The sequence below is a fragment of the Trinickia sp. genome, from assembly GCF_051954495.1.
In the GTDB taxonomy this organism is placed as follows: domain Bacteria; phylum Pseudomonadota; class Gammaproteobacteria; order Burkholderiales; family Burkholderiaceae; genus Trinickia.
The window spans coordinates 1-57304 of the sequence record NZ_JBQCHR010000090.1 but is presented as its reverse complement, the minus strand read 5'-3'; the positions used below and the strand labels follow the sequence as shown (position 1 = coordinate 57304).

49 protein-coding genes and 1 pseudogene (1 of these 50 cut by a window edge) are annotated in these 57304 nt (G+C 64.1%); 30 read left to right on the top strand and 20 right to left on the bottom strand.

The genetic code is table 11. The features are described from left to right. The 3 genes in view from ACTHNR_RS13075 to ACTHNR_RS13065 are tightly spaced (at most 28 nt apart) and all read left to right on the top strand, a layout consistent with a single transcriptional unit that may run on beyond the window. Positions 1-983, top strand: partial view of an alpha/beta hydrolase gene (locus ACTHNR_RS13075; RefSeq protein ID WP_440548072.1) — the 3' portion only. 31 nt of this gene lie to the left of the window's left edge; only the last 983 of its 1014 coding nucleotides appear in the window; the start codon falls outside the window, past its left edge; the stop codon is at positions 981-983. Further along, positions 980-2335 carry an MFS transporter gene (locus ACTHNR_RS13070; protein ID WP_440548070.1) on the top strand — a complete coding sequence of 452 codons (1356 nt, stop codon included), beginning with the start codon at positions 980-982 and terminating at the stop codon, positions 2333-2335. The genes ACTHNR_RS13075 and ACTHNR_RS13070 overlap by 4 nt, the downstream gene beginning before the upstream one ends. Positions 2336-2363: 28 nt before the next feature. Further along, positions 2364-3365, top strand: coding sequence for an alpha/beta hydrolase (locus tag ACTHNR_RS13065; RefSeq protein WP_440548069.1), 1002 nt, complete (start codon positions 2364-2366; stop codon positions 3363-3365). 104 nt (positions 3366-3469) lie between these two features. Here the strand turns inward: ACTHNR_RS13065 and ACTHNR_RS13060 are convergent, their stop codons facing one another. From ACTHNR_RS13060 to aroQ, 3 genes are read right to left on the bottom strand one after another with little or no spacing between them, the layout of a single operon-like run. After that, positions 3470-4819, bottom strand: a complete 1350-nt coding sequence (locus tag ACTHNR_RS13060) for an MFS transporter (protein ID WP_440548068.1) — start codon at positions 4817-4819, stop codon at positions 3470-3472. Between the two features lie 49 nt (positions 4820-4868). Then, complete coding sequence (locus ACTHNR_RS13055) at positions 4869-5729, bottom strand: shikimate dehydrogenase (RefSeq protein WP_440548067.1); 861 nt, start codon at positions 5727-5729, stop codon at positions 4869-4871. Positions 5730-5737: 8 nt separating this feature from the next. Next, positions 5738-6193, bottom strand: a complete 456-nt coding sequence (aroQ, locus tag ACTHNR_RS13050) for a type II 3-dehydroquinate dehydratase (RefSeq protein ID WP_440548066.1) — start codon at positions 6191-6193, stop codon at positions 5738-5740. Positions 6194-6521: 328 nt separating this feature from the next. On the opposite strand from aroQ, the gene ACTHNR_RS13045 reads away from it, so the two are divergent. Beyond that, positions 6522-8423 carry a bifunctional sugar phosphate isomerase/epimerase/4-hydroxyphenylpyruvate dioxygenase family protein gene (locus ACTHNR_RS13045; protein ID WP_440548095.1) on the top strand — a complete coding sequence of 634 codons (1902 nt, stop codon included), beginning with the start codon at positions 6522-6524 and terminating at the stop codon, positions 8421-8423. Positions 8424-8503: 80 nt separating this feature from the next. Then, positions 8504-9691 (top strand): porin, encoded by a 1188-nt coding sequence (locus ACTHNR_RS13040; protein ID WP_440548065.1) that lies wholly within the window; start codon positions 8504-8506, stop codon positions 9689-9691. A gap of 76 nt (positions 9692-9767) precedes the next feature. On the opposite strand, the gene pcaC is transcribed toward ACTHNR_RS13040, so the two are convergent. The 3 genes from pcaC to ACTHNR_RS13025 all read right to left on the bottom strand — a co-directional run bounded on the left by pcaC (position 9768) and on the right by ACTHNR_RS13025 (position 12722). Beyond that, positions 9768-10154, bottom strand: a complete 387-nt coding sequence (pcaC, locus tag ACTHNR_RS13035) for a 4-carboxymuconolactone decarboxylase (protein ID WP_440548063.1) — start codon at positions 10152-10154, stop codon at positions 9768-9770. A gap of 1 nt (position 10155) precedes the next feature. Next, entirely contained in the window at positions 10156-11547 is a 1392-nt protein-coding gene (locus ACTHNR_RS13030) for a 3-carboxy-cis,cis-muconate cycloisomerase (RefSeq protein ID WP_440548062.1), read from the bottom strand. A gap of 194 nt (positions 11548-11741) precedes the next feature. Continuing rightward, positions 11742-12722, bottom strand: a complete 981-nt coding sequence (locus ACTHNR_RS13025; RefSeq protein WP_440548060.1) for a LysR substrate-binding domain-containing protein — start codon at positions 12720-12722, stop codon at positions 11742-11744. A 134-nt stretch (positions 12723-12856) separates the two neighbouring features. On the opposite strand from ACTHNR_RS13025, the gene pcaH reads away from it, so the two are divergent. The 5 genes from pcaH to pcaD all read left to right on the top strand — a co-directional run bounded on the left by pcaH (position 12857) and on the right by pcaD (position 16596). Next, positions 12857-13615 (top strand): protocatechuate 3,4-dioxygenase subunit beta, encoded by a 759-nt coding sequence (pcaH, locus tag ACTHNR_RS13020; protein ID WP_440548059.1) that lies wholly within the window; start codon positions 12857-12859, stop codon positions 13613-13615. Then, positions 13612-14277 carry a protocatechuate 3,4-dioxygenase subunit alpha gene (pcaG, locus tag ACTHNR_RS13015; RefSeq protein ID WP_440548058.1) on the top strand — a complete coding sequence of 222 codons (666 nt, stop codon included), beginning with the start codon at positions 13612-13614 and terminating at the stop codon, positions 14275-14277. The genes pcaH and pcaG overlap by 4 nt, the downstream gene beginning before the upstream one ends. Before the next feature lie 160 nt (positions 14278-14437). Beyond that, positions 14438-15121, top strand: coding sequence for a 3-oxoacid CoA-transferase subunit A (locus tag ACTHNR_RS13010; protein WP_440548056.1), 684 nt, complete (start codon positions 14438-14440; stop codon positions 15119-15121). A gap of 10 nt (positions 15122-15131) precedes the next feature. Continuing rightward, a complete protein-coding gene (locus ACTHNR_RS13005) occupies positions 15132-15770 on the top strand; it encodes a 3-oxoacid CoA-transferase subunit B (RefSeq protein WP_440548055.1) in 639 nt (212 codons plus the stop codon). Positions 15771-15810: 40 nt separating this feature from the next. Further along, on the top strand, positions 15811-16596 hold the full coding sequence (gene pcaD / locus ACTHNR_RS13000; protein ID WP_440548094.1) for a 3-oxoadipate enol-lactonase: 786 nt from the start codon (positions 15811-15813) through the stop codon (positions 16594-16596). Here the strand turns inward: pcaD and ACTHNR_RS12995 are convergent. Further along, positions 16576-17472 (bottom strand): IclR family transcriptional regulator domain-containing protein, encoded by an 897-nt coding sequence (locus tag ACTHNR_RS12995; RefSeq protein ID WP_440548054.1) that lies wholly within the window; start codon positions 17470-17472, stop codon positions 16576-16578. The genes pcaD and ACTHNR_RS12995 overlap by 21 nt on opposite strands. A gap of 125 nt (positions 17473-17597) precedes the next feature. On the opposite strand from ACTHNR_RS12995, the gene pcaF reads away from it, so the two are divergent. Then, a complete protein-coding gene (gene pcaF, locus ACTHNR_RS12990) occupies positions 17598-18800 on the top strand; it encodes a 3-oxoadipyl-CoA thiolase (RefSeq protein WP_440548053.1) in 1203 nt (400 codons plus the stop codon). A gap of 75 nt (positions 18801-18875) precedes the next feature. On the opposite strand, the gene ACTHNR_RS12985 is transcribed toward pcaF, so the two are convergent. Continuing rightward, positions 18876-19490, bottom strand: coding sequence for a LysE family translocator (locus tag ACTHNR_RS12985; protein ID WP_440548093.1), 615 nt, complete (start codon positions 19488-19490; stop codon positions 18876-18878). Positions 19491-19675: 185 nt separating this feature from the next. On the opposite strand from ACTHNR_RS12985, the gene ACTHNR_RS12980 reads away from it, so the two are divergent. Both ACTHNR_RS12980 and ACTHNR_RS12975 read left to right on the top strand, forming a co-directional pair. After that, entirely contained in the window at positions 19676-19990 is a 315-nt protein-coding gene (locus ACTHNR_RS12980; RefSeq protein WP_440548052.1) for a DUF4258 domain-containing protein, read from the top strand. 10 nt (positions 19991-20000) lie between these two features. Next, positions 20001-20435 (top strand): helix-turn-helix domain-containing protein, encoded by a 435-nt coding sequence (locus ACTHNR_RS12975; RefSeq protein WP_440548051.1) that lies wholly within the window; start codon positions 20001-20003, stop codon positions 20433-20435. A 19-nt stretch (positions 20436-20454) separates the two neighbouring features. Here the strand turns inward: ACTHNR_RS12975 and ACTHNR_RS12970 are convergent, their stop codons facing one another. Both ACTHNR_RS12970 and ACTHNR_RS12965 read right to left on the bottom strand, forming a co-directional pair. Then, complete coding sequence (locus tag ACTHNR_RS12970; RefSeq protein WP_440548050.1) at positions 20455-22407, bottom strand: putative bifunctional diguanylate cyclase/phosphodiesterase; 1953 nt, start codon at positions 22405-22407, stop codon at positions 20455-20457. 181 nt (positions 22408-22588) lie between these two features. Next, positions 22589-23488, bottom strand: a complete 900-nt coding sequence (locus ACTHNR_RS12965; RefSeq protein ID WP_440548049.1) for a LysR substrate-binding domain-containing protein — start codon at positions 23486-23488, stop codon at positions 22589-22591. 210 nt (positions 23489-23698) lie between these two features. On the opposite strand from ACTHNR_RS12965, the gene ACTHNR_RS12960 reads away from it, so the two are divergent. The 6 genes from ACTHNR_RS12960 to pdeR all read left to right on the top strand — a co-directional run bounded on the left by ACTHNR_RS12960 (position 23699) and on the right by pdeR (position 32868). Next, on the top strand, positions 23699-24919 hold the full coding sequence (locus ACTHNR_RS12960; protein WP_440548048.1) for a CaiB/BaiF CoA transferase family protein: 1221 nt from the start codon (positions 23699-23701) through the stop codon (positions 24917-24919). Continuing rightward, on the top strand, positions 24916-25902 hold the full coding sequence (locus ACTHNR_RS12955; protein ID WP_440548047.1) for a hydroxymethylglutaryl-CoA lyase: 987 nt from the start codon (positions 24916-24918) through the stop codon (positions 25900-25902). The genes ACTHNR_RS12960 and ACTHNR_RS12955 overlap by 4 nt, the downstream gene beginning before the upstream one ends. Positions 25903-26208: 306 nt before the next feature. Then, on the top strand, positions 26209-27534 hold the full coding sequence (locus ACTHNR_RS12950; protein ID WP_440548092.1) for an MFS transporter: 1326 nt from the start codon (positions 26209-26211) through the stop codon (positions 27532-27534). Positions 27535-27741: 207 nt separating this feature from the next. Then, positions 27742-28860 carry an extracellular solute-binding protein gene (locus ACTHNR_RS12945; protein ID WP_440548046.1) on the top strand — a complete coding sequence of 373 codons (1119 nt, stop codon included), beginning with the start codon at positions 27742-27744 and terminating at the stop codon, positions 28858-28860. Further along, on the top strand, positions 28857-30623 hold the full coding sequence (locus ACTHNR_RS12940; protein WP_440548045.1) for a diguanylate cyclase domain-containing protein: 1767 nt from the start codon (positions 28857-28859) through the stop codon (positions 30621-30623). Before ACTHNR_RS12945 ends, ACTHNR_RS12940 begins: the two co-directional genes overlap by 4 nt. Before the next feature lie 238 nt (positions 30624-30861). Continuing rightward, on the top strand, positions 30862-32868 hold the full coding sequence (pdeR, locus tag ACTHNR_RS12935; protein ID WP_440548044.1) for a cyclic di-GMP phosphodiesterase: 2007 nt from the start codon (positions 30862-30864) through the stop codon (positions 32866-32868). 44 nt (positions 32869-32912) lie between these two features. Here the strand turns inward: pdeR and ACTHNR_RS12930 are convergent, their stop codons facing one another. Beyond that, the gene (locus tag ACTHNR_RS12930) at positions 32913-33779 is read right to left on the bottom strand and encodes a crotonase/enoyl-CoA hydratase family protein (RefSeq protein ID WP_440548043.1); all 867 of its coding nucleotides are present in this window, start codon (positions 33777-33779) and stop codon (positions 32913-32915) included. A gap of 283 nt (positions 33780-34062) precedes the next feature. Between ACTHNR_RS12930 and ACTHNR_RS12925 the strand changes: the two genes are divergently transcribed. The 9 genes from ACTHNR_RS12925 (at position 34063) to ACTHNR_RS12885 (ending at position 43302) form a co-directional block, all read left to right on the top strand. Beyond that, the gene (locus tag ACTHNR_RS12925; RefSeq protein ID WP_440548042.1) at positions 34063-35190 is read left to right on the top strand and encodes an AI-2E family transporter; all 1128 of its coding nucleotides are present in this window, start codon (positions 34063-34065) and stop codon (positions 35188-35190) included. 130 nt (positions 35191-35320) lie between these two features. Further along, on the top strand, positions 35321-35743 hold the full coding sequence (locus ACTHNR_RS12920; protein ID WP_440548041.1) for a DUF1924 domain-containing protein: 423 nt from the start codon (positions 35321-35323) through the stop codon (positions 35741-35743). Between the two features lie 114 nt (positions 35744-35857). Then, a complete protein-coding gene (locus tag ACTHNR_RS12915) occupies positions 35858-36247 on the top strand; it encodes a diheme cytochrome c (RefSeq protein ID WP_440548091.1) in 390 nt (129 codons plus the stop codon). Then, positions 36219-36947 (top strand): cytochrome b/b6 domain-containing protein, encoded by a 729-nt coding sequence (locus ACTHNR_RS12910; protein WP_440548040.1) that lies wholly within the window; start codon positions 36219-36221, stop codon positions 36945-36947. The genes ACTHNR_RS12915 and ACTHNR_RS12910 overlap by 29 nt, the downstream gene beginning before the upstream one ends. Before the next feature lie 23 nt (positions 36948-36970). Next, positions 36971-37645, top strand: coding sequence for a response regulator (locus ACTHNR_RS12905; RefSeq protein ID WP_440548039.1), 675 nt, complete (start codon positions 36971-36973; stop codon positions 37643-37645). Continuing rightward, positions 37642-39024 (top strand): ATP-binding protein, encoded by a 1383-nt coding sequence (locus ACTHNR_RS12900; RefSeq protein WP_440548038.1) that lies wholly within the window; start codon positions 37642-37644, stop codon positions 39022-39024. The genes ACTHNR_RS12905 and ACTHNR_RS12900 overlap by 4 nt, the downstream gene beginning before the upstream one ends. Before the next feature lie 38 nt (positions 39025-39062). Beyond that, positions 39063-39767 carry an ABC transporter ATP-binding protein gene (locus tag ACTHNR_RS12895; RefSeq protein WP_440548037.1) on the top strand — a complete coding sequence of 235 codons (705 nt, stop codon included), beginning with the start codon at positions 39063-39065 and terminating at the stop codon, positions 39765-39767. Beyond that, positions 39761-42139: an ABC transporter permease gene (locus ACTHNR_RS12890; protein WP_440548036.1), complete on the top strand. Its 2379-nt coding sequence runs from the start codon at positions 39761-39763 to the stop codon at positions 42137-42139. Before ACTHNR_RS12895 ends, ACTHNR_RS12890 begins: the two co-directional genes overlap by 7 nt. Further along, complete coding sequence (locus tag ACTHNR_RS12885) at positions 42136-43302, top strand: efflux RND transporter periplasmic adaptor subunit (RefSeq protein WP_440548034.1); 1167 nt, start codon at positions 42136-42138, stop codon at positions 43300-43302. Before ACTHNR_RS12890 ends, ACTHNR_RS12885 begins: the two co-directional genes overlap by 4 nt. 89 nt (positions 43303-43391) lie before the next feature. Here ACTHNR_RS12885 and ACTHNR_RS12880 read toward each other — a convergent pair whose 3' ends face one another. The 9 genes from ACTHNR_RS12880 to ACTHNR_RS12840 all read right to left on the bottom strand — a co-directional run bounded on the left by ACTHNR_RS12880 (position 43392) and on the right by ACTHNR_RS12840 (position 55278). Next, the gene (locus tag ACTHNR_RS12880; RefSeq protein ID WP_440548033.1) at positions 43392-44204 is read right to left on the bottom strand and encodes a transporter substrate-binding domain-containing protein; all 813 of its coding nucleotides are present in this window, start codon (positions 44202-44204) and stop codon (positions 43392-43394) included. Positions 44205-44459: 255 nt separating this feature from the next. Next, positions 44460-45392, bottom strand: a complete 933-nt coding sequence (locus ACTHNR_RS12875) for a LysR family transcriptional regulator (RefSeq protein ID WP_440548031.1) — start codon at positions 45390-45392, stop codon at positions 44460-44462. A 97-nt stretch (positions 45393-45489) separates the two neighbouring features. Further along, positions 45490-46440 (bottom strand): DUF979 domain-containing protein, encoded by a 951-nt coding sequence (locus tag ACTHNR_RS12870; RefSeq protein ID WP_440548030.1) that lies wholly within the window; start codon positions 46438-46440, stop codon positions 45490-45492. Then, a complete protein-coding gene (locus ACTHNR_RS12865; RefSeq protein ID WP_440548029.1) occupies positions 46437-47207 on the bottom strand; it encodes a DUF969 domain-containing protein in 771 nt (256 codons plus the stop codon). Before ACTHNR_RS12865 ends, ACTHNR_RS12870 begins: the two co-directional genes overlap by 4 nt. 97 nt (positions 47208-47304) lie before the next feature. Then, positions 47305-51027 carry a hydantoinase B/oxoprolinase family protein gene (locus ACTHNR_RS12860; protein ID WP_440548028.1) on the bottom strand — a complete coding sequence of 1241 codons (3723 nt, stop codon included), beginning with the start codon at positions 51025-51027 and terminating at the stop codon, positions 47305-47307. A gap of 172 nt (positions 51028-51199) precedes the next feature. After that, the gene (fabG, locus tag ACTHNR_RS12855; RefSeq protein ID WP_440548027.1) at positions 51200-51940 is read right to left on the bottom strand and encodes a 3-oxoacyl-ACP reductase FabG; all 741 of its coding nucleotides are present in this window, start codon (positions 51938-51940) and stop codon (positions 51200-51202) included. Positions 51941-52033: 93 nt separating this feature from the next. Beyond that, on the bottom strand, positions 52034-52825 hold the full coding sequence (locus ACTHNR_RS12850; protein WP_440548026.1) for an SDR family oxidoreductase: 792 nt from the start codon (positions 52823-52825) through the stop codon (positions 52034-52036). Positions 52826-52882: 57 nt separating this feature from the next. Then, on the bottom strand, positions 52883-54223 hold the full coding sequence (locus ACTHNR_RS12845) for an MFS transporter (protein WP_440548025.1): 1341 nt from the start codon (positions 54221-54223) through the stop codon (positions 52883-52885). A 116-nt stretch (positions 54224-54339) separates the two neighbouring features. Continuing rightward, a complete protein-coding gene (locus ACTHNR_RS12840; protein ID WP_440548024.1) occupies positions 54340-55278 on the bottom strand; it encodes a 3-keto-5-aminohexanoate cleavage protein in 939 nt (312 codons plus the stop codon). A gap of 157 nt (positions 55279-55435) precedes the next feature. Between ACTHNR_RS12840 and ACTHNR_RS12835 the strand changes: the two genes are divergently transcribed. Together ACTHNR_RS12835 and ACTHNR_RS12830 are read left to right on the top strand one after the other, a co-directional pair. Beyond that, positions 55436-56467 (top strand): AraC family transcriptional regulator, encoded by a 1032-nt coding sequence (locus ACTHNR_RS12835; protein WP_440548023.1) that lies wholly within the window; start codon positions 55436-55438, stop codon positions 56465-56467. Between the two features lie 130 nt (positions 56468-56597). Further along, positions 56598-57304 (top strand): annotated as a pseudogene (locus ACTHNR_RS12830) (hypothetical protein); the annotation flags it as partial.

The window sequence follows — 57304 nt, the reverse complement described above, 5'->3', positions numbered from 1 at the left end:
ATGTCTACGCGCCGCATCTGCATCCGGTGGCTGTCATTGCGCCCGCGCGTCTGCGGATCGATACGCCGCAAGGGCCCGCGCAATTTCCGCTTTATCTGTCGGCGGATTGGGATGTCGCTCAACCACAAGTCGAGCGCGCCGTCATCGTGATCCACGGCAAGCTGCGCAACGCCGATGTCTACTATCGAACGGCCGAGCGCGCCCGCAATGCCGCCGGCCTCGATCCCACCACGACGCTGTTGATCGCGCCGCAGTTTCTAGCAACGCTTGATCTGCCCGTGCACGATCTTCCGGCCGATATGCTCCATTGGAAGGACAACGCCTGGATGGGCGGCGAGCCGGCCGACGGCAACGTGTCGATCAGTTCCTATGCGGTGCTTGATGCCATCGTCCAGCGGCTGGCGGACCGGCAGCGTTTCCCCAATCTAAAACGGATCACGTTCGCGGGGCATTCCGGCGGCGCGCAGGTCGTGCAGCGCTACGCCGTCGCTGCGCATGAAGTGCAGGCGCTCATGCGGGAAGGCATCCGCGTCGATTACCTCGTGTCGAGCCCCTCTTCGTATGTCTATTTCGATGCGTCGCGGCCCACCGAGCGCGGCGGTTTTGCGCCGTTCGACCCTGCGAGATGCGCGAACTTCGATGACTGGAAGTACGGCATGCAATCGCGTCCGCCCTACGTGAACGACCGCAGCGTCGCGCAATTGGAAGCGGCTTACGTGCACCGCAATGTGACTTATCTCGTGGGCGGCAACGACGACGATCCCCGGCAAGCCGCGCTCGATCGTAGTTGTCCCGCAGAGGCGCAAGGGCCGCAGCGCCTCGCGCGGGGCGAAAGCTATTTTCAGTATCTACAGACGCGTCATCCCGAAGGACTCGATCAACGTTTTTACGTCGTGCCCGGCGTCGGCCACAATGGCGCACGAATGCTGACTTCTTCGTGTGCGCTCGCAACGATGTTCGGAACAGGAACGTGTGCTCAATGAATACGCCCAATACATTTCATAACACGCCGGTGCATGATGGCGTGCCTGCGCTGAGCCCCCGTCTGGTGCGCCGCGCGATCGTCTCGTCGGTGCTCGGCAGCGGCCTCGAGTGGTTCGACTTTCTCGTCTACGGTTACTTCGCCAAGATCATCGCGCAGGTGTTTTTCCCCGCCGACCGGCCTTTCATCTCCCTGGCCCTGACGCTCGCGACCTTCGCCATCGGCTTCGTCGTGCGCCCGATCGGCGGCATCTTGCTCGGCATGTATTCCGACCGCGCAGGAAGACGGCGCGCGCTCGGCATGCTGATCGTCACGATGGCGGCTAGTACGCTGCTGATGGGATTGACGCCGTCATACGCCACGATCGGCATTGCCGCGCCGCTCCTGATCGTCCTCGCGCGCGTGCTGCAGGGCATGTCGGTCGGCGGCCAGTTCGCGACGGCTTCGGCGATGCTCGTCGAGTACGCGCCGCCGGGCAAGAAGATGTTCTACGGCAGCTTCAACATGTCGGCGCAGGCGTTCGCGCTGCTGCTCTCGTCGGGCACCGGCTGGCTGCTGACCACGCATTTGACTCATGCTCAACTCGTTGAATGGGGCTGGCGCGTGCCGTTTCTGTTGGGCTCGCTCGCGGGGCCGATCGGATTCTATATTCGCCACCGCGTGGCCGAATCGCCCGAATTCATCCAATTGCGCGAGCACGGCGGCACGCGGCAACGGCAAACGGTGCGCGAGTTCTTCCGCGAGAATACCGACGCCGTGATTTGCGCAATGGGCATCATCATCGTCGGCGCGGCAACGAACTATGTGTGGCACTCGTACTTGCCGCTCTACGTGGAACGGCAACTGCACCTGCCGCTTTCGACGGCTCTCGTGGGTGCGTTCGTCTCCGGCGTGCTGAACCTTGCGTTGTTCCCGCTCGCGGGCAAGCTGTGCGATCGATATGGCGCTTACCGGCTGTTCTATCCGGTCGTGATCGCATGGATCTTCACCGCGTATCCGTTGTTCGCGTTCGTCATTTCGGCGCCTTCGCCGGTGCATCTGTTCATCGCGCAGATGGTGTCGACCCTGTTTCTGGCGGCGATGTCGGGCTCTCACCCGGGCATGCTGGCGACACTCTTTCCCGTGCGCAATCGCTCCACAGGGGTGGCGCTTTCGTACAACGTGGCCGTGACGCTGTTCGGCGGCCTCGCGCCGCTCACGATCACTTCGCTCACGCATTGGACCGGCAGCAGCTATACGCCCGCGTTTTATCTGATCGTGGCTGGTTGCGTCTCGCTGGTCATGGTCCTTTTTACGAAGTCCGGGCGGGATCCGGCAGCGGCGGCGCAAGAGCGGCCCGTCGCAACGCAGTGACGATTCGTCCAAGTTCTATAGGCATTGAATGACCCTCCACCTACAACAGGACGACGAACGCGCGCCGAACGAGCGCCCTGTCTCGGTCGTCGCGCCACATCGTCTCACCGTCACGACGCCGGCCGGCAGCGGCGTCGTTCCGCTTTATCTCGGTTGCGATTGGAACCAGCCTCAGCCGCGTGTTCGGCACGCCGTGGTGTTGATGCACGGCCGGCTGCGCAATGCCGACGCCTACTTCGAGCTCGCGCAGCAAGCGCGGGCTGCGGCCGGCGGCGATGGCGAGAAGACGCTGCTGATCGTGCCGCAGTTCCTTGCCGCGGCCGATGTCGATGCGCATCGGCTCACGCCCGACACGTTGCATTGGGAATGGACAGGCTGGATGGGAGGCGACGCGGCGCTTGGCCCCGCGCCGATCAGTTCGTTCGCCGCGCTCGATGCGATCGTGGAGCGGCTTGCGCGGCGTGACTCGTTTCCTTCTTTGGAGACGGTCGTCATCGCGGGCCATTCCGGCGGTGGCCAGGTTGCACAGCGTTATGCGGTGCTCACGCGTGCGGAGGGGCGGTTGACCTCGCAAGGTGTGGCGCTGCGCTACGTGATCGCGAATCCGTCCTCGTACGTGTATTTCGATGCGCTGCGTCCGGCGGCGGAAGGGGGCTTTGCGCCGTTCGACGGTGCGCATTGTCCCGGATTCAACGACTGGAAATATGGGTTGAATCGATTGCCGGCATATGCGCGGGCGGGGGATGGTGTACTTGCGCTCGAGGATGCGTACGCGCGGCGCGACGTGACGGTGCTGCTGGGGAGCCTTGATTGCGATCCGGAACATCCGGCGCTGGACAGATCGTGTGCCGCGCAGACGCAAGGCCCGCATCGTCTCGGACGTGGGCTCGCGTACGCCCGATATATGAAGATGCGGCATCCGTCGCTAGGTCATCGCACCGTGGTCGTCGATGGCTTCGGTCATGACGGGAAGGGCATCTTCTGCTCGCCGCAGGGGGTGGCGGCGCTGTTCGATAGGACGGGCAAGTAGTCCCACGGTCGCAAAACCGACGCCGCGGGTGGGCATCTGTGCGCCAAAAGATGTCCATTGGGCAAGCCAGCGCTCCGGCTGGCTTGCTTGCCGGCCGCTGTTTGCTACAACGCGATCCGCTTGATATCCCCTACGACGAAAATATACGAGGCGGCCCCGATCAGCGCGATCACGCCGATGAACGCGAGCGCCCAGACGAACGACCCCGTCGCGCTCACGATCACCCCGATCACGAGCGGCGTGATGATCCCCGCCAGATTGGCCGCGACGTTGAAGATCCCGCCCGTCAGCCCGAGCATCCCTTCGGGCGCGATATCCGACACCAGCGTCCATCCGAGCGCGGCCATGCCTTGCGCGAAGAACGCCAACGAAAGAATCGCGATGACCGCCGTATTGCTCTGCACGAAGTTCGCGAGCACGATCGTCGAAGCGAGCAGCAGGCCGGCGATGATGGGCAGCTTTCGCGCCACGTTCGGCGAATGCCCTCGGCGCAGCAGCCAATCGGAAAACGTCCCGCCGAACATCACGCCGATCGACGCGGCAATGAACGGCATGATCGCGAAGAAGCCGATCTTGAGCCAGCCCATATGGCGCTCGGTCGCCAGGTAGGTCGGGAACCACGTCAAGAAGAACACGAGCGTCGAGTTCCCCGCGAACTGCCCCAGGCAAATGCCCGTCAGCTGCCGATGCTTGAGCAGCCGGCCGATGTTGCGCCAGTCCACTTTCGCGTGCTGGCCTGCTTTCCCGCTCGAACCGTGCCGAGTGAGGCCGCCGCCTGCTTCGATGTAGGCGAGTTCGGCTTCATTGGCGCCCGGGTGATCGTGCGGTTCGCGATAGAAGCGCCACCAGACGAGGCCGAACAGCACACCGGCCGCTCCGACGACATAGAACAGCGACCGCCAGCCGAACGCGCCCATCAACGCGAACAGCAACGGGCTGAAGAAGGCGAGGCCGATATACTCGCCCACCGTGTACGTGCCCGTTGCGAAAGCGCGTTCAGTTTGCGGGAACCAGGTGGCCACGATCCGGCTGTTGGTCGGAAAGCACGGCGATTCGGTCACGCCCAAGCCGAGCCGACACGCGAAGAGCGCGCCCACCCCGTTCACGAGACCTTGCGCGAGCGTACAGAGCGACCACAGCGTCATCGCCAAGAAATACGTCAGCTTGCTGCCGAATCGGTCGAGGAATACGCCGCCTGGAATCTGCGAAACGACATAGCTCCATGAAAACGCCGAGAAGATCAGGCCCATCAAGGCCGCGTCGATGCCGAGTTCCTTCGTCAACTGCGGCGCGGCGATGCCGAGCACCGTTCGATCGAGATAGTTGATCATGGTCCCCGCCGCCAGCAGGCCGAGGATACGATAGCGAGCACGGGAAGGCCGTGCCGTGGAGGGTTGCGCGGCGCCTTGCAACGGCGCCGAACTAAGCGAGTGCGGTGAAATCGGTGGGGCCATGTCCTTCGTCTCCTATCGACCTGAGTCGTTGTAATTGAATGAGAACGCGCTAGCGTTCGAGTAACGCTTGCAGATGCGCGAACATCCGGTCGGCATCGGGCTCCACGCCGGTGAATAACCGAAATGCGTCGACCGCTTGGTACACCGCCATGCCGCCGCCGCTCAACGTGCGGCAGCCGATCTTTTCAGCGGCCTCGATGAGTGCCGTGCGAATCGGGAAATAGACGATGTCCGCCACCCATAGCTCGCGGTGCAGCAGATCGGCCGACAACGGCAGGCCGGGCAGCTTCGCCATGCCGGTGGGCGTCGCGTGCACTAGTCCGGTTGCATGACGCATCGCTTCCGGCAGCGAACCGCCGGAAATGACGGCAGCGGTCGGGAAACGCTGCTGTAACTCGTTCGCCAGCGAGGCCGCGCGCGCTTCGTCGACATCGAACAACGTAAGCTGGGCAGCGCCGAGACTCAAAACCGCATGCGCGACCGCCGCGCCCGCGCCCCCGGCGCCGAGCTGAACTACGCGCGCAAGCGAGACGTCGGGCAGGCCGCGCTGAAAGGAGCGTGTAAAACCCGACCAATCCGTGTTGCAGCCGATTCGCCGGCCTTCCCTGAACAGCACGGTATTGACCGCGCCCAATGCACGGGCGTCGTCCGACAATTCATCGAGCAGCGGAATGACCGCCTGCTTGCACGGATACGTGATGTTCAGCCCATCGAACCCCATTCGTTCCGCGGCCGTCAACAGATCGGGCAACGCGCTCGCGTCGACCCCGAGCGTTTCCAAATCGATGCGCCGATAAACGCAGGCGAACCCCTGTCTGCGCGCTTCTTCCTCGTGCATCGCCGGGCTAAGCGATCCGCCGATGCCGGCGCCGATCAGCCCGAGCAGTACCGACCGAGCAGGGCGATTCATGGCTTGGCTCATCGGCGCTTCCCCGCTTTTAGCAACTGCGCCATGCGTTCTAGCGCCAGGACATAGCCTTGCGTACCGCAGCCGACGATAACGGCTTCGGCAATCGGCGAGACGTACGAGTGATGCCTGAACGCCTCGCGCTTGTGGACGTTCGAGATGTGGACCTCGATCACCGGTTTGGCGATCGCCGTCAATGCATCGGCAATGGCGACCGACGTATGCGTGTAGGCGGCGGGATTGATCACGACGCCGTCGATGCGCTCGCGCGCTTCATGCAGCCAGTCGATCAATTGATGCTCGGCGTTCGACTGCTTGAAATCGATGGCGAGGTCCAGTCGCTCGCCGGCGTGCGTGCACAGTGCGGCGACGTCGGCGAGCGTCTCGCTGCCGTAAATGGCGGGTTCCCGCGTGCCGAGCAGGTTGAGATTCGGCCCATTGAGGACCAGAACCGAAGCAAATGTCATAACAACGACTCCAGGATGAACGAGCAAACGCGGCTGGCGTGAAGCGGGTCCGTACCGCGCTCCGAATGCATGCAAGTGTGCCGCCGAATAGCGCATGTGTCATTCTAGGGTTTTCGAGAATTTGTACCAACTAGTTAGTTCACGTAAAGTTCGCCCTGATCGTGCCGCTGGAAGGTGGCCGCCCGTTTGCTGCCGTCTGCTTTCGTCCGATCACCGGACGCATGGGTAGGGGCACCCGCGTTTCTCCTTTGATTCAGTCGATCGTTTGAGCGCATTCAATAGCCCGCCGTCCATGAAGAACCGAGCCTTGCCCCCTGTCGATGCACCGTTGCAGCGGTCGATCGCCACCGTTTCGATCAGCGGCACGCTCGTCGAAAAGCTCCGTGCGATTTCAGCTGCGGGCTTTCGATGCGTCGAAATCTTCGAAAACGACTTGCTCTACTACGACGGTACGCCTGAAGACGTGCGCCGCATTGCCGACGATCTGGGGCTGCGCGTGGTGCTTTACCAACCGTTCCGCGATTTCGAAGGGGTGAGCGGCGAGCAGTTGGCGCGCAACGTCGAACGAATCAAACGCAAGTTCGACGTGATGCATGCGCTGGGGACGGATCGTTTGCTGGTATGCAGCAACGCGTCCGCCGATACCCGTTGCGACGATGCGTTGACCGTCGACCAGCTCGGCGTGCTGGCGCGGACGGCCCAGGAAGCAGGCGCTACCGCTTGCTACGAAGCGCTGGCGTGGGGGCGGCATGTCAATTCGTATCGACATGCGTGGCGCCTCGTGAACCAGGTCGACCATCCGAATCTGACGCTGGCCCTCGACAGTTTTCATACGTTTTCGATCGGCGACACGCTCGACGAAATCGAGGCGATTCCTGGCGATCGCATCGGTTTCCTGCAGATCGCCGATGCACCGCACATGGATATGGGCGTGCTCGAATGGAGCCGCCACTACCGCTGCTTCCCGGGGCAGGGCGAATTCCCGTTGGCCGATTTCACGGCTCGCGTGGTCAAAACCGGCTATCGCGGCCCGCTGTCGCTCGAAGTCTTCAACGATGGGTTTCGGGGCGCGCCGCCCGCGGCGACGGCCGCCGACGGGTATCGGTCGCTGCTGTGGCTAGAGGAGGGGACGCGGGCGTTGCTGGGCGATTCGAAGGAAAGCGCAATGCCGCCCCTGTATGCCCCGCCGGCCGCGCCGGAACGACTCTCGACACAATTTCTCGAGTTCGCCGTCGACGCGGCATCGAGCGCGAAACTCGTCGATTGGCTCGACAAGCTGCGCTTTCGCCGGACGGGCAGGCACCGTTCGAAGGATGTCACGCTTTATCAACACGGCGCCGCATCGATCGTGCTGAACGCCGAGCCGGACTCCTACGCGAGTGCGTTCTTTCAGCAGCACGGGTTGTCCTTGTGCGCATCGGCATTTCGTCTCGACGACGCCCAGTTGGCCCTCGAGCGCGCCGCCGGTTTCGGTTACGTTCCGTTCCTCGGCAAGGTCGGGCCGGACGAACGTCTCGTCCCTGCCGTACGCGCGCCGGACGGAAGTCTTAACTACTTAGTGAACGAAACGTCGGAGCAGCCGACGCTGTTCGAAGCCGACTTCATGCTGACCGATGTGGACGGACCGAGCGAAGTGGGGCCGTTGATCGGCATCGACCATGCGTGCCTCGCATTGCCGATCGGCGCACTCGACAGTTGGACCTTGTTCCTCAAAGCCGTCCTGGGCTTGCGCGCGTCGCCGAGCGTCGTCGTGCCGGATCCGTACGGCCTCGTGCGGTCGCGCGCGTTCAGCAGCCGAGACGGCTCGGTGCGCATCGTGCTGAACGCATCGGTCGATCCTCACACGGCGGTGTCGGAGGCGATCCAGACGTATCACGGGTCCGGTCTCAATCACGTCGCCTTCGGCGCGGCCGATATCTTTCGCGCGGTGGCCGAATTCAAGGCGGCCGGGCTGCCGCTCCTGGGGATTCCGCGCAACTACTACGACGACCTGTCTGCCCGCTATGCGCTGCCCGAAACGTTCTTGGACAGGCTGCGATCGCACGATCTGCTCTACGACCGCGACGAAAACGGCGGCGAATTCTTGCATGCCTACACCGAAACGCTCGATCAGCGCTTCTTCCTCGAAATCGTCGAGCGACGCGGCGGATACGACGGTTATGGCGCTCCCAACGCGGCCGTGAGATTGGCCGCGCAAGCCCGCCGGCGCTCGGGCGGTGATGTCCGCTGATTCCTTTTGCTTGGATTTTTGACGTACAGACCGCGGGACTGACTCGCGGCGACGACCTTTGGAGATGAGTGAGACGTTCGATGAAGATCAATACCTATCGCAAACAATCGGCCCGCGCGGCCGTCGCTTTGGCCGCCGTCGTCACGTGTGCGCCGGCCTTCGCGCAAAGCAGCGTCACGCTTTACGGCGCTGTCGACGACGCCCTGACCTACGTGAACAACCAGAGGGGCAGCTCGAACGTCTACCTTCGTCAGGGCAATCTTTACGCGTCGAAGTTCGGCCTGCAGGGCAAGGAAGACCTCGGCGGCGGCACGCTGGCGATCTTCGATCTGCAGAACGGCTTCGATTTGAACACGGGCGCGTTCTCATCGTCGGGCGTGATGTTCAATCGACAAGCCTATGTCGGATTGCAAAACAATCGATTCGGCACGCTGACGGCAGGGCGGCAGTACACGCCCTACTACTCGTTCGTCGGCCCGCTTACGGGCAGTTCCTGGCTCACTGGGGCCACGGGTGCGCACCCCGGCGACATCGACGGGCTCGACACGACCATTCGAATCAACAACTCGCTCGTGTACACCTCGCCCAATTGGGGCGGATTGCAGGCAAGCGCCATGTACGCCTTCGGCGGGATCGCGGGCAGTACCGGCAAGGGGCAGACCTATAGCGGCGCCGTGCGCTACCTGAGCGGTCCGGTTTCGCTCGCGCTCGGCTACCTGCGCATGGACAACGCGCAGCAAACGACGGGCTTCGATTCGGCATCGACAGGCAGCTTCGGCACGTCGGCGCTCAATACGGGCTATGTGTCGGCGAAGGCCATTCAACACATCGCGGCCGCCGGTAATTACACGATCGGCAATCTCGTCCTGGGGCTGTCGTATTCGAACGTCGAGTATCAGGCGGGCGCGCAGTCGCTGTTCGGCACGACGGCGGTCTTCAATACGTATGCGGCGCTGGCGAGCTATCGCTTTACACCCGCGTTCGACGTCGGCGCCGGCGTGGCGTTCACCGCGGCTTCGAAGGCGAACGGGATCGACGATGCGGCACGCTACGAGCAGTACTCGCTGAAAGAGTCGTATCACCTCTCCAAGCGAACGACGCTCTATGCGTTGCAGGGCTATCAGCATGCAAGCGGCCGGACGCTGGGCAGCCGGGGCGCGGGCAACATCGTCGATGCGGCGCCGTCGGTGGGCGATTCGCAAAACGGTACGCCGTCGTCGACGCACAATCAGTTCGTCGGCATGCTCGGCATCGCGACGTTGTTCTGACGCTAACGCTAACGCCAACGCGAAAGCGCGCGGCGATGCATTCGTCGCCGCGCGCCAACCAACGACACGTGAATCGTCAAGCCTGCCCGTCTTCCTCGCGGAAGATCCGATCGGCGAGATGGAACGCCGAGTTGGCCGCGGGCACGCCGCAATAGATCGCCGTCTGCATCAACACTTCCTTGATCTCGTCGCGCGTCACGCCGTTGTTCTTGGCCGCGCGCAAATGCAGCGCAAGCTCCTCGCCGCGATTGAGCGCCACCATCATCGCGATCGTCAGCAAGCTGCGCGTATGGCGAGGCAGCGTGTCGCGCGTCCAGATCTCGCCCCACGCATAGCGCGTGATCAAATCCTGAAACTCGCTGTTCATCGCATTGCGGTTGGCTAGCGAACGATCGACATGCGCGTCGCCCAGCACCGCGCGGCGCACTTGCATACCTGCTTCGTAACGTTCTTCGTCTGTCATTTCATGGGTTGCCGGTCAATGGGTGGGAGAGTGCGAGGCCGCTCGCGCGGTGGCGTTCGAGCACGGCGTCGACGAATGCGCGGGCCTGCCCGCTGTAGTTCGCCGGATCGAACAGCGCATCGAGTCGATGCTCGTCGAGCACGCTGGTGACGTCGGGGTGCTCGGCCAACACGTCGCGCAGGCCACGTCCGCTGCGAACGGCCTCGCGCGACGCATGCTCGACGAGTTCATGCGCCCGCAGGCGCCCCATCGACGCGCCAAGCGCAAGCATGACGGCTTCGCCGAGCACGAGGCCGCGTGTGAGGTCCAAGTTCGATGCGAGCCGCGAGGCATCGACTTCGAGACCGCCGACCACTTCGGCGATGTTCGACAGCGCGCCCGCGCAAAGCCTCGCGATATCGGGCAACGTCTCCCACTCGGCCTGCCAGCCGCCGAGCGCGCGTTCGTGCTCCTGCACCATGGCCGCGAGCATCGTCGCAACGAGGCCCGGCACGCGCATCGCCGCCGTCAATGCCGCCGCACAGCCGACGGGATTGCGTTTGTGCGGCATCGTCGACGATCCGCCTTTGCCGGCCGACGACGGCTCGGCCAATTCACCGATTTCGGTTTGCATCTGCAGCGAGACATCGCGCGCGATCTTGCCGAGCGTGCCCGTCAAAAGGCCGAACACCGTGGCCGCTTCCGCGATGCGGTCGCGTTGCGTATGCCACGGCACGCAAGGCAACGGTAGTTGCAGGTCTTGCGCCAACTTCTGGGCGACGGCCGGTGCGGCGTCGCCAAGGCTCGCGAGCGTACCGGCCGCGCCGCCGAACTGCAGCGCCAATGCACGCTCGCGCAGTTGAGCGAGCCGCGATCGATGCCGCTCGAGCGCATCGAGCCACTGCGCGAACTTTAGGCCCAAAGTGATCGGCAACGCTTGCTGCAGCCAGGTACGGCCGATCATGGGCGTGTCGCGGTACCGCTGCGCTTGTTGCGCGAGGAGGTCGCACAGCGCATCGACGCCGCCGTCGATCTGGTCGAGCGCATCGCGCAGTTGAAGCACCATGCCGCTATCGATGATGTCCTGGCTCGTAGCGCCCCAATGCACGTATTTCGCGGCGTCGGGGGCGTGCTCCGCCACGCGGGCGGTTAGCTGCTTGACGAGCGGAATGGCGAGGTTGCCGGCGCGGGAGGCGGCGCGCGTCAGCGCGTCGGCATCGAGCCGGCCGGCATCGCACGCCGCTTCGATCGGCGCCGCGGCATCGGGCGGTATGACGCCCGCCGCCGCCAGCGCGCGCGCAAGCGCCGCTTCGACGTCGAGCATCCGTTGCACCGTCGCTTTCGGCGAAAACACGGCAAGCATCGCATCGGATGAAGTCAGCCGATCGTTGAGTCGTCCTTCGTACGCGAACATGAGCGTTCGAATCCGCTAAGGGGAAGTAGTGGGTCCGGGCGCTCGCGCCATCGTCAGCCACGCGTGCGCCCGAATTAATGCGTTCGATAATCGCACAACAAGATGAAGATCGAACAAGCTGCTCAATCGTATGCGTGACGCAGGGCATTGGTCAAGCAAGCAAACAAGAAGCAAACCCTGCGTCGCCTGTGCTGTCAACGTGCGCGCTTGATCCGCGGCGGCGCCGCGCGGGCCGGTTTGCGCGCCTTCGGCGTAGGCCGCCGCGCGTCGGAGTCCGTGGCTTCGCGCAAGATATCGGCCAATGCCTCGACCGCTTCCGAAGGCTCGCCGGCGCTGCGCCGCAGTAAGCCCACGGGTTCTTCCGCGTTGGCGATGGCGAGCGGCAGCGGGGCGAGTTCCCCGCGAGCGAGGTCGTCGCGCGCCGCCGATTCGGGCGTGATCCAAATCGCCTCGGACCGTCGGGCGATGAGCCGCGCGACGGATACCGACAGCGTCTCCGTGCAATTGCCCGGCACGCGCAGGGCATGGGCGTCGAAGAAGGCGTCGGTATGGAGCCTCGGCACGGTGCCCGCGGGCGCGACAATGAGCGGGTACGCGAGCACGGCCTGGGGCGAGACCGAGCGCGACTTGAGCAGCGGGTGTCGCGGCCGAACCGCCATGACGAGCGGCTCGGCGTAGAGCAACTCGAACGACAGGCCTTGCATCATCGACGGCTCCGCCATGCGGCCAACGACGCAATCGAGGCGCCCGGCCTTCAGCGCGGACAGCAGCACTTGGTTCGTGGCGGTATGCAGACGGATGCCCGTTTGCGGTTGGCGAGCGCGCAGGCGCACGAGCGCGTCGGGCAAGACGCCGCTCGCCACCGTGGGCAAAGCGCCGACTTCGACAATCTTGATGTCCGGCGCGCCGGTGCCCTGCAAGGCGGCCTTGGCCGAGTCCATCGCCTGCTCGACGCCGAGCGCATAGCGAAGGAAGTGCTCGCCGGCCGGCGTCAATCGCGCCCCGTGCCTGCCGCGCTCGACGAGACGAACGTCCGCCAACGATTCGAGCTCGGAAAGCGTCTTCGAAACGGCCGGTTGGGTCAGGTTTAGTTGGCCGGCGGCGCGCCCCAGGTGACGTTCGCGTGCGATCGCAAGAAAGCAACTGACGTGACGAAAGCTGATTTTGGTTTCCATTACCGCAGGTTATGAATTGGCGGAACAGAAGTCAATTTACGTGTGGGCCTAGGAACCCTACAGTGGACGGCGAAAACAGTCGGCCTGTCTCGTCGTGCGAGGCGGCCGCGTCCATTTGGAGGAGAGCGACGATCATGTCAGATCTGCCACCGGCCGATTCCGGCCGCACGTACGGCGATTTCGCGCAGCGCGATACCGCATTGCATCCGGCGGCCTATACGCCGGGCTACAAGACGAGCGTCCTGCGTTCGCCGCGCAATGCCCTGATTTCCACGCTGAACACGCTGTCCGAGCGCACGGGCCCGGTCTTTCATCCTGACGAACTGGGTCCGCTCGACAACGACCTGATTCTCAACTTCGCCAAGGAAGGGCTGCCGATCGGCGAGCGCGTCGTCGTCCATGGCTTCGTGCGCGACGAGTTCGGACGTCCGGTCTCGAATGCGCTCGTGGAAGTCTGGCAAGCGAATGCGGGCGGCCGCTATCGGCATCGCAACGACAAGTACATCGCGCCGATCGACCCGAATTTCGGCGGGTGCGGCCGCATGCTGACCGACGAAAACGGCTACTACGTCTATCGCACGATCAAGCCCGGCCCGTACCCGTGGCGCAACCGCATCAACGATTGGCGCCCGTCGCACATCCACTACTCGCTGAGCGGCGACGGCTGGGCGCAGCGCCTGATCACGCAGATGTACTTCGAAGGCGATCCGCTGATCGCGCAGTGTCCGATCATCAAGACGATTCCGAGCGAAGAGCAAGTGCGCGGGCTCATCGCGCTGCAGGACCCGGGCAACAACATCGCGCTCGACAGCCGCTGCTATCGCTTCGACATCACCTTGCGCGGACGGCGCATGACGTACTTCGAGCCCTCGAAACAAGGAGACCAACGATGAATCGCCCGGCGTTTTCCCCGCTTTCGTCGTTCGGCCCGGTGCGCTATCCCGAGACGGCCTCGCAGACGGGCGGTCCCTATGTTCATATCGGTCTCGCCCCGAAGCAGGCCGGGTTCGACATCTTCGAGAACAATTTCGGCCACGTACTCGTCGCACCCGACACGCGCGGCGAGCGCATCGCAATCGAAGGCCGCGTCTTCGATGGCTCTGGTTCGCTCGTTCGCGACGTCCTCGTCGAAATCTGGCAAGCGAATGCGGACGGCAAGTACGCGCACCCGGGCGATCGGCAGGATCTGCCGGCCGACCCTTCGTTTCGCGGATGGGGGCGCGCGGGCGCCGATTTCGAAACGGGCGTCTTCCGGTTCGAGACGATCAAGCCGGGCCGCGTGGCCGGAACGGGCGGCGCTTTGCAAGCCCCGCACGTGTGCCTCGTGCTGTTCGCGCGCGGGATCAACAGCGGCTTGCATACGCGGCTCTACTTCGACGACGAAGCCGAAGCGAATCGGCGCGACCCCGTGTTGACCGGCATTGAATGGGAAGTGCGGCGCTCGACGCTCGTGGCCTCGCGCAGCGAGCGCGACGGCGGCGTGGTGTACACGCTCGACATTCGCTTGCAGGACACCCCGGACGGCGGCCGCGAGACAGTGTTCTTCGATATCTGACCCGGTGGGTCGGGGGGGCGATGCGATCGACGCGCTTGATGCGCATGGTTTGTTCGATAATCGCACCGTATTTCGATAATCGCCATTGACTCGACTGCGGGCTGACCTCTACATTGTTCGTCAACCCGAAGACGTAGGCGCCATCGCCGGCGCATTTCCGATGATCGATAAAACCGTTTCCTCGCTCGAAGCCGCCGTCGCAGGCATAACCGACGGCGCCACCGTCATGATCGGCGGCTTCGGCTCCGCCGGGCAGCCCGCCGAACTCATCGACGCCCTGATCGCGCAGGGTGCGCGCGAACTCACCATCGTCAACAACAACGCCGGCAACGGCGAGGTTGGCCTCGCGGCGTTGCTGAAGGCCAAGCGCGTGCGCAAGATCATCTGCTCGTTCCCGCGTCAGGCCGATTCGCAAGTGTTCGACGCGTTGTACCGCGCCGGCGAGATCGAACTCGAACTCGTGCCGCAAGGCAATTTGGCGCTGCGCATTCAAGCGGCGGGCGCGGGTTTGGGTGCGGTCTTCACGCCCACGGGCTACGGTACGCGTCTGGCCGAGGGTAAGGAAACGCGCGTGATCGACGGCAAGCCGTACGTGCTCGAATATCCCATCAAGGCCGAATTCGCGCTGATCAAAGCGCATCGCGGCGACCGCTGGGGCAACCTGGTCTATCGCAAGGCGGCGCGCAATTTCGGGCCGATCATGGCGATGGCGGCCACCACGACGATCGCGCAGGTGTCGGAAATCGTTCCCCTGGGTGCGCTCGATCCCGAATCGATCGTCACGCCGGGGATTTTTACGCAACGTGTCGTGGCGGCGCCCCAGGCGAACGCACGTGCCGCATAAGGACATCGCCATGAACAAATGGACGCGCGATCAAATCGCCCAACGCGTCGCCCGGGATATTCCTGAAGGCGCGTACGTGAACCTCGGTATCGGCTTGCCGACCAAGGTCGCCAACTATCTGCCGCCCGAGCGGGAAATTTTCTTGCACAGCGAGAACGGCTTGCTCGGCATGGGGCCGGCCCCCGCGCCGGGCGAAGAGGATCCCGAACTCATCAACGCCGGCAAGGAGCCGGTCACGTTGCTCGAGGGCGGCGCGTTCTTTCATCATGGCGATTCGTTCGCGATGATGCGCGGCGGCCATCTCGACATCTGCGTGCTCGGTGCGTTTCAAGTGTCGCAAACCGGTGACCTAGCGAACTGGCACACGGGCGCGCCCGATGCGATTCCCGCCGTCGGCGGCGCGATGGACCTCGCGATCGGCGCCAAGCAGGTGTTCGTCATGATGGATCACTTGACGAAGTCGGGCGAGTGCAAGCTCGTGGAAGCGTGCAGCTATCCGCTGACGGGCATCGGCTGCGTCGATCGCGTGTATACCGATTTGGCCGTGATCGATATCCGGCCCGAGGGGCTGGTGGTCATCGATATGGTCGAAGGCCTCGCGTTCGAGACGCTGCAGGAACTGACGGCCGTACCGTTGTCGCGCGATTGAGCTGGACAACGATATTTAGAACGATCGGGAATTGAAACGCATGCAGCAAGCGCACGGCATCCGCTATACGACGACAGGCCCCGAGGGCGCGCCCGCCGTCATCCTTTCGAATTCGCTCGGCACGACGCTCGATATGTGGGCGCCGCAAGTCGATGCGCTGTCCGAACGTTATCGCGTCGTGCGTTACGACACGCGCGGGCATGGCGGCTCGTTCGCTCCGATTGGCGCGTACACGCTCGACATGCTGGGCCGTGACGTGCTGACCGTGCTCGATGCGCTCGATATCGAGCGCGCGCATTTTTGCGGCATTTCGATGGGCGGTTTGACGGGGCAGTGGCTCGGCGTTCATGCGCCCGAGCGAATCGGCAAGCTGATCGTCGCGAATACCGCGGCGCGCATCGGTTCGTCGAACGGATGGAGCGAACGCGCCGCGCTGGTGCGGACGAAGGGCCTGGCCGACGTGGCCGCCGGCGCCGCAGGCCGTTGGTTCACCGCCCAATTTATTGCACACAATCCGCAGGTCGTTCAGGACCTCACGGATCAATTGCGCGATCTCGCCGCCGAAGGCTACGCGGCCTGCTGCGACGCACTGTCCGTCGCGGATTTGCGCGACGACATCGAACGAATCGTATCGCCGATGCTCGTCATTGCCGGCCGCGACGATCCAGTGACCACCGTGGACGATGCGCGATTCATCGTCGAGCGCGTGCGCCACGCACGCCTGGCGATGCTCGATGCCTCGCATCTCTCCAACATCGAGGCCGCCGCTGCGTTCAACGCAACGGTCCTCGCTTTCCTCGACGAATTAGACAGCGAGCAACGCTAGCTCCTGTGCGCCCTCGCGCAAGACAGGCAAGACTCGGCTTTCCAACTCCTCGATCGAGACGCGTGCGGCTTGCACGCCGACGTTGAGCGCGGCGACCGCGCGCCCATCCGCGCCATAGATCGGCACGGCGATCGAGCGCAGGCCAATTTCCAATTCCTGATCCACGAGCGCGTAGCCGTTTTGGCGGACGGATTCGAGCGTTTCGCGCAACCCTTCGCGCGAAATGATCGTGTGCGGCGTGTACTGGACGACCTTCGTCCGGTCCAGATAGGCCTCTAGCGCGTCGGCGCTGAAATCGGCCAGCAGTACACGGCCCATCGACGTGCAATACGCAGGCAGCCGGCTGCCGATATGCAGATCGATCGACATGATGCGTGCCGTCGATGCGCGGGCGATGTACAAGATCTCGTCGCCGTCGAGGATGGCGACCGAACTCGATTCGTTGAGCATGGTGCTGATATGACGCAAGACGGGCTGAGCCGCGTGGGCCATCGGCGTCGTCGCGAGATACGCATGGCCGAGTTTGAGTACGCGCGGACGAAGCGAGAACAAGCGGTTGTCTTCCTCGGCCACGAAACCGAGCTTGGCGAGCGTGTAAAGACACCGTCGGACGGCGGCGCGCGGGATGCCGGTGCGCTGGCTCACCTGCGACGTCGTCAGCACGCGCCGCTCTTGCGAGAAGGCCTGAAGCACCGCCAAGCCGCGCTCGAGCGAGGTCATGTAGTTCGGATCGCCGGCGCTCGCCGTCTCCTGTGCGTCCGCCGTTTGCCCCGCACCGGTGTCGCCGGGCTCGGCGTGCATGGCGTTATCTTCAGTCGATTGCGGTTCTTGTTCTTGGTCTCGTTCTTGTTCTGGGCGGCGGCTCGCACGTTTCATGACGGTTCCTCAAGCGTGGGTGGATGAGATGGCGATAATCGCACAGTTTTATGATAATCGCACTTGACCGTCGGCTGGCTCGGCCGCGAAGATAAGGTCATCGCTTTCTCGACTTCGGAGCTTCGATGGAAAACGCCTTTATCTGCGACGCGATTAGAACGCCGATCGGCCGTTACGGTGGTGCGCTCGCCTCTGTGAGAGCCGACGATCTTGGCGCGGCGCCCATCAAGGCGCTGATGGAGCGCAATGCGAACGTCGATTGGAGCGCGATCGACGACGTCATTTTCGGCTGCGCGAACCAGGCGGGCGAAGACAACCGCAATGTCGCGCGCATGTCGTCGTTGTTGGCGGGGTTGCCGGTCGGCGTGCCGGGCAGCACCGTCAATCGACTCTGTGGATCGGGGCTCGATGCACTCGGCATCGCCGCGAGGGCGATCAAGAGCGGAGAAACCGCGCTGATGATCGCGGGCGGCGTGGAGAGCATGAGCCGCGCGCCGTTCGTGATGGGCAAGGCCGACAGCGCCTTCAGCCGCGCCGCGAAAATCGAAGACACGACCATCGGTTGGCGTTTCGTCAATCCGGCCATGCGTGCGATGTACGGCGTGGATTCGATGCCCGAGACCGCTGAGAACGTCGCAACCGAATTCGCCATCAGCCGCGAAGATCAGGACGCCTTCGCCGTGCGCAGTCAACAGCGCGCGGCGGCCGCGCAGGAAAGCGGGCGCTTCGCCGAAGAGATCGTGGCCGTCTCGGTCGCGCAGAAGAAGGGCGATGCGATCGTCGTGTCGAAGGACGAGCATCCGCGCGCGACGAGTGTCGAAGCGCTCGCGAAGTTGAAGGGCGTGGTGCGTCCGGACGGAACGGTGACGGCAGGCAATGCATCGGGCGTGAACGATGGCGCGTGTGCGTTGCTGCTCGCGAACGAGAGCACGGCGGCGCGCTACGGTCTGCAGCCGAAGGCGCGCGTCGTGGCGATGGCGACAGCCGGGGTTGCGCCGCGCATCATGGGTGTTGGGCCGATCGACGCGGTGCGCAAGGTGCTGCGGGTGGCGAACTTGAAGCTCGATCAAATGGACGTGATCGAGTTGAACGAGGCGTTTGCCTCGCAAGCGCTGGCGGTCACGCGTGCACTCGACATCGCGGCCGACGACGAGCGGCTCAATCCGAACGGCGGCGCCATCGCGCTGGGGCATCCGCTCGGGGCGTCCGGCGCGCGCCTTGCAACGACGGCCGCATATCAGCTTGCACGGATCAACGGTCGCTATGCGTTGTGCACGATGTGCATCGGCGTGGGGCAGGGGATCGCGGTGATCATCGAGCGCGTTTGAGAAGCTCGATCAAAGAGCGCATTGCGCGCTATTCCTATTGGGCGGCGTGGGGCGACAACGCCCCACGCGCCGTTGTCAAGGCGAGCCGTGCAAGAAGACCGGTGCGATCGATGCGATCAACAACGCGGCCATGGTCCAGTTGAACGCGCGCAGCACGCCGGGGCTCGTCAGAAACCGCCTGACCGCTAGACCGAACGCAGCCCACACCGTGATGCTCGGCAAATTCACGATCGCAAACGCCGCGGTCAGCAATAGCGCGTTGACGATCAAATTGTCATTGAGATGAAACGCGGTGACGCCCGTCACGGCCATCATCCACGCCTTCGGGTTCACCCATTGAAACGCGGCGGCTTGGAAGAACGTCATCGGACGCTCGTTGGCGGCGTCCACCGATAGCCCGCGCGACGCGGCGATTTTCCACGCGAGATAAAGCAAATACGCGACGCTGACGATTTCCATCGTCGAGTACAGCGCGGGAAAGCGCGTGAAGATCTGGCCAAGCCCCAATGCGATCGCAATCATCATGACCATGCAGCCGCAGGTAATGCCGAGCATGTGCGGCATGGTGCGGCGAAAACCGAAGTTGACGCCCGAGGCGAGCAGCATCGTGTTGTTCGGGCCCGGTGTGATGGACATCACCAAAGCGAAGGTCATGGCGGCGGAGAGCGCCGCGTAGGGCAGAGCAGTGATCATAGGAGGGCGTCGTATCGGAGTGGAACGGCGTCCGGACAGTCTACGGGCAGCGGTTTCAACAGTACCGGTACAGTTTTGCGGATAGACGGCGGTACGGGGCGGCTGTGCGGCACCCGGTGTGTGTCCGGGCAACCGTATCGCGGGGCTTGACTTCAGCGCGAAAACCCATAAAGATTATGGGTATGACTGACGAACCGACACCGTTTCGCCTGAATGACCGGAATTTGCGTCGCTTGATCAGCGAGACCGCTAGGGACTCGGAGCGTGTGTATCTGACGCCGCATTCGACTCAGCGCATGCGCCAGCGAAAGATCGACTCTGATCAGGTGCTCGATTGCCTGCGAAATGGAGTGGTGTCGGAATCGGCACACACGAATTTCCAAGGCAATTGGCAATGTACGCTGACGAGACTTAACGCAGGTGATGAGATCTCCGTGGCTGCAGCACTCGAACGCGCGGAAAATGGAGATTGGATCATCGTGATTACTGTTTTTTGATGAGGTTATTGTGTACCACTACACAGAAAGCGGGCTCGATAACGTCTGGCTCGAAAACGGATATATCCAACGCGGTACGTCGTATGGGCTGGTAACGGCAGTGCAGGACGTCGACGGTCTTTATAAAGTCATCGGGCGTACGCTCGCACACAAGGGTCATTTGACCGGCGCCGAGTTCCGGTTCCTGCGGAAACGGCTTGGGCTGTCGCAGGCACGTTTCGCTGCGCTGATCGGGAAAACCGAGCAGGCTGTTGCGTTGTGGGAACGCAAGGGAAATGTGCCGGAGACCGATAGCCGAATGCTTTGCGCGATCTACCTCGAAACGATGGACGGCAACCTAGGGCTCAAACAGTATCTGGAGCGTATCGCGGAACTCGACCGCAAGGAAAGCGAGCGCTTGGTGTTTCACGATACCGCAACCGGTTGGGTTCCGCTCGCCGCATGAGATTCATCCCCGCGCGCGGCTACTCCGTAGCCGCCGCGTGCGTGGGCTGCAACACGGTCTCCGCCACTTCCGCCGCTGGCTTCCCGAAGTGATACCCCTGCATGAGGCGGCAGCCCAACTGCGTAAGCACCGCGGCTTGCCGCGCCGTTTCTACTCCTTCGATCACGCAATTGAGCTCGAGGTTGCGGCAGAGCTCCACGATGCTGCGCACGATGCCTTGCGCGAGCGCGTCGCGTTCGATGTCCTGCACGAACGAGCGATCGACTTTGACGCTGTTCAGCGGCAGTTGATGAATACAGTGCAGGCTCGAGTACCCCGTGCCGAAATCGTCCAACGCGATCTTCGCGCCCAGTGCGCTCAAATGAGAAAGCGCCGCGCGGCCTTTCGCGAAGTCCTCGATCACCGCTGTTTCCGTCACTTCGAACGTGAGCCGAGTCGCATCGACGCCGCTATCGCGCACGATGCGCCGAAGCCGCTCCACGGCGTCGGGCGACGCGAGGTCTCGCGCGGACAAGTTGAACGACACGCCCACGCTCGAATCGGTGCGCTCCATGAACGCGAGCGCCTTGCGCAGGAGCACGTCCGTCAGCTCGTGAATCAGATCGCTTTTCTCGGCGATGCGAATGAAAACATCGGGCGCGATCCGGCCCAGCGCCGGACTGTGCCAGCGCGCGAGCGATTCATAGGCCACCACAGCGCCGGTTTCGACGTCGAGAATCGGCTGAAAGTGCAGCGTCATCTCCTGCTCGAGATCGGCCTGACGCAGCGCCTGCTCGATTTTGCCGAGCTCTCTGATCGCGCTTTCGTGCTGCTCCGAGAAGAGGGTCGTCTGGCCGCGGCGATGCGCCTTCGCATGGTAAAGCGCGTAGTCGGCGCGTTCGAACAATTGCTCGGCCGTGCGTCCCGCCTCGGGGAAGAGCCCAATGCCCACGGTGGCCGAAATGCGCACGGTGGCCTGCGCGAGCACATACGGCTTGCGCAGCGCGTCGCAAATGGCCGAGCTGATCGAAAAGAGTTCGTCCTCCGCCGTCACGTCATCGAACAACAAGCCGAATTCGTCGCCGCCAAGGCGCGCGATCTGCAAATCCTCGCTCGCGAATTGCGCCAGACGTTGACCGACTTCGCGCAGCAAACTGTCGCCGGCGCGGTGGCCGTGCAGATCGTTGACTTGTTTGAAGCCGTCCAGATCGACGATGCCGACCGCGAATCGATGCTCGTCCACGCAGCCGTGCTCGAAGCGCGCGCTGAGCCGGCCGAGGAAGTGGCGCCGATTCGGCAAGCCGGTGAGGCTGTCGAGATTGGCGAGGCGTTGGTTCTCGTTGTTCAGCGTGAGCAATTCCTGCTGCTTGTCCTCGAGCACGCTTTGCGCGTTGACGAGGTTGGCGAAGTCGCGATAGTAGGTCAGGAGTACCTTGACCATGGCCACCGTGACGAACAAGACGTTGATCGCGATCGCCACGAGCACGGGGTTGGCCGTCGACAAGAAGAAGATGACGAAGGGGCCCAGTACGACCGCCGTCAGCAGTAGCGCGGCGATGCGCATGTGCATCAAGCAGAAGATACAGGCGATGACGCTGATCGCCATGTAGAAGGCGACGTGCGCGCGCTCGTAGGGCCCGCCGTACGGGTATAGGCTCAGGCCCCATGTCGTGAAGGCCACGCCGAACAGCACGACGAGTACGACCGTGTTCCTCATGCGCACCGCGATTTGCGCATCGGTCAGCGCCGTTTTGAGCGAGCGGCGGCGTGCCCAAATGCAAAGCCGCAGCAGGCAACTCGCGCACAGCAGTGAGGGAATGACCTTGCTCAGCAAGGCGGGCGCGCTCTGGGCGTGCGTAAACGCGACGGCGACGCTGTTGGCCATCAACGTGAAATACAGCAGCGGAAGCTGCCGCGAGAACGCCTCGAACTGGCTGCGCATCAAGGCGGCGTTCGCCGCTCCGCTGCGCTCGAGTAGTTTGATCAATCGCATTAAAAGGGCAAAGTTCGATTTGATTCGGCGATGCAGCAGAGCCATGTTGCCGGGCCCACTCCGCCGCGCCGATTTAGCCGACCGTAGCCGATGTCCGTCGTTCGCTCCCTAACACCGCCGCTGAATGCGGCGATGCTTCGACAGGACGCTTTGCTTTCTTTACGGCACCGCCCCGGATTTCTTAAGTGGGCGTTTCCGATAGGTGGTTCACGAACAGCCTCGCCGGCTTCGGCAAAGCATGGAGGTCACGTGCGCAGAGGAGCAGTTGGCGATGCGCCCAATCGTCCGACATGACGATTTCCCGTAGGCCCATGGACGGCAGGTGCGGGCGTACCGCCGCTGCCGGCAGCACGGCAATGCCGAGATTGGCCGCGACCATCATGCACATGGCGTCGAAGCTGCGCACGCGAATGCGGACCTTCAGCCGTTTTCCGAGCGATGTCGCCGCCGCATCGAGCAGCCCGGCGAGCGACGTGCTCTGCGAAAGGCTGACGAAGTCGTAGTCGATCGCATCGCCGAGGGCAATGGTGCGGCGCTCGGCCAGCGGATGGCGCTCCGGAACGACCAGCACCAACCGATCGCGCCGGTAAGGCATCGTCTGCAGCCCCAGCACGGGCGTGCCGCCCGCCAGGATGCCGAAATCGGCGCGGCCGTCGACCACGGCCATCGCGACCTGGTCGCTGTTCAGCTCTTCGAGTTCGATGCGAATTTGCGGATTGGCCTGCGCGAACGCCGCGATTTCCATGGGCAGAAACTGCGTGATCGCCGAAGTGTTCGCGGATAGCCGAACGACGCCGACCACCCCCGCCGCGTAGTCGGACAGATCGGCGCTGAGCACGTCCACATCCTTCAAGATGCGCTGGGCGTGCTGCAGCAGCGCGTGGCCCGCCGCGGTCAGCGCAATGCCGCGCGAATGGCGCTCGAACAGCGCCACGCCCACGGCCGCCTCCAGATCCGTGATGCGCTTGCTTGCCGCCCCCACCGCCAAATGGGCGAGCGCGGCCCCTTTGCTGATGCTGCCGCTGCGCGCGACCAAGCTGAAAAGCGAAAGCGAGACGAGTTCGAGACGGTGGACGTTCATGTTCGGCGCCCGGGGCGGAACGTATGCGGTGCCTGCACTATGCGGCGATTGTGCGGGTTCATCACTAAGGGAAGACCCGGACGCTGCTTTCGCGTTTCGCGAAAGCTCGCTGCGTGTCTTTCGAATTCCGCGTCATCGGCTCGCCACGGATAATCGGTCGCCATGGTGGTTGCCTTCGACGGCACGCAATTTACTTAGGAGAGGAGATTCATGACGAGCAGTCGACCTTCGATGCCTTTTTCGCCGGCGGCGCTCGACGGCGTGCGTGTGATCGAAATGGGGCAGTTGATTGCCGGCCCGTTCGCGGGCAAGACGCTGGGCGAGTTCGGGGCCGACGTCATCAAGATCGAAGCGCCCGGTGCGGGCGATCCGCTGCGCAACTGGCGGATGATCAAGGACGGCACGTCCGTATGGTGGCAAGTGCAGTCGCGCAACAAGCGCTCGATCGCGCTCGATCTGCGCGACCCGGAAGGGCAGGAGATCGCGCGTTCGCTGATCGCGCAGGCCGACGTGCTGATCGAGAACTTCCGCCCGGGCACGCTCGAAGGCTGGGGCATGAGCTACGAGGCGCTGTCCGAGATCAACCCCCGGCTCATCATGCTGCGCATTTCCGGCTACGGACAAAGCGGCCCTTATCGCGACCTGCCGGGCTTCGGTTCGATCGGCGAGGCGATGGGCGGGCTGCGCCACCTCACGGGGGAGCCCGGCCGCGTGCCGGTGCGCTGCGGCATATCGATCGGCGATACGCTCGCGGCCTTGCACGGCGTGATCGGCGTGATGATGGCGCTCTACCATCGCGACGCGAACGGCGGCAAAGGGCAAGTCATCGACGTCGCGCTGCATGAAGCGGTCTTCAACGTCATGGAAAGCCTGATCCCCGAATACAGCGCCTTCGGCGAGGTGCGCGAGGCCGCCGGCAGCGCGTTGCCCGGCATCGCCCCGTCGAACGCGTATCGATGCAATGACGGCTACGTGCTGATCGCGGGCAACGGCGACAGCATCTTCCGCCGGCTGATGACGGTGATCGGCCGCGACGACCTCGCCGACGATCCGGCGCTCGCGAACAACGCGGGGCGCGTCGCGCGCGTGGACGAACTCGACGAAGCGATCGCAGCTTGGACGGCCGGGCGCAGCGCGCAAGCCGCGCTCGACGCGCTCTCGGCGGCGCGCGTGCCCGCGGGCAAGATCTATTCGGCCAAGGACATTGCCGAAGATCCGCACTACCGTGCACGCGACATGATCGTGCGCCAGGCCACGCGCGACGGCTACGACATCGACGTGCCCGGCATCGTGCCCAAGCTCATGGGCACGCCGGGGACGATCCGCGCCAGCGCGCCGAAGCTCGGCGACGACACCGACGCGGTATTGCGGCAATTCGGGTATGCGCAGTCGACGATCGATGCGCTGCGCGCGAAGGGGACCATCGCATGACCAACACTAAAACCATGGAAGGGAACGGCCGGCGCGTCTATTTGAATGAAGTCGCGACGCGCGACGGTTTTCAGGCGGAAGCCGCGTTCGTTCCGACGCAAGAGAAGATCGCACTCATCAACGCGCTGTCTCGCGTGGGCTTCGCCAAGATCGAAGCGACCGCGTTCGTATCGCCGCGCGCGATCCCCGCGCTGCGCGACGCCGAAATCGTGCTGCGCGAGATCGAGCGCAACCCGCGCGTGCGGTACACCGCGCTGGTGCCGAACGTGCGCGGCGCGCAAGGCGCGATCGAGGCGAAGGCGGACGAACTGAATCTCGTCATGTCGGCGAGCGAAACCCACAACCTCTCGAACCTGCGCATGACGCGCGAGCAATCGTTCGACGCGCTGCGCGAGGTCGCTAGGCTCGCCCGCGAGGCGGGCGTGGCGGTCAACGTTTCGCTGTCTTGCTCGTTCGGGTGCCCGATGGAGGGCGATGTCAGCGAACAAACCGTGCTGCATTGGTCGCGGCGCTTCGTCGAAGAACTGCAAGCGAGCGGCGTGACCTTGTGCGATACGACGGGGATGGCCTATCCGCCTCAGGTGGCGACTTTGACGCGCGCATTCGCGGCGCGGTGGCCTTCGACCGAGTTGACGCTGCATTTCCACAATACGCGCGGCATGGGGCTCGCCAACGTCCTTGCCGGCATCGATGCGGGCGCCGCGCGGTTCGACGCCTCGCTCGGCGGTATCGGCGGCTGTCCTTACGCCCCGGGCGCGAGCGGCAACATCTGCACCGAAGACATCGTGCATGCCTTGGAATGGATCGGCCATGACACGGGCATCGATCTCGACGCTTTGCTGGCCGCGACGAGACGGCTGCCGGCTTTGCTCGGGCACGACACGCCGAGTCAACTCGCCAAGGCGGGCCGACGCCTCGATCTGCATGCGAGGCCGTCCGATTTCGATGCGATAGCCGAGCGCGCCAGCGCCCGGCAGGCATGAAGCAAAGCAGTTTTGTGGCGGCGCGCGGTCCCGTGCGTCGCTGGTTTTGACCCGATGAGGCCGGAAATGTATTCGAACAAGCCGGTGCCAACTTTATCCGGAGGAGACGTGGAATCTAATTCGAACTACCGTGCGGCGGGGGCAGAGGCCTCGCTGCCGCACATGGGCGCATCCGAGAGCCGACCCGGTCTTTCTCGTGCCCAAGCGGACGGCGGCGCGCTCTCTTCAGCGGCCATGAACGTACGCAAATCGGCCGAGTTCGCGGCGCGATTCGATCGCCTGCCGCCCTCGCGCACGGTGTGGACGATGGTGATCCTGCTGTCGCTTGGCGGTGTTTTCGAGTTTTACGATTTGTTCTTTACCGGATACGTGGCGCCCGGGATGATCCATTCCGGACTGTTCACGCCCGAATCGCTCGGCTTCTTCGCCGCGCTCGGCTCGCTCAAAGTCGCGGGATTCGGCACGTTCGTGTTTTCGACGTTCGCCGGCCTTTGGGTCGGCGCGCTCGCGTTCGGCCAAATCGCCGACCGGTGCGGACGGCGCGCCGTCTTTACGTGGTCGCTGATCTGGTACGTGGTCTGCACGACGATCATGGCGTTCCAGACGACGGGCCTTGGGCTGAACCTTTGGCGCTTCGCCGCGGGCATCGGCATCGGCATCGAACTCGTGACGATCGATACGTACATCTCCGAGCTGATCCCGAGCGCGGAGCGCGGACGCGCCTACGCGGTCAATCAGGTCATCACGTTTTCGGCCGTGCCCGTGGTCGCGTTCTTGGCATACATCCTCAAGGATACCCAGCCGCTCGGGCTCGATTACTGGCGCGTGGTCATCTTGATCGGCTCGAGCGCGGCCGTCGTCGTGTGGTTCTTGCGACGCCGCATTCCTGAAAGCCCGCGCTGGCTGGCGCGCCATGGCCGGATCGAGGACGCCGAGCGCATTCTTGCCGACATCGAACGGCGCGTGACGGTGGAAAAAGGCATCTCGCTGCCCGCGCCGCAACCGCTGCAACCGGAGAAGGAAGGGCGCGGTTCGCTGGCCGAAGTGCTGCGCAAGCCCTATCTGAAGCGCACGGTCGCCATGTCGATTTTCAACATGGCGCAGGTCATCGGGTTCTACGGCTTCGCGGCCTGGGTGCCCACCCTGCTCGTGAGCCGCGGCGTGCACGTGACCGCCAGCCTGGCTTATGCGTTCGTCATTGCTCTGGCCAACCCGTTCGGCCCGCTCTTGGGCGTATGGTTCGCCGACAAGGTCGAGCGCAAGACGCAAATCGTCGTGAGCCTGGTGATCATGGGCATCGTGATCGTACTGTTCTCGCAGGCCTCGTCGACGGGGTGGCTGATCGCCCTCGGGATCCTCTTCACGCTGGCGGCGAACGTCATGTCGTTCGCCTATCACGGCTACCAGGCCGAGCTTTATCCGACGCGCATCCGCGCCCGGGCCGTCGGCTTCGTCTACTCGTGGAGCCGCCTCTCGGCCGCCTTCGCGGGGTTGGCGATCGGCGTGCTGCTGCACGGCTATGGCGTGTCGGGTGTCGCGGCGTTCATCGGCGTATCGATGCTGGTCGCTATTGCGACGATCCTCATGGGCCCGCGTACCCGCGGCCTAGCGCTGGAAAACATCAGCCACTGAAGCGGGTGGCGTCATCGTCAATCTATTTACGATGACGCCCATTCAATTGTCTGTTGTTTTAATTTATTGCAGGCTTCGTAAGGAACTGGCATATTTGCGCGTGAATGTTGCACGCCGGCCTAGCGTCCACCGCTAGGCGCCACGCGGCTTTCCGCCGGCGTGCATCATGGCCATGCATTCAAAAATATGTCACACGCGGGGCGACGCATGAGTAAAGTCGTTCTCCGACTCTTACGGGGATCGCCTGTCTGCCTTCGTGCCGGCAACCTTGTCACGCCTCTGGCCGCGGTCTTTTTCCTGCTGTGCTTCTTCTGGACCGAAACGCTGGCCGATCCGGGTTCTCCCCGTCAGGCCGTCCTGCGCGTGCTCGCTTGGCCCGGCTACGCCGACGACGATTGGGTCGCCGCGTTCGAAAAGCGCTTTCACGCGAAGGTCGAGGTGACGTTCGTCGATTCCGACGAAGCGTTATGGGCGCGCATGCACAGCGCCTCGCCGCCGCCCTTCGACGTACTCGCGGCCAATACCGCCGAGATTGCGCGATATGCGCGCGCCGGCCTGATTACGCCGCTCGACTTGTCGCTGATTCCAAACCGCGGGCGGCAGCGGCCTTACTTTCAACAGATCGATACGATCAGCGGGCTCGCCGACGGCCATGGCGCTTATGCGATTCCGTTTACCTATTCGTCGATGGGGCTCATTTACGACCGCAAGCAAATCGCGGTTGCACCGCATTCGATGCGCGCGCTTTGGGATCCCCGCTATCGCGGCAAGGTGCTCGATTTCAACAGCGCGCAGCACAACTTCTCTTTTGCCGCGCTCTCGCTCGGTTATCGCGATCCGTTTCATTTGTCGCCGGCACAGATGCGCACCGTCGCGCGCGAACTCGTCGGTCTGCGCCGTAATCTTCTGACGTATTACACGTTGCCGGAGGAGGCGACCGCGCTGTTCGTCCAGCACCATGCGGCGTTGATGTTCGGCAACTACGGCACGCAGCAGGTCGAGCTGCTGCGTCGAGCCGGGGTGGACGTGGGCTATGTCATTCCCGACGAAGGGGCGCTCGCGTGGCTCGACTGCTGGGCGATCACGGAAGGGACGGTCAATCGGGCGCTGGCCTACGACTGGATCAATTACATGCTGGAGCCGGCGATCGCCGCTCAGCTGACGCAGCGCGAAGGGCTTGCCAATACCGTGACGCCCGCCCCGGACGGAGAAGCGGTTCCGGGGCGGCAACTCGTGTGGATTCAGCGCGTGGAAAGCATCGAACAGCGCGAAGCGCTATGGCAGCGCATCGAAGAGGGTGAGACGCTGAGGAGCTTTGCGAAATGATCCGGCTCGGTCTGACTTCGAGGCTGTCGATTTTGCTGGTCTGCATCGGCGTGGCGGCGTCGGGCGCGACGGGCTACTACGCGTATCGCGCCAACCGCACCATGCTCATGCAAGAGGCCGAGCGCAGCCTGCTCACGTCGACTCAACTCCTGAGCCAGCGCTTCACCGCCGCGCTCGGCGATGTGTCGGACGACGTCCTCGTGCTCGCGACGATGCCATCGTCGGTCGCGGTCGCCCGCGGCGGCGATACATCGCGAGCGGGGCGCGAACGGCTCGAGCAGGTGTTCGTGCAGTTCATGGCGCACCATCCCGAGTATCTCGAGATACGGCTCATCACGCGCGCCGACCATGGGCTGGAGCGGATTCGCGTCGCTCGCGGCCCGCACGGCGCCGTCGTCGTGCCCGACAGCGGATTGCGCGAGAAAGGACAATTCCCGTACGTTTTCGATACGCTCGAAACCGTCCAAGGGCATGTGTACGTGTCCCCGATCGGCCTCAAAGCGTATTCGCGTTCGGATGCGGACGAGCGCGTTCCGTCCGTGAAAATCGGCGCGCCGATCGCCGATACGAACGGCAACAAAGTGGGCGTGCTCGTGATCGATGTGAACCTCACGCAAGTGTTCGAGCGGCTCGAACGCGATCTACCCGCCGGCTACCTCGTGTACTTGACGAACGAGTGGGGCGACTTTTTGATCCATCCCGATCCCAGCCAAACGTTCGGCTTCGAGCGCGGGCGGCGCGTGCTGGTGCAGACCGCCTTTCCCGACACTCGGGCGCTATTCGATCAAAGCCGCAGCGCTCTGACGTTCAATGGGGCCGCGCAAACGGGGCGGGCGCCGGCACAGGCCTTCGCGTTCGTGCGCTCGCCGTTCGGTCTCGTCGACGGCAACCGCTTCATCGTGCTCGGTCTCGGGCGCTCGTTGACGACTGCGCTGGCCGCCGCCAATGCCCTGGGTCAGCAGATCGTGCGCATGGTGCTGATTTCGACCGCGTTGGCGATCGTCTTGGCGGCGCTGTTCGCGCGCGCCCTGGCGCGGCCGCTGCGCGCCCTGACTCAGGCGGCGACGAACGTGTTCGACGATTGCGGCGCCGAGCGGCTGCCCGTGGCGCGCTCCGATGAAATCGGCGTGCTCGCGCGTTGCTTCGACGCCATGCGCCTCGAAATCCGCGCGCAGATGAAAACGCTGCGCGCCAAGCAACAGGAGCTCACGCATTTGGCGGCGCACGATGCGCTGACCGGCCTGCCGAATCGAATGCGCTTCATGGAGGGGCTGGAAGCTTCGATACGACATGCGTCGGCGAACGGGGAGCGATTAGCCGTCATGTTCCTCGATCTCGACGGTTTCAAGCAGATCAACGATCAATTAGGGCACTCGTCCGGCGACCGGACGCTCGTGGTGGTCGCGCAGCGTCTGCGCGAGGCGCTGGGACCAAAGGACATCGTGGCGCGGCTGGGCGGAGACGAATTCATCGTCTTGCTCTCCGGCGTGCGGCTGCCCGAGCAGATTCGCGACGCCGCGCAGCGCGTCCAGGCGGCGATGGCCGAGCCCGTGACGATCGGCGCGCACCGGATGACGGTGGGCGCGAGCATGGGGATCAGCGAATTTCCGATCGACGGCGACCGCGCCGAGGATCTGCTGGCGAAGGCCGACGCGGCGATGTACGCCGCGAAGACTTCGGCGCCGCGACGCCCCGTTTGGTATCAGGAACTGACGGCGAACGAGCCCTCCGCGCAATTCGAGAAGCGCGGCCGGCTGGCATAGACGGCCGGGGAAACGGATGCTGTCGGTCAGCCATAGGCAGGCGTTGTGCATTCAAGACATGTGTTGGGTGCTTGTAAGCAGTAGAATGTTGCGTTAAATATCCGCTATGCGGCAAATGTGGCGATTCCATGTCAAACGCCGCATTGCAAATTGCCAAGCCGTGCGGTTCGCATTTTGCTTCTCCTTTGCGTGCATGAGTGTGCGCGTGCCGAGGAGTGCTCGTTGAACGGGGCCAGCTATGTATGACTTTGACGAAGACGACTGCGTGCTCGAAGTCTTGCTTGGAACGAGACGGCCGTGCTGGCGGCTCGGCGGCGACAGCAATGCCTTGGAGCTGGCCGCGGTGCGCGGCTTGACGAACGTCAGCGTCGCGCTTACCTCGGAACAGGCTGAAAAAATCCGTGCTTTGACGGGCGTCACCTCCCATCTACTGCTTGACATCTCGCTCTACGGCAGCGCGATCACGCTGCACCTCGTCGGCAAGAAAACGGACCGGCGCGACTGGGCGGGCACCGCTTCCGACTATGCCGATACGCTCTCCGTGGCCGATGCGCTGTCGACCGGCCTCGCAGCGGCCGAGCAGGTCGTCTCCGAAGTCAACTCGCTCGTCGTCATACTCGATCGCAACGGCATCGTGCAGCGCTTCAATCGCATGTGCGAGGAAGTGACGGGTATGAGCGAGGTCGACGTGATCGGGCGCAGCGCGTTCGAGCTTTTCATGAGCCCGGAACAAGGCTCGCAATCGCGCACCAACATCCGGCAGTTTTTCGAAAGCAGGCGCTCGTTCGAAGTCGAACGGATCATCAACACCATCAAAGGGCCGCGGCTTTTCCAGTTCCGCAACAAGTTCGTCCATAGCGGCAGCGGGGTCGATGAAGAATTCATCATTTGCTCCGGCACGGACATCACCGAAGAGCGCAATGCCCAACAGCGCTTGAAGGACCTCGCTTCGAAGGATGTCCTCACGGGCCTCATGAATCGCTATGCGATCAATGGGACGATCGAAGCGGCGCTCGAGCGCGTGCACGGCGATCCGTCGCGCGAGCTCGGCATCCTGTTTCTCGATCTCGACAATTTCAAGCGCGTGAACGATCACTTCGGGCACGTCAACGGCGATCGGCTGATCAAGCGCGTGTCGGAGATCGTCAGCGAATGCCTGCCCGGGGACGCCACGCTCGCTCGGCTAGGCGGCGACGAATTCCTGATTTTGGTCGAATCTTGCACGCAAGCAGGCCTCGAGGCGCTGTCCGAGACGATCATCGACCGGCTTCGCCTGCCGGTTCGGCTCGACCTGATGGACGTGTATACGAGTTGCTCGATCGGAATCGCGCTCTATCCGCAGCACGGCGAAACGCTGGAGGCGCTGATTTCGCATGCGGATACCGCCATGTATGCGGCCAAGGAGGCGGGTAAGCACACCTACCGGGTCTTCTCGCCGGAGATGAATCAAAAGGTGGCCAAATATATTTGGCTCGACACCGAACTGCGGCAGGCCATCGAAGATGAGCAGTTCGTGCTGCATTACCAGCCGTTGATCAACCTGTGCACGGGGCGCTTGCACAGCGTCGAAGCGTTGATCCGCTGGCGATCGACGAGCCGCGGGCTCGTCGCGCCCGGCGAATTCATCCGCTTCACCGAAGAGTCGGGCCTCATCATTCCCATCGGCCGGTGGTTGATGCAGGAGGCGGTGTCTCAAGCCGCCCGCTGGCACGAGAGCGGCCTCGACATCCGCATTTCGATCAACGTATCCGCCCGCCAGCTGCGCGACGCGCAGATCGTCAATCAACTGCGCGAACTCGTCGAACGAGGCGGCGCCGCGCGTACGCTGATCGATATCGAATTGACCGAGAGCTGCTTCATCGAGGACGAAAGGGCCGCGATCGATCTGATGCGCCAGTTCAAGCAGTTGGGCGCGCGCATCCTGCTCGACGACTTCGGCACGGGCTATTCGTCGCTGTCGCAACTGACCCGGCTGCCGATCGACGTCATCAAGCTCGATCGCAGCTTCATTACGGGCATCGACCAGAATTTCCAGGCGCAGTCGCTCGTGCGGTCGGTATTGAGTCTCGCTCGCGCCTTCGGTTTCGCGGTCGTGGCCGAAGGCGTCGAGACGGAGCGGGAAGTGCAGTTTCTCAAGGACATCGGCGTCGATTACGCGCAAGGCTTTTTCTATGCCAAGCCAATGGACGCCGAGACGTTCGAATCGTGGCTGGTCGATAAGAAGCGGCTCAGGCTCATCGCCTAAGCGCGCATTGCCGAATCGACCGTCGCCACGTACCGGGCGGCCGCTTATGGCACGGCCTTCAGCTTGGACACGCGCCTGTTTTGCAGCACGACGAGCCGTTCCATGAAGGCGATGTCCTTTTCCTCGAGCATGAACGCCGAATGCACCCAGTCTTCGGTGATGTCCATGAGTTCGGCGCGTGAGAGCGGCAACACGCGCTGACGCGCGCGCAGCATCGCGCGCGTGCCGTTGAACACGGGACGAATGACGTCGATGAAGGTGCGCGTGGCCATCATGGCGTCGCCCGGCTCGAAGAGTTCATCGACCAGGCCTTTCTCGGCATGCCATTCCGCAATGCGCGATTCGCCCGTGCTGATCAACGTCTCGGCCACGCTCATGCTGGATTTGCGTGTCACGAGGGAATAACCGCCCATGCCCGGAAAAAGATTGAATGCAATTTCCGGAAATCCCATCTTCGTGCCTTTTTGCGCGAGCACGTAATGATGCGCCAATGCGGCTTCAAAGCCGCCCCCCAGTGCGCTGCCTTCCACCATGGCAATGGAAATGGCGCCGGTGCCGAACCCGTTATAGATCTCCCAGACGCCGTCGATGCACGATCGCGCATAGGCCATGAGCCGGTCGCGCTCGCCTTTGCGGATGGCTTCGACGAAAAAGCTGAGGTCGCCGCCCACGTTGAAGATCTCGGGCACGTTTGAACCGGTGACCCAGAAATCGAACCGCAGGCCGGAATCGCGGGCCGCGCGGGCCAGGCGGATGATGTCCGTGACCAATTGCTGGTTGAAGCATGGGCGCGGCTCGGAGCGCAACATCATCCACATGGTGCGCCGGTCTTCTTCGTAATAGGCCGTGAGTTGGCTGAATTCGCCGGCTTCGTGAAAGGGGCGGCAACCGGGTGTGACTTCGAATCGCATGGTGGTCCTTTATTGCTATTGGCGTTGAAATGAAATGCCCCCGGAGGCGCGGGTGCGCCGCGAGGACCGCCAATTTTGCGTGAGGGAACAGCGAGATCGAATTCAGTTGGTGAAAGTACGGAGGAATGCGTGCGGGTCGTTGATGCACGTCAACGGCTGCAAATGGCGCCGGCGTCATGCTAGCCGTGGGAAAACGGCTGCGAGCGAGGCATAGCGGCATGACGGCACCACGGCATATCCACAGCCTCGATGCGCTCGCGCGTGCTGCCGCTCGGGAGCGGCCATGACGACGCCCTACGGCAAGCGCGCGGTTCACGTACTGCTTCTCGCCGCTCTGCTGTCGCTCGCCTTCGTGGTGCTCAGGCCGTTCCTGATCCCGGTGGTCTGGGCGTTCATCATCGCTTATGTGACGTGGCCGCTCTTTTGTCGCCTTGCATCGGCGCTGGGCGATCGCCGCACGCCGGCGGCGCTGCTGGCGACCCTGCTCGTCGCGGTGGGGTTCGTCGTTCCGATGCTGCTCCTGACGCTGCCGCTCGCGAGGGAAAGCATTGCTTTCGGTCGGCAATTGGCCGCTTGGTTCGCCGACGGAAGCGGCGTGCTGCCGCGGTCGCTGAGCACGATCCCCTGGCTTGGCGCTTGGTTGCAAGCCTTGGTGAACGAGATCGCGCACGAACCGTTGGCGTGGCGTGCTCAATTGGCGCAGTGGGGCAATCACTGGATTGGCGAAGCCGCGCAGTTCGCGGGCGGCCTCGGGCGCAACGCCGTGAAATTCGCCTTCGCCTTATTGACGTTGTTCTTCACGTACCGCGACGGCGAAATTTGGCTCGAACACGTGCGGCACGCCTCGCGGCCCTATCTCGGCAAGCGGCTCGACGTGTATTTTTCGGCGATCGGCGATGTCTGCAGATCGGTGGTTCACGGCGTCGTCCTGACGGCGGCGGCTCAAGGGGCGTTTGCCGGCATCGGCTACTGGGCGGCGGGCGTGAGCGCGCCGTTGCTGCTCGCCATGCTCACAGCGCTGGCGGCGCTGCTGCCCTTCGGCGCGCCGCTCGTATGGGCGCCGGCCGGCATCGCATTGATCGTGAACGGCGAGACCTGGGCAGGTATCGGGTTGCTGCTCTGGGGCGCGCTGGCCGTCAGCTGGATCGACAACCTGGTGAGGCCGTTCGTGATTAGCCGCGCGGGGCATATGCCGTTTTTGCTCGTGATATTCGGCGTCGTGGGCGGGGTGCTGGCGTTCGGTCTCGTCGGCATCTTCATCGGACCTTTCGTCGTCGCGACTCTGCTTGCCGTTTGGCGCGAATGGCAGTCGGATCTCGAAGCGGGCGAGGATGAAGCCCATTCGTCCGTTGAATCGAGCCACGAGAGGACGGTCCGCGATGCTCGTGCTGGCCGGTCGACTCGCCGCTAGCCGTTGATCTGAGTCAATCGAGCCGCGGGCCCGCCGTGCAACATGAGATGGCGGCATCGGCATCGCCTGATGTTAAGAATTCGGTAAGGAGTCGGCCCGAACATGCAAGGCATGCACTCGGAGATTCACGATGTCCATCTCGGCTCACTCGCGGCCCGGTCGCTTTGTTTTTGTCCTTGTCCTGGGCCTCGTGGCCGCGTCCGCGCCTTCGCTTGCGTGGTCGCAATCGCCAAACCAAGCGCTGAGCGCTTACGCCGCGCAAGCGGGAACCGCGCCGGATCCGGCGCGGGGTCAACAATTCTTCACGACGCGGCACGGCCGGGATTGGGCTTGCGCGACCTGCCACGGAGCGTCGCCCACCGGCGATGGCCGCCATGCCGTCACCGGCAAGACGATCGCGCCGCTCGCGCCGGCCTTCAACCCCGAGCGGTTCGTGAACACGGGCAAGACGGAGAAGTGGTTTCGTCGCAATTGCACCGACGTGGTGGGGCGCGAGTGCTCCGCGTCGGAAAAGGCTGACCTCCTGGCTTGGCTCATGACGTTCAAGCGATAACGACCAAGGCTCCGAAACATGAAAACCCGCAAAGCCCGCGCCATGGCCTATGTATTCGCGGCTCTGTCCCTGGCCGGATCGAGTTCGCTCGGCTGGGCCGAGGAAGAGACGCGGATGGCGCCCGTCACGCTGCTGCCTCTCTACAAGCAAGAGTGCGCCTCATGCCACGTGGCCTATCCGCCCGGTATGCTGCCCGCCGAATCGTGGCGGCGCATCTTGAGCAACCTGGACCATCACTTCGGCAGCAACGCCTCGCTCGATGCAGCTTCCGTCAATCAGCTGACCACCTGGCTGACGGCGCACGCGGCGAACGCCGGGCGGGCCGCGGCGGCGCCGCCGGAGGATCGCATCACGCGCTCTGCCTGGTTTCTTGCCGCGCACGACGAAGTACCGCCTTCGGCGTGGCGGCTGCCGTCGGTCAAGGGCGCCTCGAACTGCGCGGCCTGTCACACCCAAGCCAATCAAGGAAACTTCGATGAACGATTCGTTCGCATCCCACGCTGAAGCAGGCGTGCGCTCATCCGGTACGGTCCGGATCCTGGTATGGGACGCGCCCGTGCGCGTATTTCATTGGCTGATGGTCGTCTCGTTCGCCGGTGCATGGCTGACGGCCGAGAGCGAGCGATGGCGCCTGCTCCACGTGACGCTGGGCTACACGATGGTGGGGCTCGTCGGCTTTCGCATCGTCTGGGGCATGGTGGGCACGCGATACGCGCGATTCGCCGAGTTCGTGCGCTCGCCCGCCGCGGCCTTTCGCTATTTGACGGGCCTAGTAAAGGGCAAGCCGGAGCGCCACGTCGGCCACAATCCGGCCGGGGCGATCGCGATCGTTGCGATGCTGCTCATGACCTGCGCCGTCGGCATCACCGGTTGGGCCGCGTATAACGGCGCTGCGGGCGAATGGGTCGAGGAGCTTCATGAGGGGGCGGCCAACGCCATGCTGGCGCTCGTCATCGTGCACGTGGCCGCGGTGCTGGCGAGCAGCGTCTTGCATCGCGAGAATCTAGCGACCGCCATGGTGACAGGGTATAAGTCCGGACGTGTCGGCGAGGGCATTCGCAAGGCGCGCGGGTGGATCGCCGTCATCCTCGTGGCGGCCGTAGCGGCATGGTGGGCGAAATCGATCGGAGCGCCGCCCGTGGCGTCAGCGGGGCAAGCGGCGGGCGCCGCGTCGCACGCGCAGCCCGATCGAGACGACGACTGAGCCGCGGCGTAAAGGGACGGCGCATGCGCATCCTGCTCGCAGAGGACGACCCCTTGCTGGGAGACGGCGTGCGCGCCGGATTGCGGCAGCAAGGCTTCCAAGTGGATTGGGTCCGCGACGGCGAGGCGGCCGAGCGGGAACTGCGCGGGCAGCCTTATGCGGCTGCGGTTCTCGATCTGAGCCTGCCGCGCATGGACGGCATCGACGTGCTGCAAAGCGTTCGAAAGGCCGGTGTGGCGCTGCCGATCCTAGTGCTGACCGCGCGCGATGCCGTGCCCGACCGCATCCGGGGGCTCGACGTCGGCGCCGACGACTACGTCGTCAAGCCCGTGGATCTGCACGAACTCGGCGCTCGCCTGCGGGCGTTGGTTCGCCGCGCGCATGGCCGGCCTAGCGAGCGGCTGCAGGCGCAAGACGTGGTGTTGGAGCCCGCCTCGCGTATCGCCTATCTTGCCGGCGTCGCCGTTCAGCTTTCGGCGCGCGAATTCGATTTGCTGCACATCCTCATGCTGAACGCGGGTCATGTGCTGACGCGCGAACAAATCGAGCAACACCTGTACAGCTGGGGCCAAGAGGTGGAAAGCAATGCCGTCGAGGTACACATCCACCGCCTCAGGAGCAAGCTCGGCGCCGACCTGATTCGGACGGTGCGCGGCGTAGGGTATGTGCTGCTGCGCGAACGGGCGAGCGAGCCGTGATCCTGCCGCGCTCCCTGCAAGGCAGGCTGCTCGTGCTCGTGACCGGGAGCGTGGTGGCGGTATGGTTCGCGGCCACGGCGCTCGCATGGCGGGATGCGAGCCGCGAGATCGACCAATTGCTCGATAGCCATCTTGCTCAGGCGGCGGCGCTGCTCGTCATGCAGCAGGCGCAGTCGGAGGCCGAGGACGAGGCGCTCGACGCACCCGCGCTGGATCCGTACGCGCCGCGAGTCGTCTTCCAAGTGTTTCACGAAGGGCGCCTCGGCATCCATTCCGCGAATGCTCCCGCCCAGCCCATGGCGCCCGCGGCGCGAGGCGGGCCCAAAGGGTTTTCGACCGTTCGAATCGATGGTCAAGATTGGCGCGTTTTCGCCGCGCAAGGGGCCCGCCACGATGTCGAAGTCTATGTGGGCGAACGCTTGGACGCGCGCACTTCGATATTGCTCGCCGTCATGCGCAGCGTGTTTTGGCCGATGGCCGGCGCGTTGCCGCTGCTGGCGCTTGCGACGTGGTGGGCGGTGAGGCGAGGGGTGGCGCCGTTGCGCGAACTGGGAAGGCGGCTCGCGCGGCGCGATCCACGTGCGCTGGACGCCGTGAGCATGCCTGGCGCGCCAGGGGAAATGCAGCCTATGCTCGATGCGCTGAATCGGCTCTTCGGCCGCATTCGCGATGTACTCGATTCCGAGCGGCGATTTACCGCGGACGCCGCGCATGAGCTGCGCACCCCGATTGCCGCGATCAAGGCACAGGCCCAAGTCGCGCTTGCCGAAATCGACCGAGGCCTGCGCGAACATGCGCTGCGGGCCGTACTCGAAGGGTGCGATCGCGCCGCGCATCTCGTCGATCAACTCTTGCTGCTCGCGCGCCTGGAGGCCGGCGCACTCGCGGAGCGCGCGCCGGTCGAACTCGTCGCGCTCGCCCAGCAGGTCGTGGCCGAGTTAGCGCCGCGCTCGATCGAAAAACGGCAACGTCTCGAACTCGTCGCCGGCGCGCCGTGCGTCGTGTCCGGCAATCGGCCGCTCCTCGCGGTGCTGATTCGCAACCTCGTGGACAACGCGGTGCGCTATAGCCCCGCGGGCTCGAAAATCGTCATCTCCGTCGCGCGCGCCGACGGGCATGTCTCGATGAACGTGGAAGACGGTGGGAGCGGATTGAGCGATGAGCAGACGCAGCGGCTGGGCGAGCGCTTCTTTCGCGGCCAAGGCAACCTGCAAACGGGCAGCGGCCTCGGTTGGTCCATCGTCCGGAGGATCGCGGGCGCACATGGCGCCGTTATCGATGTCGGCAGATCGCGCGGATTGGGCGGACTGCGCGTTGAAATCGGGTTTCCCGAGCCGCCGATTGACTCAGATCAACGGGTCGTGGGGCGTAATGGCTAATGTAAGGGTCACTCGTTCGTTTCCGCCTTGGGTTCAAGATGGAGACCGTCTTTTCGATTCAGGGCGTATGCAAGCGCTACCCGATGGGCAGCGTCAGCGTTTGCGCGCTCGATGGCGTCAGCTTGGCTCTGGAAGCCGGCGAGTTCGTCGTGCTGCTGGGCGCGTCCGGCAGCGGCAAATCCACCTTGCTGAACTTGCTCGGCGGCCTGGATACCCCGACTAGCGGCTCGATCGACTATCGCGATCATCGCTTGTCGGGCGCCACCGAGCGCGAACTCACACGATTCAGGCGCGAGCACGTCGGCTTCGTCTTCCAATTCTTCAATCTCATTCCGGGCCTGACTGCCCGCGAAAACGTCGCACTGGTCACCGATATCGCCGAGCACCCGGTCGATCCCGACGAGGCGTTGCGCATGGTCGGCATAGAGGCGTTGGCGGATCACTTCCCCGCGCAAATGTCAGGCGGAGAGCAGCAACGCGTCGCGATCGCACGCGCGGTGGCGAAACGTCCCGACGTTCTGCTTTGCGATGAGCCGACGGGTGCGCTGGACTTTCGCACGGGCCGACGCGTATTGGAAGTGATCGAGCGCGTGAACCGGGAGTTCGGCGCGTTGACCATCGTCGTGACGCACAACGCCGTCATCGCGGACATGGCGAACCGCGTCGTGCGAATGAGCAGCGGGCAGATCGTCGAAGAGCGGCGCAATGCGCAACGATGCAGCTCGCAGGACCTGACATGGTGAGTACGCTGATGCGCCTGTCGTGGCGCGATCTTCGGCACGTGCGTGCGCAGGCCGCCGCGGCGGTGCTCGTCGTGGCGTGCGGCGTCGCGACGTTCGTGGCCATGCGCAGCACATACCTCGCGTTGCTGAGCGCGCAGCGGGACTATTACGCGTCGTACCGGTTTGCGGATATTTTCGTGCATTTGAAGCGCGCGCCGCTTTCCGTCGCATCGCGCATCGCGGCGTTGCCCGGCGTGGCGCGCATACAGGCGCGCGTCGTGGCGGAGGTGAGTCTCGACGTGCCGGGCCTTGCCGAACCCGCGACGGGCCACATCGCTTCGATCCCCGAGCAGGGCTGGCCCGCATTGAATGTGCTCCATCTGACGAGCGGCCGGTACATTGCGCCCGGACGCGACGACGAAGCGCTGGCGAGCGCCGCGTTCGCGCAGGCGAACGGTTTGCGGGTAGGGCAGACAGTCGGCGCGGTGCTCAATGGGCGCTGGAAGCGAATTCGCATCGTGGGAATCGCGCTATCGCCCGAGTACATCTATGAAGCGGGCGCCGGTTCGATCTTTCCCGACAACCGGCACTACGGCGTGCTTTGGATGGGAACGGACGCGGTATCGGCCGCCTTCAGCATGGACGGCGCATTCAACGATCTGGTCCTTGCGTTGGACAAGGGGACCACGGGAGCCGGCGTATTGGATCTTCTCGCGCGCGTCGATCGCGAACTGACGACATACGGCGGGCTCGGCGCTCTCACGCGGGAAGACCAGATTTCGAATCGTTTCATATCGGACGAGATCGCGCAGAATCGAATCACCGCAACCTACGTCCCGGCGATCTTCTTTTGCGTGGCCATGCTCCTCTTGCAGAACGTGCTCGGTCGGCTCGTCGATATGCAGCGAGCGCAGATCGGCCTGATGAAGGCTTTCGGCTATACGAATACGCGAATCGGGCTGCATTACGCTCAGTTCAGCTGTTTCATAGCGGCATCCGGGGCGGCGCTCGGGACCGCGGGAGGGCTCCTGCTCGCCGCTTCTTTGACGCGACTGTACGCTCGCTACTATCGTTTTGCTCACCTCGAACACCGCGCGGACGCGAACGTCATCGTCCTGGCCTTCGCCGTCAGTTTCGCCGCGGCGCTGATCGGGACCGCGGCCAGTGTCGGCAGAGCGGTGAGGCTGATGCCCGTCGAAGCGCTGCGCGCGCCGGCGCCGCCGGCGTTTGCCGCCGGCTGGGCGGAACGAGTCGGGCTCTACCGGCATGTGGGCGTCACGTGGCGAATGATCGGCCGAAACTTGACGCGCCGTCCCGGCAAGGCCGCGCTTTCGTGCCTGGCGCTGGCCAGCGCGAGTGCGATCCTCGTGACCGGTGGCTTCTTTTTCGATGCGATCGACTACCTGTTCGCGGTGCAGTTCGAGCGCATCGAGCGGCAAGACGTGACCGTCACGTTTGCGCAACCCTTGTCGCATCGCGCGATAGACGCGCTGAACGCACTGCCCGGCGTGCTGCGGGTCGAACCGTTCCGCGATGTGCCCGTGAAGCTTTCGGTGGGGTTCCGATCGCGCCGGGTCGCCTTGAGCGGCATCGACTCGGGATCGCAATTGCGTCGGCTGATGGACGTCGATGGCTTGCCGTTGCGCGTCCCGCCGGACGGCATCGTGATCTCGTCTCAGCTGGCCGATGCGCTGCACGCCCGGACGGGCGACCTCATGTCGGTGCAGGTGCTGGAAGGCAAGCGCCAAATGCGCCAAGTCATCTTGGCGGGCCGGATCGGCGACATGGTCGGCGTGAGTGCTTACATGGATCGACGCTCGCTGTCCCGTCTGCTCGAAGAGGGTGGGAATTGGTCCGGCGCCAGGATGCGCGTCGACGCCGCGGCGGTATCCCGTTTGTACGCGGCGCTAAAAGGAATCCCGGCCGTCAACGCCGTGGCGCTGCGGCAGGCGGTGATCGACAGCTTCCGCAAAATCGTGAACGAAAGCGTGCGGTTCTCGACCTCGATCAACTTCGTGTTTGCCTGTGTCATCGCATTCGGCGTTGCATTCAATGGCATGCGTATCGCTTTTTCCGAGCGCGTCCAGCAATTGGCGTCGTTGCGGATCCTCGGATTTACGCGCGGCGAAGTGGCTTGGATACTGCTTGGGGAGCAGTTCGTCCTCGCCGCGATCGCGACGCCGGTCGGTCTGCTGTTGGGCTATGGCCTATGCGCGATGCTAGTCGAGCGGCTGACGACGGATCTGTATCGCTTGCCGCTTACCGTCGCGCCAGCCACCTTCGCCTATGCCGCGCTCGTCACCGGCGGCGCGGTTGCCGTGTCGGGACTGGCGGTCGCTTGGAAGATCAGGGGCATCGACATCGTTAGTGTCCTCAAGGCGAGAGAATCATGAAAGGCGGAAATCAGCGCCGGATCGCGATACTGGTCGTCGGCGTAGGTGTCGTCGCAGCGGTGCTTGCCTATGCGTTCTGGCCGTCGCCGCTCGACGTCGACACCGCGCGGGTCGCGCGGGGCGCGCTGCAGGTGACGATCGACGAGGACGGCGAGCTTCGCGCCCATGATCGCTACGTCATCACGGCCCACATCGCGGGACGCCTGTTGCGCGTCGCGTTGCGGGAGGGCGATCGGGTGCGCGCCGGGCAAACCGTTGCCGTGCTCGTGCCTTCGCCCATGACGCCCGGCGAAAGCGCGGAGCAACGCGCGCGAGTGGAAGCCGCGCAGGCGGCATACCGCGAAGCCGCGGCCCACGTCGCTCATGCGAGGTCCGACCTTGCGCAGGCGCGGCGCGAAAGCGCGCGCGGTCAGGCAATGTTCGATATCGGCGCTATCTCCAAGCAGGCCATGGAGCAGCTGAGCGCCGCGGAGTCATCGGGTCAAAGCGATTTCGATGCGGCGCGCGCGCGGGAAAAGTCGGCCGAGGCCGAAGTTCGAGCGGCGATCGCCGATCTGAAAGCGCTCGAATCCGGGCATCCCGCCGAGCTGCGCGCGCCGGTCGACGCCGAGGTGCTGCGCGTGGATGAAAAAAGCGAGCGCGTGGTGGCCGCCGGTACGCCGGTCATGCTGCTGGCCGACCCGTCGCGCTACGAGGTGGTCGTCGACGTCTTGTCCACCGACGCCGTCAAGATCAGCCCGGGTATGCGCGTCTCCGTGGAGGATTGGGGCGGCGACACGCCGATCGAAGCGAAGGTGCGCATCGTGGAACCGGCCGCATTCACCAAGACATCGGCGCTCGGCGTCGAGGAACAGCGCGTGCGCGTGATCGCCGATCTCGCCGGTTCGCCGGGGCGTTTGAACGACGGCTATCGCGTACGCGGCCGGATCGTCATCTGGGAGAGGGCCGATGCGCTGACCGTGCCGATCGGCGCGCTCTTCCGGTGCGCGCAGCAATGGTGCGTCTTCGCCGTGGAGCACGGGCGGGCGATGCGGCGCACAGTGAGCGTCGGGCAGCGCAACGCCGAGGCAGCCGAGCTGCAGAGCGGATTGCGCGAAGGGGATCTCGTCGTCACGTACCCGCCCAGTACGCTAACCGATGGTGACCGCGTTCGATCGCGCTAGTCCCATCCGCAAGCGCATGGAGCCGCCCGTCACGATCGTTTCAGGCGGTCCGGCGCCGCGTGTTGACGCAGGTCAAGCCGAAAGCAAGCTTACTGCGCGATGGGTTTGGTGACGTCGCTGCCGAACCAGTGCATCGAGATCTTCTTCATCGTGCCATCCTGCTCGAGCGCGTTCAAGGCATCGTTGATCGCCTTTTCGAACTTCGGATTGCCCTTGCGGAACGGGATGCCCATTTCCTGCTCGCCGCCCTTCAGGATCGAGCCGGGACGAAGCGGGAGATTGGAGTTCTTGATGATGTACGGGAGCATCAAGCGGTCGTCGAGCGTGGCGTCGATACGTCCCGCCGCCAAGTCGCGCAGTTTTTCCGGCGCGCCCGGATAGGTCTGCGCGTTGACGCCTTGCACCGCGCGAACCATTTGGTCGTAGTTCGTGCCGAGCGTGACGCCGATTTTCTTGTCGCCCTTGAATTCCTCGAGCGATTTGAATTCGCGCTTGTCGTCCTTGCGCTGAATCAGTTGCGCCGCCGAATACGTGTACGGTTGGCTGAAGTCGAGTGCTTCCTTGCGCTGCGGCGTGATGGTCACCTGGTTGACGATCACGTCGAATTTTCCGGCCTGCAAGCCGGCGATGATGCCGCTCCATTCCGTGGTGATGAACTGCGGTTTCACGCCGAGCTTGGCCGCGACGGCTTTCGCCACGTCCACGTCGAAGCCCTCGAGCTCCCCGGCTGCGTTCTTGGAGTCGAACGGCGGGTAGGTGCCTTCGAGCCCGATGCGCAATACGCCGCTCGATTTGACCGAGTCGAGCAGGTCTTGGGCATGCGCGCTCGCCGCGATGAAACTGAACGCGCTAGCGATGAGCGCGCCTCGTACGAGCGCGCCGATGATGTTCTTCGTTTTCAATGTCCCCTCCTTGGATTTGAAGTGCTTGCGCTAACCGTGCATGCGGAGGAACCACCGGCGCACTTGCTGTGGCGGGAGCCCGAACGATTGCACGCCGTGGAACGGTATCACTTTTCGTCATGGCGGGCATCCGCGCCAAAATTCCCGGGGAAGGTGTGGGCCGCGGCCGCGGCGTTCGATCGGAGAAGGTGAGCTGCTACGGGAGTGCGTAGACGTTCTTTGGCGCGCGTCGCGGCATGCGGCGCAGACGGGCGATCAAGCGAGGACGCGAGCCGCGTCGCCGCCGACGCGTTGCGCGAATTTGCGCACGGTTTGCGTGGCGATCTCGACCAGGCGTTCCGCCCGGTTGGCGCCCGTGCGCCAAGCGATGACGAACGGCAGCGGCGGCGGCGTCTCCATTCCCTCGAGTTTGCGAAGCACGCCCTTGTCCAGCAAGTCCAGGACGAGCGCGGAGGGCATGGCCGCCACGCCGAAGCCGGCCTGCGTGAGCTGGATCATCGCCGCGAGCGAATTGACGCAGCTCACGCGCGCATCGTTCACGCCGTACGACTGCATCAGCCGCAGTAGATCCTGATGCGGGCGGGAATGGCGCGAGTAGGTGATGAGACGCTCCGCGCCGATCCGGCGCAGCGCGGCCGTCATGGTTTCGTCCGGCTGCTTGGAGCGCGTGTCCGCATCGGCCGCCCCGATCCAATCGATCGAGAGTTCGAGCACCTCGATGCTGCGCAGCGACTCGTCGCGCACCATGTCGGTTTGAATGACGAGGTCGAGCATGCCATGGCGCAATTGCTCGTTCAAGTTCAGCGCGGTCTCGGTCGTGACTTCGATGTCGAGATTGGGGTAGTGGTGCGTCGCGTCCGCCACGAAATCGACGAACCACGAATGGATGGCGCTATCCATCGCGCCGATCCGGATCGTGCTGGCCACGAGGTTTTCGTCCTGCACCGAGGCGTAGAGCTCCAGCATCGAGCGGCTGACGATCTCGGCGTGATGCAGCACGCGTTCGCCCGCGCGCGTGAGCGTGACCCCCTTCGGCTCGCGATTGAACAGCTTCGTGCCGAGGTCCTGTTCGAGCACCGAAATGCGGCTCGAGATGGCCGCTTGCGTCGAATGGAGCTTTTCCGCCGCCAGGCTGAAGCTGTGAAGCTTGGCCACCCAGATAAACGTTTCGAGAAACTTCAGATTCACGCCGGCGCTCCACCTTCGCTCGAAGCAAGCAAGGGCCGGATGTATGCGTTTCATCCAACCGTTGCTCGCCGTTCGTTCCCAAACATCCTTCGTTGCGTCACATGAACGCGTTCAAAAGCACGATGTTGACGATCAGCAAGGCGATCGCCGTGGGCACCTGCGCCCGAATCACGCCGTATTTATTCGGCAGTTCGAGCAGCGCCGCGGGAACGATGTTGTAGTTTGCCGCCATCGGCGTCAAGAGGGTTCCGCAGTAGCCCGAGAACATGCCGATCGCCGCGATCGGCGCCGGATTGCCGTGAAACACGCCGATCAGCACGGGCACGGCCACGCCGCCTGTCATCACGGGGAAGGCGGCGAAGCCGTTGCCCATGATGATCGTGAAGATCGCCATGCCCGCGCAGTAGACGGCCACGGCCAGCAGCCGGTAGTCGAGATCGATGTACGCGGTTATCAAATGCGCGACGGCCTTGCCCACGCCCGCATCGGCGAAGACCAGGCCGAGCATGCCGAGCAGTTGGGGCAGCACGACGGCCCACGACAGCGCGTCGACGAGGCGCCGAGCCTCCTTGACCGATTGCTGGGCGGAGTCGCGCGTGAGCACGCAAGCGAAGATCAACGCGACGACGCAGCCGATACCGAACGACGCGAGCGTGGCATTCTTCGGGTCGATCAGCGCGACCCCGCCGAATACGAGCCGCGGCGCGAGCAGCGTGCCCACGACGGTCACGAGCGGAATCGTCAGCGCCGGTAGGAAGAGCGTGTTGCCGAGCCGCTTGGCGCTGGTACGGCGCGCGTCTTCCGACGGCATGTTCGGCTTGGCGCCGACCACGCCGCCGATGCCGGCGACCACGGCCATCGCAATGACGAGCACGCCGACCACGTCGGTGGGAAGGCGATCGCCCGCAAGGAAGATAACGCCGTAGACGATCCAGAACCCGCCGGCGAGAAAACGCTTCGGATGGGCGCGGTCGCTGACGATGATGCCGCCGATGACGAACAGCAGGATGCCGAGCAGCCAGAAAAAGGCGTTGAGCGAGACGATCATGCGTTTTCTCCTTGCGGCTGTGCGGCGTCGTGCTGGCCGGCGTCATGGCGATGCGGCTCCGGCTCCGAGGCGGGCTTTGTCCCACCGGCATGGCGTGCCAGCCAACGGTCGAGCCGGTATAGGCGGAAACTTTGAATCAGGAATGCGGCGAGCGCGGTCGGCATGCCCCACACCGCCACGTGCATCGGCTCGACGACGATGCCGGCTTCCTTGAGGAACGTCACCATCAAGACGATGGCGCCGAACGCGACGAAGATGTCTTCGCCGAAGAACAGCCCGACGTTGTCGCAGGCGGCGGCGAACGCCCGCAGCCGGTAGCGGACGGCATCGGTCAGCGTGCCGAAGCGCGTTTCGGCGGCGCCCTCGGTCATCGGCGCAACGAGCGGCCGAACCATCTGCGCATGGCCGCCGAGCCCGGTCAGGCCCAGCGCGGCGGTGATCTCGCGCACGAACAAATACACCATGAGCAAGCGCCCCGGCGTGGCGGCGCGAATACCCGAGATCCACATTTGCGCGCGCTCGCGCAGGCCGTGCCGCTCGAGCAGACCGACCACGGCAAGCGGCAAGAGGATGATGAGCGGAATCACGCGTGTCTTGACGAAGCCGCTTCCGATGGCGGAGAGCACATGATCGGGCGGGAAGTGCGCGGCGAAACCGGTGGCGATCGCGGCCACGGCCACGATCAGCATCGGGTTGAATCGCAGCAGAAAACCGGCGGCGATCACGGCGACGCCGATGAGCGGATAGAGATTCACTGCGGTATGCACGGATGGTCCTCCTTGGCAGCGGGTGGATACCGTCCCGCGCTGGACGCGGGACGGACGGTGTGGCGCGTTGACGGCATCGCGCTCGTGGTAGTGAGGGTTACGCGGCGGGGCCGTATCCGCCGCCGCCCGGCGTTTCGATGACGAACACATCGCCGGGGTTGACCGTGGCCGTGTGCGTCGCGCCGAAGTGGTCCACCTCGCCGCTCGCCCGTTCGATCCAATTGCGCCCGACGCTGCCCGCTTCGCCGCCCGCGAGGCCGAACGGCGGGACACGGCGGCGGTTGGCGAGGATGTTCGCCGTCATCGTCCGCATGAAGCGGATACGCCGCACGGCTCCGTCACCGCCCGCGTGGCGGCCGCCGCCGCCGCTGCCCGAGCGAATCGCATGCTGTTCGACGATCACGGGGAAGCGCCACTCGATCACCTCGGGATCGGTCATCCGCGAGTTCGTCATGTGGGTCTGCACCGCCGATGTGCCCGGGTGCGTCCCGCCGGCCCCGGAGCCGCCCGCGATCGTCTCGTAGTATTGATGCGCGTCGTCGCCGAACGTGAAGTTGTTCATCGTGCCTTGCGAGGCGGCCATCACTTCCAGCGCACCATAGAGCGCGTCGGTGATCGACTGCGAGACCTCGACGTTGCCCGCCACCACGGCGGCGGGGTACACGGGGTTCAGCATCGAACCCTGGGGAATCACGATGTCGACGGGACGCAAGACGCCCTCGTTCATCGGGATATCGTCGCTCAGCAGCGTGCGGAACACATACAGCACCGCCGCTTTGCAGACGGAGCACGGGGCATTGAAGTTCGTCGCGCGCTGCGCGCTGGTGCCGCTGAAGTCGACGCGCGCTTGGCGCCGTTCGCCGTCGATCGACACCTTGACGCGGATCACCGCGCCGTCGTCCATCTCGTAGGCGAATTCGCCGTCATGCAGCGTGGAGATCGCGTTGCGCACGGCTTCTTCCGCGTTGTCCTGCACGTGGCCCATGTAGGCGAGCACGACGTCGGCGCCGTAGCGCTTGACGGCGCGCAGCAGTTCGGTCGCGCCGCATTCGCACGCGGCGATCTGCGCTGTCAGGTCGGCGATATTTTGATCGACGTTGCGGCTGGGGTAAGGGCCCGCACGGAACAGGGCGCGCACCGGCGCTTCGAGGAACGTGCCTTCGGCCACGATCTTGACGTTGTCGAGCAGCACGCCTTCTTCCTCGATGATCGTGCTGTTGGGCGGCATCGAGCCCGGCGTGATGCCGCCGACGTCGCCATGATGCCCGCGAGCCGCAACGTAGAACAGCAGTTGGCCGTCATCGCCGTAGACGGGCATGACGACGGTGATGTCGGGCAAATGCGTCCCGCCGTTGTACGGCACGTTCAGCATGAAGACATCGCCGCGCCGCATCGTCGCGCCATGTTGGCGGATGACGCTGAGCACGCTGTCGCTCATCGATCCTAGATGCACGGGAATATGAGGCGCGTTCGCGATGAGGCCGCCCGAGCGGTCGAAGACGGCGCACGAAAAGTCGAGCCGCTCCTTCATGTTGACCGAGTACGACGTCTTCTCGAGCGTCGCCCCCATTTGCTGAGCGATCGACATGAAGATGTTGTTGAAGATCTCCAGATGCACGGGGTGACGAGCCGTCGTGATCGCATGAGCGGTCCCTGCGCTCGATTGCGCATCGGTGTCAGCGTTTCGCTCGAGGCGCAGTGTCCCGTCTTCGAGTCGAACCGCGGACCAGCCCGGTTGCAGCACGATCGTCGAGATGTCTTCGGAGATCAGCGCGGGGCCCTCGAGTCGCGCGCCTACAGAAAGATCCTTGCGAACATGCAGCGGCACTTGGGTTTCTTCGCCTGCGACGAACATCGCGACGCGAGCGTCGGCCGGCGTGGCGTTCGACGCAGCGGATCTGGCCGTGGCCAGCGCCGTCGTTTCCGTCAGGCCCACGCCCTCGACGACGATCGATTCGACGACGAGCGGTTTGCCCGTCATGACGAACCCATAGCGTTTGCGGTGGAGTGTCGCGAAGGCGACGGCCATCGCGCTTTCGTCGCCGAACGGCACTTCCAACGTGGAGTCGGTGTTTTGATACTTGAGCCGCGCCGACCGGGTCACGCGCGCACGGTCGGCGGGAATGCGCTGCGCCGACAGCTCCGCGAGCGCTTGCGTTTCCAGCGCACCGTAGATGCCGCCGAGTTCTTCCACGGTCCCGGCCTCCAGCACCGCTTCGACGGCGCGTTCGCGCAGCACGCGCAAATCGGCCAGCCCCATGCCGAACGCGGACAGCACGCCCGCGAACGGATGCAGCACGATACGCTTCATGCCGAGCGCATCGGCTACGTCGCAGGCATGCTGGCCGCCGGCGCCGCCGAACGCGCACAGCGCGTAATCCGAAACGTCGTGCCCGCGCTCGACGGAGATCGTCTTGATCGCTTGGGCCATGTTGTCGACGGCGACGGCGAGGAAGCCTTCGGCCACGGCCTGCGGGCTCATCGCGCGGCCCGTCTCGCGCTCCACTTGTTCGGCGAGTTCGGCGAACTTCCCGCGGACGATGTCGACGTCGAGCGGCAAGTCGCCGTTGGGACCGAACACGTGCGGGAAATGGTCCGCTTGCACGCGGCCGAGCATGACGTTGCAGTCGGTCACCGTGAGCGGCCCGCCGTTGCGATAGCTTGCGGGCCCCGGATAAGCGCCGGCCGACTCGGGGCCGACTTTGAAACGGCCGTTTTCGAAGCTGCAAATCGAGCCGCCGCCCGCCGCGACCGTATGAATGTCCATCATCGGAGCACGTACGCGTACGCCGGCCACCTGCGTTTCGAACACGCGCTCGTAGGCGCCGTCATAGTGCGCGACATCGGTCGACGTGCCGCCCATGTCGAAGCCGATGACCTTGCTTTCGCCCACTGCCTCGCAGGTCTTCACAGCGCCGACGATGCCGCCTGCGGGGCCGGAGAGGATCGCATCCTTGCCGCGAAAACGAGAGGCATCCACGAGGCCTCCGCTCGATTGCATGAACATGAGGCGAACCGAGCCCGTATGCTGCATCACCCGATCGACGTAGTCGCGCAGGACGGGGGAGAGGTAGGCATCGACCACCGTCGTATCGCCGCGCCCGACGAGCTTCATGAGCGGGCTCGCTTGATGGCTGACGGAGATCTGCGTGAAGCCGCAGTCGCGGGCGATGTCGGCTACGCGCAGTTCGTGCTCGTGGAAGCGATAACCGTGCATCAGCACGATGGCGATCGACGTAATGCCGCTCGCGCGGGCCTGGGATAGCGCTGCGCGCGTGGCGGTTTCGTCGAGCGGACGCAGCACCGTGCCGTGCGCGTCGATGCGCTCGTCGATCTCGACGACGCGCTCGTACATTTGCGACGGCAGTTCGATGTGCCGCGCGAAGATGTCGGGGCGTTCCTGGTAGCCGATGCGCAGTTGATCGGCGAAGCCGCGCGTGATGGCGAGCAGCGTACGCGCGCCCTTGCGTTCGAGCAACGCGTTCGTGGCGACGGTCGTGCCCATCTTGATGACTTCGATGCGATCTTGCGGAAGCGCTTCGTCTGCGGAAAGGTTCAGCAGATCGCGGATGCCCTGCACGACGGCGTCGCGATACCGGTCGGGGTTTTCCGACAGCAGCTTGTGCGTGACGAGTTCGCCGGTGGGTTTTCTTGCGACGATATCGGTAAACGTGCCGCCGCGGTCGACCCAGAATTGCCAGCGGCTATCGCTCGCCGTCGGCGCTTGCGTGTCGTTTTCGAAACTAGCGTGCTCTTGTGCTGCGTTGTTTTGGGGTTTCACTTCCGTCACCTCGACCTTTTGTCCACAGTGGGCGGCCATCGGCTGCGCGCCGAGTGGGCGCGCGCCAAGCCTTTGCTCTTGTTGGTCGGATTTTGGAAGCGACGACGACGGCGAGTCCAGGCAGAAAAATAAATTCGCCCTATAAAAAAAGTCGATGGCGAGAAGGGGGGGCGCAGCGCGAGCGGTCCACGCTGCGTATTCCCCGGGACGGCTATAGCGTCATGCCGCCCGAAGCTTCGATAACGGCACCGTTGATGTAACTGGCCTCGTCGCTCGCCAGGAAGGCGTAGATGTTGGCGATCTCTTCAGGTTGTCCCAGCCGCCGCAGCGGAACCTGGCTTCGCATCTTTTCCAGTACCTCGTCGGGTATCGTCGCCAGGATGGGCGTGTCGATGAAGCCTGGCGCCACCGCGTTGACGCGAATGCCCTTGGGACCCAGTTCGCGGCTCCACGTCTTCGTGAATCCGATCACGCCGAACTTGGACGCGGCGTAATTCGATTGTCCGTAGTTGCCGTAGATGCCCACCACCGAACTCGCGTTGAGGATGACGCCGGCTTGCTGTTCGACCATGCAATCGACCACGGCCTGGGTGGTGTGGAAGACGCCCCGCAGGTTGACGTCGATTACTTGCTCGAACTGCTCCGGCGTCATTTTTTGCAGACGGGCATCACGTGTGATGCCCGCGTTGTTGACCAGGATGTCGATGCGTCCAAATCGCTCGAGCACCTGGCCGACCATGTCGTGCACGGCTTGCCGATCGGCGATGTCGACGGCGACGCCCATCGCTTCCGTGCGCGACTCGCGGCATGCGCCGACTACGGCATTCACGGCGTCTGCATTCAAGTCGCACACCGCAACGGCGGCGCCCTCGCGCGCGAATTTGCGCGCGGTCGCGGCCCCGATTCCTTGTCCGGCTCCCGTCACGATTGCGATCTTTCCTTTGAGTCTCATCGGTTTACGCCTTCATAATCTGTCGTTGTTGCAGGTGAGACGACGTCCGTCGATGCCGGCATGCGGCCCGGCTCGCCGGCGGACGCCGCGGCCCTAGAGATATTCGACGTTGCCGTCGACGCTGATGGCTTGCCCGGATATGTTTTGCCCGGCGGGGGAGGCGAGGAAAAGCGCCAGCGCTGCGATATCCTCGACCGTGACCATTCGCCGAAGCGATATCTTGTCGAGGTACTGTTGTTTCATTTCGTCGAACGGCACGCCGGTCGACTGCGCTCTTGCCGCAATCACGCGATCCATGCGCTCGCCTTGCACGACACCCGGCAAGATGGCGTTGACCCGGACGTTGCTCGGCCCGAGTTCGATGGCCAGCGACTTGACGAGCCCCACGATGGCCCATTTCGTTGCTGCGTACGGTGTGCGAAAGGCATAGCCGAGCCGGCCCGCAACCGACGACATCGCGATGATGCCGGGGCGATCCGACGACGCTTTCAGAACCGGCACGGCCCTGCGCAAGAAATAATATTGGCTGTTCAGATTGGTCGCGATCGTGCGCTCCCATTGCTCGGGCTCGACGCTGGCGACGTCGCCCGTCGGGCCCGCGATGCCCGCGTTGTTGACGAGGATGTCCAGGCCCCCGAGCTTTTTATGCGCATCGTCGACGATGGCGTCTACCTGCTCGCGATCGGCCACATCGACGATCCCTGTGTGCAGCTTCGGGTTTCGTTGCTTGGTTTGCTCTATCGCGGCAGGGTCGACATCGCACACATAGACTTGTGCGTCCGTCTGCACGAATGCGTCGGCAATGGCCGCGCCGATACCGGAGCCCGCGCCGGAAATGAGAACGCGTAGACCGGGCCGCGGTTTCAACAATTCGAAGGTATTCATGTCTCGCACCGACAACGTGGGTTTGACTGCCTGCAAAAATTGCGAGGTTCTGCCGCGTCAGCCTTTGGAGGTCGTCAAGGCCGAGGCGATCGGGCGCTGGTCGGACTGAATGGCTTTGGCGAGCGCCGGAACGAGACACAGGCCGAGCACCGATGCGACCACGACGACGTTAAAGCCGGCGTCGCTGCGGCCGGTCATCGTCTCGGCAAGTCCGAACAGATAGGGACCGACGAATCCGCCGAGCAAGCCGACCGTATTGATGAAGGCGAGCCCCGCGGCGGCCTGCACGCCTTGCAACCGTTTCATGGCGACGGCCCAGTACGAAGGCAAGATCCCGCCGGCGAAGAAGCCCGTCACCCCGAGCAAAACGATTTGCGCGGCCTGCTCGTGGATCGCGATGAACGCGCATGCGCTGACGACGACGCCCGCTGTCAACACACCGAGAAAACCGCATTCGTTGACGATGCGGCGGTGGATACGCGGAAGCGTCAACACGCCCAGCAAGAAGCCGATGCCGACGCTGCTCGAAAGCAGACCGACGAGTACCGGCGATTTCACGTGCATCTGCGCGACGATCGCGGGCGTGAAGAAGTAGAGGCCGACGAAGGCGACTTGATTCAAGAAGTAAATCAGCGCGATGACCACCGTGGTCGGCCGTTTGAGCGCGGCGATCCAGTTAGCGGAAGTCAGGTCGGCATGGCCGTGCGTGTCGATCGCCGCGTTGGTTTCGAGCGCTTGCGCTTCCTGCCGCGAAAGCCATCGAACCTCGGACGGGCGATTCGGCAGCTTGAAGAACAGTACGATGCCGAAAACGATCGTGGGCAAGCCTTCCAACAGGAACATCCACTGCCATCCGCGAAGCCCGCCGATCCCTGCGAGCTGCATGAGGCTTGCACCGAGCGGGTTGCCGAGAATGAGCGCGACGGAGGGCGCGGTGTAGATCCAGCCCACCGCGACGGCGCGATCCTTCGGGGCGAACCAGAGCGTCACCACGTACATCAGCGCCGGAAAGAGCCCCGCTTCGGCAACGCCGAGCAATACGCGAAGGATGTAGAAGGACCATTCGCCCCGAACGAACATCATCGCCGTGGACAGCACGCCCCAGGTGACGGCGATCCGCGCGATCCACGCGCGAGGGCCGAACCGGTGCGCCGCAAGATTGCTCGGTACCTCGCACAACGCATAGCCGATGAAGAAGATCCCGGCGCCGAGGCCGTAGGCGGCCGCGCTGATGCCCAGGTCCGCCGCCAGCGCGTTTTTGGCTAGCGCGACGTTCGTTCGGTCGATGAACGACAGAAAGTAGATCGCGCACATCAAGGGGAGGAGCCTGACCATCGCCTTGCGGGTCGCAAGCCAATGTGTCTCGCCCAAACTGCGGTCAGCGGTTGTTGCGCTCATGATGTCTCCAGTTATTGTCCCGCTCGCTTTTTATGGTGGTCCGCGTCGCGAAAGGGGCGATGCGCGGGCGGCGGGAATGATGTCGTTCGGCTCACGCGATGCGTGGAGCCCGCTACTCAATGCGAGACGTTGTCCCGTCCCTTGAGGCCGAGAATCTGCCGTGCCTCCGACGGCGTCGCGATTTCGAAGGAAAGCTCTTCGAGGATTCGGCGAATTTTGCGGACCTGTTCGGCGTTCGATTTCGCCTTCACGCCGCGCGACAGGTAAACGCTGTCTTCCAATCCGACGCGGACATTTCCGCCCATGATTGCACCCAGCGTGACGAGGGACATCTGGTGACGTCCGGCGCCGAGAATGGAAAACTGGTAATGCTCGCGCCCGAACAACCGGTCGGCGGTCGATCGCATGACGGCGAGGTTTTCGGGATCGGCGCCGATGCCGCCCAGGATCCCGAGCACCGATTGAATGAAGAACGGCGGCTTGATGAGCCCGATGTCGATGAAGTGGGCGAGGCTGTACAGATGCCCCACGTCATAACACTCGAATTCGAAGCGGGTGCCGTAGTCGCTGAACTCGGTCAAGATGTTGCGGATGTCGCGGAAGGTATTGCGGAAAATCATGTCCTCCATGCCTTCCACGTAAGCCTTTTCCCAGCCGAAGCGCCAGGACGCCATCTTGGCCGCGACGGGATGCAGCGAGAAGTTCATCGAGCCCATATTCAGCGAGCACATCTCCGGTTTGGCCGCCCGCGCGTAGGCGAGGCGCTCGTCCAGCGTCATGCGCGTGCTTCCGCCCGTCGAAATGTTGATGACGGCGTCGGTTTGGGCGGCGATGGCCGGGACGAATTGACGGAAAACCTCGGGCGAGGGAGTCGGACGGCCATCTTCGGGATCGCGGGCATGCAGGTGCAGAATCGCCGCGCCGGCTTCGGCGGCTTCGAGCGCTTGAGTTTTGATGTCGTCGGGCGTCAGAGGCAGATACTCGGACATCGACGGCACATGCGCCGATCCGGTGACGGCGCACGTAATGATCACTTTGTTGCGGGGGTGGCTCAATTCGCTGTCCTTTCAATTGAGGCGTCGACACGGTCGCGCGTGACGTCATCGTGGCGGCCTCGTATCTTGTTCTGCGGATGTTAGTCAGATACGATTCGCGGCGTAAGGTCTTTAACGGACAAGCTGATGTCCCCGTAGGACATCGAGGGGAGAGGCTGTGTCGTCGAAGTTTCCGCTGTTGAACGAGCGCATTTACGCGCCCTATAAGATCGCCGCGCTGGTCGAGGTGCTGGCGGAGCAAGGCATTGCTCCCGAGGACAGTCTGAAGGGCAGCGGGGTGTCTCCGGAGGAAATTTACGACGCATCGGTCATGACCTCGGTGCGCCAATACGCGGCCGTATGCAGGAATGCCGTGGCGCTCTCGCGCGACCCGAGCACGCCGTTCAGAACGGGCGCCCGTCTTCATCTCGCGGCGTATGGCATGTACGGGTACGCGTTGATGTCGTGTCTTTCGCTTCGAGACTACTTCCGTCTGGGCGTCAAATACCACCGGCTGGCGACACCCACCGTGACCATCGAGTGGACCGAGAACCCCGACGCGTCGGTGTGGACGTTTCCCGACGCGTTTTCGTCGAATCTCCCGCACGACGTGCAGCAATTCCTGCTGGAGCAGCAGTACACGCAGCATGTGACTCACTTGCAGGACGTGGTGGGTCAGCGCTGCCCGCCGATTCTTGCGCGCTTTACCTATCCCGCACCCGACTACGCCTCCATCTATCCCGAGTATCTGGGCTGTCCGTGCGAGTTCGAGGCCGACACATGCCAGTTGATCTACGACAGCGCGATCTTGGAGATGAAGCCGCATCTCGCGCACCGGCATTCGGCGGCCCTGCTGCAAGAGACGTGCGACAGGCTCATCGGCCAAGCGAAGACTTCGTCGGGAGTAGCGGGCGAGATCTACCAGTTGTTGATGCAGAAGCCGGGGGTTTTTCCCAGCATGGAGTTCGTCGCGCAGGCGCTCAAGATGACGAGCCGCACGCTCCGGCGCAGGCTGGTGGCCGAGGGAACGTCGTTCGTCGCGATCGTCGACGACGTGCGATGCTCGCTGGCCACGGAGTACCTGAAGACGACGAAGCTGAGCGCCGACGATGTCGCCATGCTGGTCGGCTTCACGGACACGGCGAATTTCCGTAGAGCGCTCAAACGCTGGACGGGCAAAGGCCCGGGCGAGATACGCGATCAGCCGTAGGCGATCGAGTTCGACTCGATGCCTGCCGAACAGGCACGGACCATGCTCCGCTGCTCATGCGTTCATTCCGCACCACCGACCGAACCGCATGACACGAGCCGGCGTCTTGCACGGCTCACGGAGACTCGCTATGGCCGAACTCAACGCACCTGTCCGACCTGCCGCCTACGTCGAAGATCGAACCGAATGGCGGCTTCATGCCGGCGTCGTTTCGTGGGGCGCCGTTTTCGCGGGCGCCGTGGCCGCCGCGGCGTTCGGGCTCATCCTGCTCACGCTCGGCACGGGCCTCGGCCTCGCCGCGCTTTCGCCCTGGCACTCGGCCCGTGATAGCGCGACGACATTCGGCGTCGCCGCCATCATTTGGGTCTGTGTGACGCAAATTCTCACGTCCGGGCTCGGCGGGTATTTGGCCGGGCGTTTAAGGCATCGATGGCCTGCCGTCGAAGTCGACGAAGTGTATTTCCGCGATACCGCGCATGGATTCTTGACCTGGGCCGTCGCCACGCTGGCGACGGCCGCGCTGTTCGCCGCGATGCTTCCTGCATTGGGCCGCGTCGGCGCGCAGGCGGCGGCGAAGGCCGCGCCGGCTGCGTTCGCGGTCGATCGCGGCGACGCCAATGCCGCTGCGAATCAGTGGCCCGTCGGGTATTACGTCGATTCGCTGTTCCGCCTGCCCGGATCGACGCCAACGGCGCAGCCGCTTGCGGCGCCGTCGGCTTCGGACGCCGCGGTAGCCGCGGCCGGTGGCGCAAGTGCGGTCGGCGCGGGCGGAAGCGGCTCTGCCCCGATAGCCGCATCGGGCGCGGCGCCGGGCGCATCGGCGCCGGCCGTCGCCGC

What these genes read in the sequence shown, in the direction of transcription:
- ACTHNR_RS13070 (WP_440548070.1), top strand. Translation starts at nt 980, where the DNA reads ATGAATACGCCCAATACATTTCATAACACGCCGGTGCATGATGGCGTG.
- ACTHNR_RS13065 (WP_440548069.1), top strand. Translation starts at nt 2,364, where the DNA reads ATGACCCTCCACCTACAACAGGACGACGAACGCGCGCCGAACGAGCGC.
- ACTHNR_RS13060 (WP_440548068.1), bottom strand. Translation starts at nt 4,819, where the DNA reads ATGGCCCCACCGATTTCACCGCACTCGCTTAGTTCGGCGCCGTTGCAA.
- ACTHNR_RS13055 (WP_440548067.1), bottom strand. Translation starts at nt 5,729, where the DNA reads ATGAATCGCCCTGCTCGGTCGGTACTGCTCGGGCTGATCGGCGCCGGC.
- aroQ (WP_440548066.1), bottom strand. Translation starts at nt 6,193, where the DNA reads ATGACATTTGCTTCGGTTCTGGTCCTCAATGGGCCGAATCTCAACCTG.
- ACTHNR_RS13040 (WP_440548065.1), top strand. Translation starts at nt 8,504, where the DNA reads ATGAAGATCAATACCTATCGCAAACAATCGGCCCGCGCGGCCGTCGCT.
- pcaC (WP_440548063.1), bottom strand. Translation starts at nt 10,154, where the DNA reads ATGACAGACGAAGAACGTTACGAAGCAGGTATGCAAGTGCGCCGCGCG.
- ACTHNR_RS13030 (WP_440548062.1), bottom strand. Translation starts at nt 11,547, where the DNA reads ATGTTCGCGTACGAAGGACGACTCAACGATCGGCTGACTTCATCCGAT.
- ACTHNR_RS13025 (WP_440548060.1), bottom strand. Translation starts at nt 12,722, where the DNA reads ATGGAAACCAAAATCAGCTTTCGTCACGTCAGTTGCTTTCTTGCGATC.
- pcaH (WP_440548059.1), top strand. Translation starts at nt 12,857, where the DNA reads ATGTCAGATCTGCCACCGGCCGATTCCGGCCGCACGTACGGCGATTTC.
- pcaG (WP_440548058.1), top strand. Translation starts at nt 13,612, where the DNA reads ATGAATCGCCCGGCGTTTTCCCCGCTTTCGTCGTTCGGCCCGGTGCGC.
- ACTHNR_RS13010 (WP_440548056.1), top strand. Translation starts at nt 14,438, where the DNA reads ATGATCGATAAAACCGTTTCCTCGCTCGAAGCCGCCGTCGCAGGCATA.
- ACTHNR_RS13005 (WP_440548055.1), top strand. Translation starts at nt 15,132, where the DNA reads ATGAACAAATGGACGCGCGATCAAATCGCCCAACGCGTCGCCCGGGAT.
- pcaD (WP_440548094.1), top strand. Translation starts at nt 15,811, where the DNA reads ATGCAGCAAGCGCACGGCATCCGCTATACGACGACAGGCCCCGAGGGC.
- ACTHNR_RS12995 (WP_440548054.1), bottom strand. Translation starts at nt 17,472, where the DNA reads ATGAAACGTGCGAGCCGCCGCCCAGAACAAGAACGAGACCAAGAACAA.
- pcaF (WP_440548053.1), top strand. Translation starts at nt 17,598, where the DNA reads ATGGAAAACGCCTTTATCTGCGACGCGATTAGAACGCCGATCGGCCGT.
- ACTHNR_RS12980 (WP_440548052.1), top strand. Translation starts at nt 19,676, where the DNA reads ATGACTGACGAACCGACACCGTTTCGCCTGAATGACCGGAATTTGCGT.
- ACTHNR_RS12970 (WP_440548050.1), bottom strand. Translation starts at nt 22,407, where the DNA reads ATGCGATTGATCAAACTACTCGAGCGCAGCGGAGCGGCGAACGCCGCC.
- ACTHNR_RS12965 (WP_440548049.1), bottom strand. Translation starts at nt 23,488, where the DNA reads ATGAACGTCCACCGTCTCGAACTCGTCTCGCTTTCGCTTTTCAGCTTG.
- ACTHNR_RS12960 (WP_440548048.1), top strand. Translation starts at nt 23,699, where the DNA reads ATGACGAGCAGTCGACCTTCGATGCCTTTTTCGCCGGCGGCGCTCGAC.
- ACTHNR_RS12955 (WP_440548047.1), top strand. Translation starts at nt 24,916, where the DNA reads ATGACCAACACTAAAACCATGGAAGGGAACGGCCGGCGCGTCTATTTG.
- ACTHNR_RS12950 (WP_440548092.1), top strand. Translation starts at nt 26,209, where the DNA reads ATGGTGATCCTGCTGTCGCTTGGCGGTGTTTTCGAGTTTTACGATTTG.
- ACTHNR_RS12945 (WP_440548046.1), top strand. Translation starts at nt 27,742, where the DNA reads ATGAGTAAAGTCGTTCTCCGACTCTTACGGGGATCGCCTGTCTGCCTT.
- ACTHNR_RS12940 (WP_440548045.1), top strand. Translation starts at nt 28,857, where the DNA reads ATGATCCGGCTCGGTCTGACTTCGAGGCTGTCGATTTTGCTGGTCTGC.
- pdeR (WP_440548044.1), top strand. Translation starts at nt 30,862, where the DNA reads ATGTATGACTTTGACGAAGACGACTGCGTGCTCGAAGTCTTGCTTGGA.
- ACTHNR_RS12930 (WP_440548043.1), bottom strand. Translation starts at nt 33,779, where the DNA reads ATGCGATTCGAAGTCACACCCGGTTGCCGCCCCTTTCACGAAGCCGGC.
- ACTHNR_RS12925 (WP_440548042.1), top strand. Translation starts at nt 34,063, where the DNA reads ATGACGACGCCCTACGGCAAGCGCGCGGTTCACGTACTGCTTCTCGCC.
- ACTHNR_RS12920 (WP_440548041.1), top strand. Translation starts at nt 35,321, where the DNA reads ATGTCCATCTCGGCTCACTCGCGGCCCGGTCGCTTTGTTTTTGTCCTT.
- ACTHNR_RS12915 (WP_440548091.1), top strand. Translation starts at nt 35,858, where the DNA reads ATGGCGCCCGTCACGCTGCTGCCTCTCTACAAGCAAGAGTGCGCCTCA.
- ACTHNR_RS12910 (WP_440548040.1), top strand. Translation starts at nt 36,219, where the DNA reads ATGAACGATTCGTTCGCATCCCACGCTGAAGCAGGCGTGCGCTCATCC.
- ACTHNR_RS12905 (WP_440548039.1), top strand. Translation starts at nt 36,971, where the DNA reads ATGCGCATCCTGCTCGCAGAGGACGACCCCTTGCTGGGAGACGGCGTG.
- ACTHNR_RS12895 (WP_440548037.1), top strand. Translation starts at nt 39,063, where the DNA reads ATGGAGACCGTCTTTTCGATTCAGGGCGTATGCAAGCGCTACCCGATG.
- ACTHNR_RS12890 (WP_440548036.1), top strand. Translation starts at nt 39,761, where the DNA reads ATGGTGAGTACGCTGATGCGCCTGTCGTGGCGCGATCTTCGGCACGTG.
- ACTHNR_RS12885 (WP_440548034.1), top strand. Translation starts at nt 42,136, where the DNA reads ATGAAAGGCGGAAATCAGCGCCGGATCGCGATACTGGTCGTCGGCGTA.
- ACTHNR_RS12870 (WP_440548030.1), bottom strand. Translation starts at nt 46,440, where the DNA reads ATGATCGTCTCGCTCAACGCCTTTTTCTGGCTGCTCGGCATCCTGCTG.
- ACTHNR_RS12860 (WP_440548028.1), bottom strand. Translation starts at nt 51,027, where the DNA reads ATGGCCGCCCACTGTGGACAAAAGGTCGAGGTGACGGAAGTGAAACCC.
- fabG (WP_440548027.1), bottom strand. Translation starts at nt 51,940, where the DNA reads ATGAGACTCAAAGGAAAGATCGCAATCGTGACGGGAGCCGGACAAGGA.
- ACTHNR_RS12850 (WP_440548026.1), bottom strand. Translation starts at nt 52,825, where the DNA reads ATGAATACCTTCGAATTGTTGAAACCGCGGCCCGGTCTACGCGTTCTC.
- ACTHNR_RS12845 (WP_440548025.1), bottom strand. Translation starts at nt 54,223, where the DNA reads ATGAGCGCAACAACCGCTGACCGCAGTTTGGGCGAGACACATTGGCTT.